General features: G+C 60.3%; 46 protein-coding genes (1 of these 46 cut by a window edge). 26 read left to right on the forward strand and 20 right to left on the reverse strand.

The genetic code is table 11. The features are described 5' to 3' along the window. Positions 1-26: 26 nt before the first annotated feature. Positions 27-827, forward strand: coding sequence for a carotenoid 1,2-hydratase (locus F0184_RS01250; protein ID WP_244298945.1), 801 nt, complete (start codon positions 27-29; stop codon positions 825-827). A 61-nt stretch (positions 828-888) separates the two neighbouring features. Here F0184_RS01250 and F0184_RS01255 read toward each other — a convergent pair whose 3' ends face one another. The 6 genes from F0184_RS01255 to bchI are packed head-to-tail and all read right to left on the reverse strand — an operon-like array spanning position 889 to position 7,445. Then, positions 889-1,074: a hypothetical protein gene (locus tag F0184_RS01255; protein WP_150493642.1), complete on the reverse strand. Its 186-nt coding sequence runs from the start codon at positions 1,072-1,074 to the stop codon at positions 889-891. Beyond that, the gene (locus F0184_RS01260; protein ID WP_150493644.1) at positions 1,067-2,119 is read right to left on the reverse strand and encodes a phytoene/squalene synthase family protein; all 1,053 of its coding nucleotides are present in this window, start codon (positions 2,117-2,119) and stop codon (positions 1,067-1,069) included. The genes F0184_RS01255 and F0184_RS01260 overlap by 8 nt, the downstream gene beginning before the upstream one ends. Continuing rightward, positions 2,100-3,632, reverse strand: a complete 1,533-nt coding sequence (locus F0184_RS01265) for a phytoene desaturase (protein ID WP_208998269.1) — start codon at positions 3,630-3,632, stop codon at positions 2,100-2,102. The genes F0184_RS01260 and F0184_RS01265 overlap by 20 nt, the downstream gene beginning before the upstream one ends. A gap of 48 nt (positions 3,633-3,680) precedes the next feature. Then, complete coding sequence (gene bchO / locus F0184_RS01270) at positions 3,681-4,574, reverse strand: alpha/beta fold hydrolase BchO (RefSeq protein WP_150493646.1); 894 nt, start codon at positions 4,572-4,574, stop codon at positions 3,681-3,683. Next, positions 4,571-6,421 (reverse strand): VWA domain-containing protein, encoded by a 1,851-nt coding sequence (locus tag F0184_RS01275; RefSeq protein WP_150493648.1) that lies wholly within the window; start codon positions 6,419-6,421, stop codon positions 4,571-4,573. The genes bchO and F0184_RS01275 overlap by 4 nt, the downstream gene beginning before the upstream one ends. After that, positions 6,414-7,445 carry a magnesium chelatase ATPase subunit I gene (gene bchI / locus F0184_RS01280; RefSeq protein ID WP_150493650.1) on the reverse strand — a complete coding sequence of 344 codons (1,032 nt, stop codon included), beginning with the start codon at positions 7,443-7,445 and terminating at the stop codon, positions 6,414-6,416. Before bchI ends, F0184_RS01275 begins: the two co-directional genes overlap by 8 nt. 400 nt (positions 7,446-7,845) lie before the next feature. On the opposite strand from bchI, the gene dxs reads away from it, so the two are divergent. The 3 genes from dxs (at position 7,846) to F0184_RS01295 (ending at position 11,720) form a co-directional block, all read left to right on the forward strand. After that, entirely contained in the window at positions 7,846-9,804 is a 1,959-nt protein-coding gene (dxs, locus tag F0184_RS01285) for a 1-deoxy-D-xylulose-5-phosphate synthase (RefSeq protein WP_150493652.1), read from the forward strand. Positions 9,805-9,941: 137 nt separating this feature from the next. Beyond that, positions 9,942-10,817 carry a cobalamin B12-binding domain-containing protein gene (locus F0184_RS01290; protein ID WP_150493654.1) on the forward strand — a complete coding sequence of 292 codons (876 nt, stop codon included), beginning with the start codon at positions 9,942-9,944 and terminating at the stop codon, positions 10,815-10,817. Between the two features lie 132 nt (positions 10,818-10,949). Beyond that, complete coding sequence (locus F0184_RS01295) at positions 10,950-11,720, forward strand: DUF1194 domain-containing protein (protein ID WP_150493656.1); 771 nt, start codon at positions 10,950-10,952, stop codon at positions 11,718-11,720. 21 nt (positions 11,721-11,741) lie between these two features. Here F0184_RS01295 and bchJ read toward each other — a convergent pair whose 3' ends face one another. Further along, on the reverse strand, positions 11,742-12,338 hold the full coding sequence (bchJ, locus tag F0184_RS01300) for a bacteriochlorophyll 4-vinyl reductase (RefSeq protein WP_150493658.1): 597 nt from the start codon (positions 12,336-12,338) through the stop codon (positions 11,742-11,744). Further along, positions 12,331-13,986 (reverse strand): magnesium-protoporphyrin IX monomethyl ester anaerobic oxidative cyclase, encoded by a 1,656-nt coding sequence (gene bchE, locus F0184_RS01305; protein WP_150493660.1) that lies wholly within the window; start codon positions 13,984-13,986, stop codon positions 12,331-12,333. The genes bchJ and bchE overlap by 8 nt, the downstream gene beginning before the upstream one ends. A 344-nt stretch (positions 13,987-14,330) precedes the next feature. Here bchE and F0184_RS01310 point away from each other — a divergent pair, with 344 nt between their 5' ends. Next, positions 14,331-15,611 (forward strand): amidase family protein, encoded by a 1,281-nt coding sequence (locus tag F0184_RS01310; protein ID WP_150493662.1) that lies wholly within the window; start codon positions 14,331-14,333, stop codon positions 15,609-15,611. Between the two features lie 54 nt (positions 15,612-15,665). Here F0184_RS01310 and F0184_RS01315 read toward each other — a convergent pair whose 3' ends face one another. The 7 genes from F0184_RS01315 to F0184_RS01345 form a co-directional block, all read right to left on the reverse strand. Beyond that, entirely contained in the window at positions 15,666-16,979 is a 1,314-nt protein-coding gene (locus F0184_RS01315) for a TRAP transporter large permease (RefSeq protein WP_150493664.1), read from the reverse strand. A 22-nt stretch (positions 16,980-17,001) separates the two neighbouring features. Next, positions 17,002-17,508, reverse strand: a complete 507-nt coding sequence (locus F0184_RS01320; protein WP_150493666.1) for a TRAP transporter small permease — start codon at positions 17,506-17,508, stop codon at positions 17,002-17,004. Positions 17,509-17,510: 2 nt separating this feature from the next. Next, positions 17,511-18,545 carry a TRAP transporter substrate-binding protein gene (locus F0184_RS01325; RefSeq protein WP_150493668.1) on the reverse strand — a complete coding sequence of 345 codons (1,035 nt, stop codon included), beginning with the start codon at positions 18,543-18,545 and terminating at the stop codon, positions 17,511-17,513. Between the two features lie 174 nt (positions 18,546-18,719). Further along, on the reverse strand, positions 18,720-20,246 hold the full coding sequence (locus F0184_RS01330) for a class I adenylate-forming enzyme family protein (RefSeq protein WP_150493670.1): 1,527 nt from the start codon (positions 20,244-20,246) through the stop codon (positions 18,720-18,722). Continuing rightward, the gene (locus F0184_RS01335; protein ID WP_150493672.1) at positions 20,246-21,520 is read right to left on the reverse strand and encodes an acyl-CoA dehydrogenase family protein; all 1,275 of its coding nucleotides are present in this window, start codon (positions 21,518-21,520) and stop codon (positions 20,246-20,248) included. The genes F0184_RS01330 and F0184_RS01335 overlap by 1 nt, the downstream gene beginning before the upstream one ends. A 13-nt stretch (positions 21,521-21,533) precedes the next feature. Beyond that, positions 21,534-22,313 (reverse strand): alpha/beta fold hydrolase, encoded by a 780-nt coding sequence (locus F0184_RS01340; protein ID WP_150493674.1) that lies wholly within the window; start codon positions 22,311-22,313, stop codon positions 21,534-21,536. Then, a complete protein-coding gene (locus F0184_RS01345) occupies positions 22,310-23,356 on the reverse strand; it encodes a 2,5-dihydroxypyridine 5,6-dioxygenase NicX family protein (RefSeq protein WP_150493676.1) in 1,047 nt (348 codons plus the stop codon). Before F0184_RS01345 ends, F0184_RS01340 begins: the two co-directional genes overlap by 4 nt. Before the next feature lie 166 nt (positions 23,357-23,522). Here F0184_RS01345 and F0184_RS01350 point away from each other — a divergent pair, with 166 nt between their 5' ends. Both F0184_RS01350 and F0184_RS01355 read left to right on the forward strand, forming a co-directional pair. Beyond that, the gene (locus F0184_RS01350) at positions 23,523-24,020 is read left to right on the forward strand and encodes a flavin reductase family protein (RefSeq protein WP_150493678.1); all 498 of its coding nucleotides are present in this window, start codon (positions 23,523-23,525) and stop codon (positions 24,018-24,020) included. Next, a complete protein-coding gene (locus tag F0184_RS01355) occupies positions 24,020-24,505 on the forward strand; it encodes a MarR family winged helix-turn-helix transcriptional regulator (RefSeq protein WP_206668286.1) in 486 nt (161 codons plus the stop codon). The genes F0184_RS01350 and F0184_RS01355 overlap by 1 nt, the downstream gene beginning before the upstream one ends. Positions 24,506-24,517: 12 nt before the next feature. Here F0184_RS01355 and F0184_RS01360 read toward each other — a convergent pair whose 3' ends face one another. Together F0184_RS01360 and F0184_RS01365 are read right to left on the reverse strand one after the other, a co-directional pair. Next, positions 24,518-24,808: a DUF1330 domain-containing protein gene (locus F0184_RS01360; RefSeq protein WP_150493680.1), complete on the reverse strand. Its 291-nt coding sequence runs from the start codon at positions 24,806-24,808 to the stop codon at positions 24,518-24,520. A gap of 108 nt (positions 24,809-24,916) precedes the next feature. Beyond that, a complete protein-coding gene (locus tag F0184_RS01365; protein ID WP_150493682.1) occupies positions 24,917-25,480 on the reverse strand; it encodes a LuxR family transcriptional regulator in 564 nt (187 codons plus the stop codon). 109 nt (positions 25,481-25,589) lie between these two features. Between F0184_RS01365 and F0184_RS01370 the strand changes: the two genes are divergently transcribed. From F0184_RS01370 to F0184_RS01400, 7 genes are read left to right on the forward strand one after another with little or no spacing between them, the layout of a single operon-like run. Beyond that, the gene (locus F0184_RS01370) at positions 25,590-26,876 is read left to right on the forward strand and encodes an acetylornithine deacetylase/succinyl-diaminopimelate desuccinylase family protein (RefSeq protein ID WP_150494590.1); all 1,287 of its coding nucleotides are present in this window, start codon (positions 25,590-25,592) and stop codon (positions 26,874-26,876) included. Position 26,877: 1 nt separating this feature from the next. After that, positions 26,878-28,347 carry an ABC transporter substrate-binding protein gene (locus tag F0184_RS01375; protein ID WP_150493684.1) on the forward strand — a complete coding sequence of 490 codons (1,470 nt, stop codon included), beginning with the start codon at positions 26,878-26,880 and terminating at the stop codon, positions 28,345-28,347. A 21-nt stretch (positions 28,348-28,368) separates the two neighbouring features. Further along, on the forward strand, positions 28,369-29,316 hold the full coding sequence (locus F0184_RS01380) for an ABC transporter permease (protein WP_150493686.1): 948 nt from the start codon (positions 28,369-28,371) through the stop codon (positions 29,314-29,316). Continuing rightward, positions 29,313-30,143 carry an ABC transporter permease gene (locus F0184_RS01385; RefSeq protein ID WP_150493688.1) on the forward strand — a complete coding sequence of 277 codons (831 nt, stop codon included), beginning with the start codon at positions 29,313-29,315 and terminating at the stop codon, positions 30,141-30,143. Before F0184_RS01380 ends, F0184_RS01385 begins: the two co-directional genes overlap by 4 nt. Further along, positions 30,140-31,753, forward strand: a complete 1,614-nt coding sequence (locus F0184_RS01390; RefSeq protein WP_150493690.1) for an ABC transporter ATP-binding protein — start codon at positions 30,140-30,142, stop codon at positions 31,751-31,753. Before F0184_RS01385 ends, F0184_RS01390 begins: the two co-directional genes overlap by 4 nt. Beyond that, a complete protein-coding gene (locus F0184_RS01395; protein ID WP_150493692.1) occupies positions 31,734-33,185 on the forward strand; it encodes an aldehyde dehydrogenase family protein in 1,452 nt (483 codons plus the stop codon). Before F0184_RS01390 ends, F0184_RS01395 begins: the two co-directional genes overlap by 20 nt. Before the next feature lie 25 nt (positions 33,186-33,210). Then, a complete protein-coding gene (locus F0184_RS01400) occupies positions 33,211-33,954 on the forward strand; it encodes an SDR family oxidoreductase (RefSeq protein WP_150493694.1) in 744 nt (247 codons plus the stop codon). Between the two features lie 65 nt (positions 33,955-34,019). Here F0184_RS01400 and katG read toward each other — a convergent pair whose 3' ends face one another. Continuing rightward, a complete protein-coding gene (gene katG, locus F0184_RS01405; RefSeq protein ID WP_206668287.1) occupies positions 34,020-36,227 on the reverse strand; it encodes a catalase/peroxidase HPI in 2,208 nt (735 codons plus the stop codon). A 419-nt stretch (positions 36,228-36,646) separates the two neighbouring features. Between katG and F0184_RS01410 the strand changes: the two genes are divergently transcribed. The 4 genes from F0184_RS01410 to F0184_RS01425 all read left to right on the forward strand — a co-directional run bounded on the left by F0184_RS01410 (position 36,647) and on the right by F0184_RS01425 (position 43,547). After that, positions 36,647-38,518: a sensor histidine kinase gene (locus F0184_RS01410; RefSeq protein WP_150493696.1), complete on the forward strand. Its 1,872-nt coding sequence runs from the start codon at positions 36,647-36,649 to the stop codon at positions 38,516-38,518. Then, on the forward strand, positions 38,515-39,867 hold the full coding sequence (locus F0184_RS01415) for a sigma-54-dependent transcriptional regulator (protein ID WP_150493698.1): 1,353 nt from the start codon (positions 38,515-38,517) through the stop codon (positions 39,865-39,867). The genes F0184_RS01410 and F0184_RS01415 overlap by 4 nt, the downstream gene beginning before the upstream one ends. Before the next feature lie 248 nt (positions 39,868-40,115). Then, entirely contained in the window at positions 40,116-41,099 is a 984-nt protein-coding gene (locus F0184_RS01420; protein ID WP_150493700.1) for a TAXI family TRAP transporter solute-binding subunit, read from the forward strand. Between the two features lie 207 nt (positions 41,100-41,306). Next, complete coding sequence (locus F0184_RS01425; protein ID WP_150493702.1) at positions 41,307-43,547, forward strand: TRAP transporter permease; 2,241 nt, start codon at positions 41,307-41,309, stop codon at positions 43,545-43,547. Positions 43,548-43,873: 326 nt separating this feature from the next. On the opposite strand, the gene F0184_RS01430 is transcribed toward F0184_RS01425, so the two are convergent. Continuing rightward, the gene (locus F0184_RS01430; RefSeq protein ID WP_172971940.1) at positions 43,874-44,797 is read right to left on the reverse strand and encodes a glucosamine kinase nucleotide-binding domain-containing protein; all 924 of its coding nucleotides are present in this window, start codon (positions 44,795-44,797) and stop codon (positions 43,874-43,876) included. 84 nt (positions 44,798-44,881) lie between these two features. After that, positions 44,882-45,526 (reverse strand): class I SAM-dependent methyltransferase, encoded by a 645-nt coding sequence (locus tag F0184_RS01435; RefSeq protein WP_150493706.1) that lies wholly within the window; start codon positions 45,524-45,526, stop codon positions 44,882-44,884. A 110-nt stretch (positions 45,527-45,636) separates the two neighbouring features. On the opposite strand from F0184_RS01435, the gene F0184_RS01440 reads away from it, so the two are divergent. From F0184_RS01440 to F0184_RS01475, 8 genes are all read left to right on the forward strand, one after another. Next, entirely contained in the window at positions 45,637-47,826 is a 2,190-nt protein-coding gene (locus F0184_RS01440; RefSeq protein ID WP_150493708.1) for a caspase family protein, read from the forward strand. A gap of 40 nt (positions 47,827-47,866) precedes the next feature. Beyond that, positions 47,867-49,798, forward strand: a complete 1,932-nt coding sequence (locus F0184_RS01445; RefSeq protein ID WP_150493710.1) for an adenylate/guanylate cyclase domain-containing protein — start codon at positions 47,867-47,869, stop codon at positions 49,796-49,798. Between the two features lie 28 nt (positions 49,799-49,826). After that, complete coding sequence (locus F0184_RS01450) at positions 49,827-50,558, forward strand: hypothetical protein (protein ID WP_150493712.1); 732 nt, start codon at positions 49,827-49,829, stop codon at positions 50,556-50,558. A 21-nt stretch (positions 50,559-50,579) separates the two neighbouring features. Next, positions 50,580-53,075, forward strand: a complete 2,496-nt coding sequence (locus tag F0184_RS01455; RefSeq protein WP_150493714.1) for a PAS-domain containing protein — start codon at positions 50,580-50,582, stop codon at positions 53,073-53,075. 4 nt (positions 53,076-53,079) lie between these two features. Continuing rightward, positions 53,080-54,267 (forward strand): EAL domain-containing response regulator, encoded by a 1,188-nt coding sequence (locus F0184_RS01460; protein WP_150493716.1) that lies wholly within the window; start codon positions 53,080-53,082, stop codon positions 54,265-54,267. A gap of 705 nt (positions 54,268-54,972) precedes the next feature. Next, on the forward strand, positions 54,973-55,233 hold the full coding sequence (locus F0184_RS01465) for a DUF4212 domain-containing protein (protein WP_150493718.1): 261 nt from the start codon (positions 54,973-54,975) through the stop codon (positions 55,231-55,233). 11 nt (positions 55,234-55,244) lie between these two features. Continuing rightward, positions 55,245-57,029, forward strand: a complete 1,785-nt coding sequence (locus tag F0184_RS01470; RefSeq protein ID WP_150493720.1) for a sodium:solute symporter family protein — start codon at positions 55,245-55,247, stop codon at positions 57,027-57,029. Positions 57,030-57,132: 103 nt separating this feature from the next. Next, positions 57,133-57,671 carry the 5' end (the start) of a DUF294 nucleotidyltransferase-like domain-containing protein gene (locus F0184_RS01475; protein ID WP_150493722.1) on the forward strand. It continues 1,291 nt past the right edge of the window, so 539 of the gene's 1,830 nt are visible here — the first part of the coding sequence; its start codon is at positions 57,133-57,135; its stop codon lies beyond the right edge, outside the window.

The raw sequence follows: 57,671 nt of genomic DNA on the forward strand, positions 1-57,671 counted from the left end.
GCCGGGATCCGGATGACCATGTGTGCATGAATGTCGCGCTCTACGGCCCGGTCAAGAACCGGTGGGCGATGACCGAGCGGGGCAAACAGGCCGCCAGGCGGTCCGCGACCCGGTTTCAGGTCGGCCCGAGTTCGCTCGAATGGACGCAGAATGAATTGCATCTTTCATTTGATGAGGTCGCGGTCCCGCGCCCGCCCTCCGAATGGGCGCCAACCCGCATCAAGGGCCGCGTCGTCCTGAAGCCGGCGGCCCTGACAAACCGGATCTTTTCGATCGACACCAAAGGCGATCACCGTTGGTGGCCGATCGCCCCGCTTGCCGATATCGGTGTTTCGTTCGAGTTCGGCGGAACGGATTGGAACGGTCACGGATATCTGGACTGCAATTGGGGTATGGAGCCGATCGAAACCGCCTTCCGCGATTGGGATTGGGCACGCGGGGTCTTGCCGGATGGCCGGGCCCTGCTGTTGTATGACACGCGCCGGAATGACGGAAGCGAGGACTGCCTGGCGCTGGTGTATGATGGCGAGGGCGCATTGAGCGAGTGGCCGGCTCCGTCCGCCAGCCCCTTGAAACGCGGCTTCTGGGGCATCACCCCGAAAGCTCATCACGATACCGGGCATGAACCGGTGCTGGTGCGGACCCTGGAAGACAGTCCATTCTACAAGCGATCTTTGGTCCGCACGGTCATCGACGGCGAGCCGGTCGAATTGATGCACGAAACGCTGTCGGGAACGCGGTTTGCCTCCGCGATTGTGAAAGCCATGCTCCCGTTTCGCATGCCCCGTCGGTCGGGACCGGCGATCGGCGAGGTCAACGGGCGATAGGCCGGTCACGTCGCTTGTCCAAAAAAGAGCGGCTATGATGAGTTGGCGAAGCTTGAAGAAATCATGGAACGGCATCGGCTCCTTTGGCCGCTGAACTGGGGGAGGGTGTCTCCTTGTCCTGCCGGTCCAGCGCCTCGCGGTTTTCGCGTCTGCGAATATCCCGTGTAACGGACCAGTATTGCCACCCGATCAGAAGCATGGCGCCACCGAAAACGATAACCAGTTCGATCAAGGCATAGTCAGCCATTGGGCCGGCTCATGGATTTGCTTTCCCGCCGGCGCAGTTCCGATGACAGCATCAGTTCCACCATGCGGCCGGCTTTCGCCGTCAGGCCCTTCACATCGTTCTGCGCAAAGACGGAGGCCGCATCGACCATGAATTGCGTCGTCGCATGGGCCGGCGCTGTTGCGACGGTTTGAAACAGCCAGGGGCTTCCGGCCGCTTGTGCAACCAAGGCAAGTTTGCGCTGCCGGCTGGTGACCGCGCGACGGGTCACACTGTCATAGCCGTTGGCGGCAATCACCGTCCCGATCTCCCGGTAGATCAAGGCTGCGCTGTAAATCGCGATCCGGCAGGAGGACGGCAAACCCGCAATGCCGGTCACCGCCCGGGAATACAGCTCGTCCGCGGCGCCGAGCAGGCGGTGGACCGCTTGCAGGATTTCCGGCTTTGGCGATGGGTTCCGCAAGAACTCCTGCGGATCGAGCCCGGCATCGAGCAGCCAGTTTTCCGGCAGATAGAGCCGGCCGCGGGCTGCATCTTCGCCCACATCGCGGGCAATGTTGGTAAGCTGCATGGCCAGTCCGAGGTCGGCCGCGCGCGCGAGGATATTCCGGTCTGTGACGCCCATGATCATCGACATCATCACGCCGACGCTGGATGCGACCCGCGCCGCATACGCGGCGAGATCCTCCAGGGTTTCGTACCGGCGGGCTTCGGCGTCCCAGGCAAAGCCTTCCCCAAGCGCGTCGGGCAGTGTCTTGGGAATGGCGAAGTGGGCGACCACCGCCGCGAAAGCGCGGTCTTCCGGAAAATCTTCCGGTGTGCCGCTGTAGATCCGGGCGGTTCTGGCTTTCAATTGGGCCAGCCCCGTTTCGATACATGGGCTTTCATCGATCAGGTCGTCTGCCGCCCTGCAATAGGCATAAAGCGCTCTGGAGGCTTCCCGTATCGGACGGGGAAGCAGACGGGACGCGACCATGAAGGATTTCGAGCCATGCTGGATCGATCGGTTGCATCCCGCCAGAAGGTCCTTGTCAAGAGTGAAGCGGTCACGCGAATTGGCTGGCATGCGGGACAACCTTGTCCAGTATCTTGGCCGAAGAAATCACGCCGGGCAGGCCGGCGCCAGGGTGCGTTCCCGCGCCGACCATGAAAAGGTTGTCAAGCTCTTCGGATTTGTTGTGCGGCCGGAACCAGGCCAGTTGAAACAAGGTCGGTTCTATGCCGAAGGCTGCGCCCTTGATGGACAGGAGGTCATCTTTGAACGCGGTCGGGGTCAAAAGCTTGGACGAAACAACATGGTTTGACAGGCCGGGCAAAAGGGTCTGCTCAAGATAGGCTTCGAGCTTCTTGCGGTAGGGTTCGGCAGCCGTCTCCCAATCGATGTCCGCTTCCAGATTGGGAACGGGGGACAACACGTAGAAACTGTCGCAACCGGGCGGCGCCATGCCCGGGTCGGTTTTTGTCGGCCGGTACAGGTACAGGCTGAAATCGTCGGCCAGAATCTTGCGGTCGAAAATATCGGTCAACAGGTGCTCGTACCGGGGGCCCATGAGGATTGTATGATGGTCGACTTCGCCATACGTCCGGTTCGTGCCGAAATACCAAACGAACAGGCTCATGGAGTGCCTTGACCTTGCAATCTTCTTAGCCGTCCAGCGTTTTGCCGGGCGTTTTCGGAGCAGGCGGGTATAGGTCCATCCCGGGTCCGCGTTGGACACCACAATGTCGGATGGAATCGTCATTCCATCCGCAAGCCTGACACCCGTCGCTGCGTTGCCTTCGAAGGTGATTTCGTCGACGTCGGCGCCGGTGAGAATGCTGTTTCCCTGGCTCTGGATCAGTTTTGCCAGTCCCTCGACAAGCGCATGTGTGCCGCCCATGGCGTAGTGAACGCCGTATTCCTTCTCGAGATAGGAGATCAGGGACATCATGCCGGTGGTGCGCAAGGGATTCCCGCCGATGAAAAGTGGGTGAAAGCTGAGCGCAAGGCGCAAACGCCGGTCCGCCACATACTTGCTTGCGAGCTTGAAGACAGACCGGTCGGCGCGGCGCCGGACAAGGCTGGGCATGACCGCCATCATGCGCGGCACCGTATCGACCGGCGTATCGATCAAGTTGATGAAACCAGCTTCGAAACAGCGCTCACTTTCCTGCAAATACCGCTCGTATCCTTCGACGTCCGATGGATTGAGACGGCCAATCTCCTGCCGCATCCGCTGCGTATCGGCGGACGGGCGGAAGACGTCGCCGTTGTCGTATCGGATCGTATAGAAGGGGTCGAGTGGCACGAGGGCGATATCATCTGCCATCACGCGGCCGCACAGCGTCCACAGTTCTTCCAGGATGAACGGGGCCGTGATGATGGTTGGTCCGGCATCAAAGGTGAAACCGTCCTGTCGGAACCGGCGGGCACGCCCTCCGGGTTGGTCCAGGCGTTCGAGAATTGTGACCCTGTAACCGCGCGCGCCGAGACGGACCGCTGCAGCAAGCCCCCCAAAGCCCGACCCAATGACAATCGCATGCGGTCTTGGATCGTTGACCGTTGCGGTTCCAAGGTCTGGGTTATGATGTGTCATCATCAATTGACAGTATGCCACGTCAATCAAGTGTGGCAAGCGGGTTTCTTCTTATCCCGCTTGAAAACGCGCCAGATCCTCCCGAACCAGGCCGGCAATCCGGCCGGGTGCGATCTCATGCAGAAGATGACCGCCCGTTTCAACGATGGAAGAGCGTCCGCCGGGCAGGAAGCGGGCCGCTGACCGGGACACCCGCGCGGGAACCATCGGATCGTCCGCTGCCGCGATCAGGTTCACTGGAACACGGATTTCCCCCAGGCGGTTGACAAGGGGGTCGAGATCCCAGCCCGCCATCATGCCGAGTGCGCCCTTCACATGGGCCGGATTGCTGACCAGCAACGCGTAGCAAGCCTTGCCTTCGTCATCGAGTTGGGAGCCGGTCGCCTTGAGAAGCCTTTGCACCAAGCCGCCGATGCGGGCTTGCATCGCAACGGTGTTCGCCGTCCAAGGGTTGAAAAACAGCACCTTGGCAAGAGGGGAGAGAAAGGCATTGCCCGGGATGGCTTCCAAAGCGCTGTTCAGTCCAAAAACAAGGCGGGGCGCAAGGTGGCCATCCAGGACGGCTTGAAGAAGAAGAGCGGCTCCCGCGGAATGGCCGATCACGATGTCAGGCTTCGTCTCAAGCGTGCGGAGAAGACCGCCGAGCGCCCGCGACATGCCCGGCAGGGCAAGGTCCCTGCGGCGCGCGCCGGTGGTAAAGCCGTGCCCCGGCAAATCGGGAACGAGGACCCGGTGATCCTGCGAAAAAAAAGGAATGAGACCGCGAAAGGAGTGGGAGGCCGCGCCAGTGCCATGGATCATCAGGCAGACGGGAGCTGCCGGTGGACCCTGATCCTGCACATGCCAAACGATATGTCCGCTTCTGACGAACCGGCTGGCGTCGCGATGCGGCCAGGTTTTGCCGTCCCGGGCGAAAGACAGGGTGCGCACCATGTCCAGGTTCACGCTCGCCCAGCCAGATAACGGCTGACAATCCGGGAAACGCCCGAGGCGGAGACATAGGGCAGCGTGCAATAGTCCGCCTGCATCGCCTTGGCCAGTTCTTGGGCGGCCGGCCGCGGACGCGGCGCAATATCGATAAAAACGGATTGAAATCCCCGGAAAGCACCATCTTGGGCCAGTTTCCGGGCATCGGTCGCGGCTTGCCGGCGGTTGGGTTCGCCTTTCAGCGAGATATTGGCGTTGCCATCGGTGAGATACACGATCAATGGGCTTTGGCCACGCTGGCGCACCTGCGCGGCGAGTTCCAGGGAGCGTTGAATGCCATTTGCCAGCGGGGTCGGTCCGCCGCCGGGCAGCCCGGTCAGGCTGCGTTTGGCCCGGACCAGGGAACGCGTTGGTTCCAGCAGGACCTCGGCCTCACGTCCCCGGAACGCCACCAGCGCCACCTGATCCCGGCGCACATAGCAGTCCCCCAGCAGAAGCTCGATCGCGCCTTTCGCCTCCGCCAGCCGCGACAGGGCGGTGGAGCCTGAAGCGTCGACCGTAAAGATGGCGGTGGATTCTGTCCTATGCCGATAGCGCACGTAGCGGAAATCGGAAGGCAGGATATGGATCTTCATGCCGGCTTTCCAGCCGTGGAGTGCCAGGTCCGGGTTGCGCAGTCTTTGCCAGGGGATGGCGGCCCGCAGGGTCGCGGCAATGTCCGGCCGGGCGCTGTCATAGGGCGGGCGCGGTGTCAGGCCGATCGGCCGGCCGCGCGCGCTTCCCGTTTTCCGGGCGCCTGACTTGCCGGTTTTCGCCTTGGCGTTCGCCCGTCCCGCCATCGGGTTGCGCAAGGCCTCCACAATTTCCCTTGAGGCGGTTTCCGAACTCACACTCATCTCCGCAAAAAGATCATCGAGGCTCAGTTCGGCTGGTTCTTGTGTGTCCGGTGTTTCCTGGGTTTCTCCAGTGGATTGTGGCGGTGGTCCTGTACCGGTCTCCGGGTCGGCCGGTGCCTGATCATCTTCCTGCGTGTAGTCTGTCGTTTGAATCTCCCCAATGCGTAGACACAGGCGCAGGGCTTCCTGCAAATGCGCCGCGGTGACTTCGGATGTGTCGTCTAGTCTGGCCAGCAGCCGCGCGGTCCGCGCTGCCGAGGAAAGTTTGCGGAGCGAGCTATCCGCGATTTGTCCGGTGATATGTGCCAGCAGCGCCAAGGCATCATCCGCGATCGGTGGCAATTGATCCGGCTGCGGGCTTGCCGCGTCGGCCTGCGAATCCGAACAGGCACTGCCGTCTGGCTTCATGTCGTGGATGCTTATCCCGTCGAGGCAGATGTCGAGAACAAGCCGGTCGGTCAGGCCGCCGGCCATTTCCTCCTCGCCGTCGCGGGTCTCGTCGAGGACGACCAGCAGGAAATGCGCCGGATGAGACCGTCCCTGCCGATCCGTCACCGTTCCGGTGTCCAAGGCGCGGGCGAGAATCGCGGCTTGCGCTACCGGCAGACGTTCGGCCATTGGAACCAGCAAAACACCATGGGTCGCCCGGCTCAGAACGCCCCGTTCCGACAAGGGGCGCCCAGCTTGCAGCGTTGCTGCCACGTCGAGGCCGCCAATCAAGGCGTCCACGGAAATCGAGGCGGGGATGCGCAGAAACGGTGTCCGATCCCCCAGAAAGTCTTTCAAGATGGCCAGATAGGCATCGCGCACGGGGCCAGCCCCGGACCGGATCCGGAGGCTCAGGGCAGGGCCTGATGGCCGGTCCGAGGCCATCGCGTGCCGATGGGCGAGTTTGACCAGATCAAGGGCCCTTAACGCGTCCTGCCAGAGGGCGGTTCCGGGAGAGGCGTGCTGGCCGGGTTCACGCATGACCCACCGTTTGGTCGACCACCTCGTCGATCACGCGCGTCACCCTTGCCACGGACCCAGCTTCGTCCAGCGGATCGCGGCGCAGCCTGTGGCACAAAGCCATGGGCGCAACCGACAAAATATCAGCGACGGTCACCTCCATTCGCCCGTCGAGGGCCGCATGGGCCCGCCCGGCCCGCATGAGGGTCAGTTCTCCGCGCAGCCCGTCAACCCCCAGTCGAATGCACAGATCGGCCGCCAGACGCAGGCTCTCATCTGGAACATTGACGGACGGAATGACTTTCTTGGCTATCAGGATCGCGTCCCGGATTTCCAGGTCCGCCGCCTGCCAGGTTTCATGAAAGGAAACCGGGTTCAGTTCATAGGCGTCGCGGCGGCGCACCACTTCCACACGCGTTTCAATGTCATCCGGCGAGCCGACATCCACGGACAGGCCGAACCGGTCGAGTAGCTGCGGCCTGAGTTCCCCTTCCTCCGGATTGCCGCTGCCGATCATGATGAATTTGGCCGGATGGCGCACGCTGAGCCCTTCCCGTTCCACGACGTTCACGCCAGACGCCGCCACATCCAGCAACAGATCGACGAGATGGTCTTCCAGCAAGTTGACTTCGTCGATGTACAAGAACCCGCGATGCGCCCGAGCAAGAAGACCCGGTTCGAAGGCGCGCTCCCCGGACAATAGGGCCTTTTCCAGATCAAGCGCGCCACATACGCGGTCTTCGGTCACGCCGAGGGGAAGGTCGACAATCGGTGTTGGTCTGAGTGAGCGCTGCGGATGGGCCTCGCCATTGCAAACCGAACAATGGGGCGACGGATTTTCCTCCGTGCAGTTGTACTGGCATCCGTCGGCGAGGCTGAGTTCGGGAAGCAGGCCGGCCAGGGCGCGAACGGCTGTGGACTTGCCCGTTCCCCTGTCTCCAAAAACAAGCACACCGCCCAGGCCCGGTTCTACCGCCGCGAGGAGAAGCGCATGCTTCATCTCGTCCTGACCGACGATTGCGGAAAAGGGAAATGGATGTGTCATGCGGATTGCCTCACAGCAGGTCGTCTGGCTCCGAACGCAAGAGCAAGCCGGGATCTGGCTTGTGGTTCCGGTTCGGACGAAGTGTCAACTAAATTATACACTATCGTGCCGTTTGCAAATGGCATGCGATATCAGGAGAACCACGCACATTAGTTTTCGGAATCCGGATGCCAAAAATACATTCAAAATACTTCAAGTATTCTATGCATAATCACTTATGAATAATAAGCGGTGCTACTTATTTTGGCGCAAATGAAAAAGAGGGTGTAAAAAAAAGTTTACAAAAACGCCGGCTGGTGGTGACAATATGGGCAGAGGACCTGCTTGGATCTGACCTTGGAAGCGAGAACCGGTTTAGGCATTCAAAAGGTCGGTCCTGCACGTGTTGGGAGGCACGGTCATGGAAAGTAACGACAAGCCCCGTCCCGCGACACCTTTGCTCGACAAGGTGACTTCACCAGCGGCTCTCAGGCAACTGCCCGACTGGAGACTGCGCCAACTTGCCGCCGAACTTCGTCAGGATACGATTTCCAGCGTTTCGCGAACCGGCGGGCATCTTGGGTCAACGCTCGGCGTGATTGAACTCACGGTCGCCATTCATGCGGTCTTCAATACCCCGCATGACAAGCTCATCTGGGATGTCGGACACCAGGCCTATGCTCACAAGATCCTGACGGACAGGCGGTCCCAGATGGCGTCCTTGCGGAAAGAGGGAGGGCTGTCCGGTTTCACCAAGCGTTCCGAAAGCGTGTACGATCCGTTCGGCGCCGCCCATTCCTCAACATCCATTTCCGCCGGGCTCGGGTTCGCGGCGGCGCGCGCGCACGGCGCGCAAGATGTCGGCGACGTTGTCTGTGTGATCGGCGACGGCGCGATGTCTGCCGGCATGGCCTATGAGGCGATCAACAACGCGGGGGCGCTCGGTCATCGGATTTTCGTGATCCTCAACGACAATGAAATGTCGATTTCGCCTTCGGTCGGGGCGATCACGAAACACCTGGCAACGCTGTGTCAGAACGTACCCTTGGTCGAGATCGACACGTTGCTGCGCCGTGGAACCAAGCTGCTCCCAGAGCCGCTGCGCACCGGCATGCAGCGCACCCAGCGGGCGGTGCGGGAACTGGCCGGGACCAACAGTTTGTTTGAACACCTTGGTTTCAGCTACTTCGGCCCCGTCGATGGACATGATCTGGAGCACCTTTTGCCTCTTTTGCGGGCCTTGCGCGATCATGCCACGGGTCCGGTGCTCATTCATGCCGTGACACGCAAGGGCGCAGGTTATCCGCCTGCGGAAGCTTCGGATGACAAGCATCACGGGGTCGGCGCCTTCAATCTCGTGACCGGAGCGCCTGCGGCGAAAACGGAGGCCGCGCCGGCGCCGACCTATACCAAGGTCTTCGGCACCGCGTTGATCGAAGAAGCGAAAAGGGATCCGAAGGTCATCGGGATCACAGCGGCAATGGCAAGCGGGACCGGCATCGCACAGTTCGCAAAAGCCTTTCCCGAGCGAAGCTACGATGTCGGCATCGCCGAGCAGCATGCGGTGACCTTTGCGGCTGGTCTGGCGGCGGCGGGGATGAAGCCGTTTTGCGCCATCTATTCCACCTTTCTGCAACGGGCCTATGACCAGATCGTTCATGATGTTGCCCTCCAGGACCTGCCGGTCCGTTTTGCCATAGACCGGGCCGGGCTGGTGGGGGCGGATGGACCCACCCATGCCGGCGCATTTGACATCGCTTATCTCTCTAATCTTCCAGGGTTCACCGTGATGGCCGCGGCCGACGAGGCCGAACTTGTTCATATGGTGGCCACCGCTGCCGTGCATGACAGCGGACCGATCGCCTTCCGCTATCCGCGCGGGGAAGGCACCGGCGTAGCGCTGCCGCAAGCCGGTGTTCCCTTGGAAATCGGAAAGGGTCGCATTGTCCGGGAAGGGCGGACGATTGCTCTTCTGACCCTCGGCTCGCGGCTGGGGGAAGCCCTGCAGGCGGCCGGTCAACTGGAAGCGCGCGGATTGTCGGTGACGGTGGCGGACGCACGCTTCGCCAAGCCTTTGGACAAAACGCTCATTGAACAACTCGCCCGAACCCATGACGTTTTGATCACCGCGGAAGAAGGCGCCGTTGGCGGTTTCGGTTCCCATGTTCTGCAGCATCTTTCGGATAAAGGCCTGCTCGGATCACGTCTACAGGTGCGGTGTATGAGCTTGCCGGATGTTTTCATCCAGCACGCTTCACCGCGCGCGATGTACGATGTTGCCTGCCTAAATGCTGTTCATATTGCCGAGACTGCGCTAGCATGTCTTGAGGGAGCGCAGGAGCAATATCAAACGCCCGTAAATCTTGTAGGTGCGCCATGAGTGCGCCGCGGTTGAGCAAGGAAAAAGCGGGCGACACAAGTGCACGGACTCTACCGTGCCTTCCAGATGACCTGTCCTATGGAATGGGTCATCACTTGGCCTTTCACAAAAAGCCTGACGCGCTCCGGGGGGGATTGATGGCCGATGAGTGCGACGGGACCAGCAAACCCGAAAAACAGCGCGAGCGAGTGTCGTGGTCAGGCTACTTCGCCCCGCCGCAGGCTTTTTCCTGGGATCAAGGGCAAGTCGACGGGGACGCCGATCTGAGATCCCAATTGTCCGATGCGATCGAGGAGCATGTTCTTGACGAACTTGTCAGCAATCATGGCCGGGTCGATCGTGAGCGAAGTCAGGCCCGGTCCCAAGCCTTGCAAGGCTTGCACACCATATTGTTGAGCGCTTTGCTGGAAAGCCGTCCGGATGTGTTTCGCAGCCTCGTCGACCGGTTGTCGGCGAGTGCGATCCCCATCCTTGAGATCTGCGAAAACCTGATCATGCCCATGGTGGCCGAGCTCGGGCGGCGCTGGTCGTCCGATACGGAGAGCTTTGTAACGATCGCTGTTGCGATGTCCAGGCTGCAGCGGCTGGTGACCGAGTTGACCATTGCGAGACAAAGCCGATTCTCGACCAATCCTCCCCGAACGGCCCTTTTCGCGCGGATGCCGGAAAACGAGCACACGATTGGCCTTGCCGTGATCTCGGCATGTTTCGCAGAAAACGGCTGGGGTGTCGCCGGTGGCGCGGATCTTCAAGCCGGGGATCGGGCGAACAGTCTTCTGCATGACATTCCCTGCCACCTTTTCGGCCTCTCAGTCGGATGCGGGTGCGACATGGACAGCGTGAAAGATGTCATGGACGAAGCCCGTCAAAGCACGCGCCGGGACCCTTTGTGCATTTGCATTGGCGGGCCGGGTCTTCGCGGGCGGGAAGGTGAATTCTTGGCACTGGGCGCCGATTTCGAGGCATCGGATCTCAGGCAGTCCCTGAAAATGGCCGATAGTCTGGTTCATTGATGGGCTGACGGGGGGCGATGCCGGGCCATTGTGAAGCCGCTGGGTGTTCAGAGGCGGCCTTGACGCGATGCGTCTGTGATCTTTCCTGGATTACCATGCGTAACTTCCCAGTGTGGGAAATGGAAGTTGCTCATGAACAAGCTTGTCCTTGCGCTTCTCTGCCTTGGTGTTCTTGCCGCCGGTATCCGGTCCGGCTTCGCCGAAGAACTCGATCTCGAACTGGTGTTGCTTGCGGATGCCACCGGATCCATCGACGAGGCTGAAATCCGGTTCCAGCGGCAAGGGTATGCCGAGGCCATCACGGACCCCGCGGTTTTGTCGGCCATCGCATCGAATGCCTACGGAAAAATCGCGATCACCTATGTCGAATGGGGAAGTGCCAATTCTCAGCAGGTGGTGGTCGACTGGACCGTGATCGATGGGCGCGCGAGCGCTGAAGCCTTCGCCGCGTCCTTGATGGAGCAGCCGCGCCTGGCTTTTGGGCGCAATGCCATCGGTGCGGCCCTGCTCAAGGGCAAGGAGCTCATCGATACCAATTCCTATGCTGGCCTGCGCAAAGTGATAGATCTGTCGGCCGACAGCGCAAACAACTGGAACGGCCCACCGATCGCGGAAGCCCGCGCTGCGGTCATAAATTCCGGCATCGTGATCAATGGCCTGGCAGTCTTGTGCCGGCATTGTTCTGGCCGGCCAGCGGGTTACGATCTGGAGAACCGCTTCGCGAATGAAATCATCGGCGGGCCGGGGGCTTTCGTGATAACGGCTGACAACGCCCAGACCTTTGCCGATGCTGTGCGGCGGAAACTCATTCTCGAGATCGCGGACCATCGGTCTGATCCTGAGGGCCTGGCCCGTTTCGCACGGGCGTCTTCCGGACCTGTGCCAGTCACCCTGAGCCCGTGAGGTCGACCAGCTTTCGCCGGATCACCAGTCGATATCGAACCTGCAGGCGTCCGCGCCGCACGCCCGGCAGGTCGTTTCCCTGACTTCGGCCGCCGGATTGACCAGTTCTTGAAACAGGCGTTCAAACACCGCGGCATTCCAATCGCACAGGGGCTTTTTCGCAGTTTCTCCGAGGATCAGCGGATTGTCGTAAAGCGCAAACCGGAGCGGCTGGAAGCTCAGGATTTCAAATCTGCCGGATCCGGCGAAGGTCCACGCGTTCTTCGCAATTGCTTTCGCAAGGAGCCGGGCCGATGCGGACGCAGGCAACATCTTCAGTAACCATTGCGCGGTCTTCGGAATCCGATGGGCCAGAATGTAATCCGCGGTCCGGCGTCCGGCTTGCCTGGACAAGTGTGCGGCCTCGTTGGGGCGTTCGGCTCGCAGGTGCCGATGAAACCGGGCGACGGGCTGCTCCGGGATCAAACCGGTCATATCGGGCAGTGTCGTGATCTGCGCCTTTTGCAAGAGATCGGTCCAAAGCGCCGTTTCCCCTGCGTTTTCTAAAACGGTTTGAAACTGGGTGAGCGCATTTGGTCCAATGCGCGCCCCCGGTTCCACCTGCTGGACTTCAGGCATTTTCCGCCATCTGTTCCGTGCCGCCACCACAGGCCATGGCTGCGGCGGCCGCGGCGCTTTTACGCTCTTCCGCGCGCTCTTTGCCCTGAACCTTCAAGGCCTCCCGGCGCTCGGCGGCGCGAGAAGCGCGGTCGGCCGCCGATTCCCAATCGGCAAGCTGGGCTTCCGCCAGGGTGCGTGTTTCGTCGAAATCGAAATGAACCTTGTCCTTGGATTGCGGTCCCCAGTAGCCAGCCTTGCCAAGATCGTAAAACGTGCGGGCAAATCCGGCTTTCAAGAAGGCCTTGAGACAGCCGAGCAGATAACGCCGGCGAAAACCGGTGCCGCGCCATGGATAGTGAAACAGCGCCTTTTGCATATAGAAACGCCGGTAGTTCTTCATGACACCATTCAACAGTTCGCCGCGCGTCATTTCCGCCGGCTTCATGATCGGGGTCACGAAGTTGTATTTGGAGAAATCGAAGATCTCCACCTGGTCGCGGATCTCCTGAAACAGCGGCGTGAAGGGCCATGGCGTGTACATCGCCCAATTGGCAAGATCGGGCTGCCAGTCCCAGGCCATCCGGTAGGTTTCTTCCAGGGTTTCTTCGGTTTCATTGTCGAGGCCGACAATGAACTGGGCCTCGACAAAAATATCGGCCTCCCTGAGAAGGCGGATTGCCTCCTTGTTGTCGTTGACTTTCGTTTCCTTGTTGAACTGGTCCAATTTCAATTGGGCCGCCGCTTCGGTGCCGAGACTGACATGCACGAGACCGGCCTTGCGGTAGAGCGGCAGAAGCTCCTTGTCGCGCATGATGTCGGTCACCCGTGTATTGATGCCCCATTTCACCTTATCGGGCAGGCCGCGCGCGATCAGTTCTTCGCAAAACTGAACGAATTTCTTGCGATTGATGGTGGGTTCCTCGTCCGCGAGAATGAAGAAGCCGACATTGTGATCGGTCACCAGCCGTTCGATCTCATCGACAACTTTCAGCGGATCGCGGACCCGGTAGTCGCGCCAAAACTTCCACTGCGAACAGAACGAGCAGGTGAACGGACAGCCGCGGGCCAGATTGGGGATGGCCACCCGGGTGTTGAGCGGCACATAGATATATTTGTCCCATTCGAGGATGCCCCAATCAGGGTCGATCCCATCCAGATCCTTGACCGTGGCGGCAGCCTGGGTGGCGACGATCTGGTTGTCCGCCCGAAAGGCGATGCCCTTGATTTTTTTCTGATCCTTCGGCCACCGGCCCTCGTCGATGGCGCGCATCAACTCAACGACAATCTCTTCGCCCTCACCCCGAACAATAACGTCGATCCAGGGGGCTTCGCTCAGGACCTGCTTGTACATGAAGGTGGCATGGACGCCGCCCAGTACACCGACGGCATCAGGAGCTTCCTCTTTGGCGATCTCCAGAATGCGTTCGGCTGCGTAGATCGAGGGCGTGATGGAGGTGACGCCGACAACATCCGGCTGGATGCGGGCAATCTCGCTGCGCAAGGCATCGTCATCCAGATGATTGGTCATTGCATCCACGAAGTGGATGTCGTCGAATCCCGCCCGTTTCAAGCTTCCGGACAAATAGGCGACCCAGGCAGGGGGCCAGCTGCCTGCGATCTCCGCACCGCCGGAATGATAGTTGGGGTGAACAAACAGGATCCGCATGGCTTTGTCCTTGACTGTGAGTGTCAATAAATATTGACACCAAAATCGTCGGTATGAATTGACGCAGGTCAAGGTGTGTTTCGTTGGCATCTTGTTTGGGACTGCACCCTTGCCGGATTTGATGCCAACGGGCTGTCCGCTTTCAATATCGTGCCATCGGCGTGCTGCCGACCTCTTGCCAACAAGGCAGGCCTTGACGGTTTGCCGGCAATCTGGAGGCGGTGCCGCGCGGGCCTGTTTTTCACTCCGCTGATTTGGCCGCACGCTTTGGTCCTGACCGCGCCTTGCGTTCAGAAGGTTCTTCGCCGTAAGTGAGTCCCCTGTTCACAAGAAAGACGACACCCATGGCAAGTCAGAATTTCCCATGGTCTGCCCAAACCGCTCGCCAGCGTGCGGTAGACGCGTTCGACCGCTTGCAATCCCGGCCGGCAGAGCATGCGGCCATCTATACCAAAGCGTTCGATCCCGCGGACCAGGATCTTCATGGTGATCCGGCGCATCCGCTATCCGGCGCTTTGATCAGCGTAAAGGCACTGTTTGACGTGAAAGGCGAAGTGACAACCGCCGGTGCGGATGTCTTGCGCGCGTGCGAACCGGCGCAAGAGGACGCGCCGGCGATCGCAAACCTGCGCGCGGCTGGTGCCGTGTTCACGGGCCTCACAAACATGTCCGAGTTCGCCTATTCGGGCCTCGGCCTCAATCCCCATTTTGGAACGCCCGAAAATGCGGTTTTCCCAGGTTGCGCGCCAGGCGGGTCCACAAGCGGAGGCGCTGTCAGTGTTGCGCGGGGGCTTGCGGACATCGCCATCGGCAGCGATACGGGCGGGTCACTTCGGATCCCGGCCGCCTTCAACGGCCTTGTCGGGTTCAAGCCGACCCAAGCCTCGGTATCGCTTCAAGGCGGCTGCCCGCTGTCCGATACTCTGGACAGCTTTGGTCCGATGTCCCGGTCGGTCGCAGCCTGCGAGCTGGCGTGGCAGGTCATGGCGGGACGGGACGTGCTGCCGGTAAAGCCACGCCTTTCGCGTTTTATCGTGCCCGAGAACTTCGGTTTCAATGAGATGGATCCGGCAATCCGGAAGGGATTTGAGCGGGTCGTGCGAAGCCTTCAGTCGGGCGGCGCCGACATCGAAAGACGCAAGCTCGCCTGTATTGAGCCTTATGATCAGATCCCGCCTTGGCATTTCACGTCGGTGGAGTCGCGGGCCCATTACGAGAATTTTTTCGTCAATCAGGCCTCCCATATGGATCCCCGCGTTCACGCCCGCATGGGGCGTGCGGATGAGATCAGTGCAGTGACCTATCGCCAAAGCCTCAATCGCCGAAAGGCTTTCGTGAAAGTCTTCGCCGAGGAGTTGGGTGATGCCTTGCTCTTGCTGCCGACGACACCGATCCTGCCGCCCGCGTTGGCGCGTCTCGAGGACGACGCGGTGTTCAACAGCTTGAATCTGTTGGCCCTGCGCAATCCGTCTCTGGCGAATATCGCCGATGGATGCAGCATTGCGCTCCCCTTTGTCGACGGCGGGCTTGTCTTGAGCGCTATGTTGATCGGGCCAAACGGCCATGACCATCAATTGCTCGCATGCGCAAAGCATATCGAACCGCTTCTGGCCGACATGACTTGAGAGTTTTTCAAGGACCGCCGGCGGGCGGTCCAATTTCTGGTCGGTGCTTGGTGGTTATCCCATCAAAGTTGGCAGAAGGGTCGCGAAAGCCGGAAAGGCAATCAAGAGACCCAGCCGGATGATGTCGGCGATCCAGAAAGGCGTGACGCCCTTGAAGATCGTGCCGGTTGAAACTTCCGGCATCACGCCGCGCAGGACAAAGACATTGAGCCCGACAGGAGGCGTGATCAGGCTGATTTCCGTCACCACCACGACAACAATTCCGAACCAGATCAGCACCATTTCCGGCGGAACACCGGGAAACACCAGCTCTGCGATCATTGGATAAAAGACCGGCACGGTCAGCAGGATCATCGACAGGCTTTCCAGAATACAGCCAAGGACGAGATAGACTGCGATCACGAACATCAAAACCATCAGCGGCGACAGATCCATGGACTGGACCCAATTGGTCAAAACCGTCGGCAGATCGGCGATGTTGATAAAGTTGGAGAACATCAGGGCGCCGATCAGCACGGAGAAAATCATGGCCGTGGTGCGCACGCTTTGAACCAAGATCTCGCTCAAGCTGGCCCAGGTCAGTTTTCTGCGCGCCAAGGTGAACAGAAATGCCCCACCGGCACCGATTCCGGCAGCCTCCGTGGGTGTGAAGATCCCGCCATAAATGCCGCCCATCACCAGAAGAAACAGAACGATGACGCCCCACACGCCGCGCAGGGCCCGTAGCCGTTCGGACCATGGCATGCGGTCGCCCGGAGGGCCAGCCTTTGGGTTCAGCCAGGTTGTTGCCCGCACGGCACCCAGATAAAGCAAGATGCCCAACAGGCCCGGCAGAACCCCTGCCATGAAGAGTTGGCCGATATTCTGTTCGGTCATGATGCCGTAGAGCACCAGAATGACACTCGGTGGAATGAGGATCCCGAGCGTGCCCCCGGCGGCGACCGACCCGGCTGCCAGGCTGTCCGAATAGCCGAACCTTTTCATGGAGGGCATGGAGACCCGCGCCATTGTCGCAGCCGTTGCAAGACTGGACCCGCAAACAGCGCTGAAGCCGCCGCAGGCCACCACTGTGGCCATCGCCAATCCGCCTTTGCGGTGCCCGAGAAACGCATTGGCCGCGTCGTAGAGTTCTTGTGACAACCCCGCACGGGTTACGAAATTCCCCATCAGGATGAAGAGCGGGACCACCGACAGGGTGTAAGCCAGTCCGGTCTCGTAGGTGACCGTTCCGATCATGGCCAGCGCGGCATGCCAATTTACCATGTAGGCAAATCCGACGGTTCCGACCAAGCCCATGGCGAATGCGATGGGAACCCTGAGAAGAATAAGTGCGAGCAGAGCGGCGAAGCCGACGAGGGATTCCAGCACGGTCGGTCCTTAAGTCTTGATGTCAGTCGGACGAAAAACTGTCGCGAAGGGTGGCAGCCGTCATGAAAAGCAAGGCGGCGCAGCTCAAGGCGGTTGAAAAGCTCATGAAAAAAGTCACCGGAGCGACCGGGATATTGAGCGCCGCCGTTTGATCTCCATAGGACACCTGTTCGACCGCCTTCAGCCAAAGGCGGTGGCTGAGGATGCCGAGCATTCCAGCGCAAAGCAGATTGATGAGGTTGTCCCGTACGATCTGGAGACCTTTGGGCATCCAGAAGTCCAACAGGTCGACGGACACGTGCTCACGCTGAACGGTGACCAGTGGCAAGCCCGCGAAAATCAGCGTCGCCATCATCAACTCGGTGATCTCGAACGCGCCGGCAAGCGGGGAGTTGAAGATGTAGCGGCCCCACACATCGATGAAGGTCAGAACCATCATGGCGAACAAGAGCGCGCCCGCGGCGGACTGAAGAATGCGAAGCGCCCAGCGGGCGCTCCGTATTTCTTCGATTTTGTTGCGGGACGCCACGATCAGTTCGAGCCGGACGCGGCCGCGATTTCTGCCCGAAGCTCCGCCATGATGGCGGCGCCGTCGAGGCCTTTGGCATTGGCTTCCTCGATCCAGGCCTGTTCGATTTCAGCCGTCTTGGCTTTGATCTCCGTGACCATGGCGTCCGAGGCCTGGATGAGGGTAACCCCGGCCTCCATCATCGCGGCATTTCCGGCCGCGTCGGCATCGTCCCAGCCCTTGCCGGCAATCTTGGCGAAATGTTCGCCGGAGACGCTCATGATCGCTTCCTGGTCTGCCGCGGACAGATTGTCGAAGGACCGGGGGTTCATGACGAGGAAAAAGCTGGTGTTGTAAAGGCCGCCTGGAACAATGGTGCCGTATTTGACGAGATCGGTGAGCCTGAATGACTTGATCGATTCTTGCGGGAAGAACACGCCATCGGCCACCCCTGCGGCCATGAGCTCATAGGATTCAGGAGCCGGTTTGAGAAGGGCGGTTGCGCCGATCGCCTTTGCCACGTCGTTCACAACGCCGCCGCCAACGCGGATTTTCAGACCGTCGAGATCGGACAACTGTTCGACGGGACGCGCGGAATTAAAGATATTGCCAGGACCGTGGGTGAACAGGCCAAGCACTTTCACTCCGCGATGCTCTCCGACCGCCTCAAAGTGTTTCTGGTAAATGCGCCAATAGGCAACCGAGGTTGCCGTTGCGCTGTCGCCGAGAAATGGAAGCTCAACGGCTTTCGTGAGGGCGAAGCGCCCAGGCTGATAGCCGTGCACACCGTAGGTGATATCGGCCAGGCCATCCTTGGCGATGTCGAAATGCGCGGGCGGCTTGCCCAGTGGTTTCGGCAGGATTCGGACGGTCACATTGCCGTTCGTAGCTTTCTCCACCTCTTCTGCCCACGGAACGATCATGTTTGCCACGATCGGGTGAGACGGTGGCAGCCAAGACGACAGATTCAATGTGGTCTGGGCGCTGACAGGTCCGGCAACGAGCGATGCCACGACGGCGGCCGCACCGAGTGTGATCGATTTAAAATTCTTGAGCACGGGGTTCCTCCTCCCACCAACACGCCGCAGCGATGATTGGATCTATCTGCTACTGTTCAGTCCGCTGTTGAATTCGGTCCGGACTGCACTCCTCCCAAGCCAGTCTAGACTGCGTTTTCGGGTCCTCCCAATTAAATTCTTTCCATAGACCGACTGGTCAGTCAATTCTAATGATCACGTGCCGGTCTTGAAGAAGTTGTCTGCCAATAGTAGCTCGCGCACCGCGAAACGCTGGATCTTGCCCATGGCATTCACGGGCAGGCTGTCGGCGACGTGAATGCGTTTGGGATGCTTGAAACGCGCAATGCGGCCTGAGAAACGCGCCATGATCTCGGTGACGTCGAGGTGACAGCCGGCCGTTGGCACGACCACGGCGACAGGTACCTCTCCCCATTTCTCGTCCGCTTCTCCGACAACGACGGCCTGCGCGATATCATCCATATCCATGAGAAGCCGCTCCACTTCTGCGGGGTAGATGTTTTCGCCTCCCGAAATGATGACATCTTTCTTGCGATCGTTGACGACCAGATAGCCGTCCGGATCAATGAAGCCGATGTCACCGGTGAAAAACCAGCCCTCTTTGAGGGCATCGGCAGTCGCTTGCGGGTTGTTCCAGTATTCCCGCATGATATTCGGTCCCTTGATCGCGATTTCCCCGGCCTCTCCCGGCCGCACCGTTCGTCCCGCGTTGTCAATGATTTTCATCTCGCAGTGCAGACCCGGTTTGCCTGTCGTGCCAAGATGGCGAAAGGCGTCCTCTGGTTTCAGATAAACCGCGATCGGGCAGGTTTCGGTCGAGCCATAGACCTGGAGGACAGGGATGCTTCGGTTATGGAACGCAAGAATAAGGCTTTTGGGAACGGTCGAAGATCCGGTGGTAAGGGACCGAAGACTGCTCAAGTCGGTCTCTTGAAAATCCGCATGGGCGAGAACCGCCGCCATCGTCGCCGGCACGAGAACCGTCAAGTCCGGACGGTCCCTGGCGATCGCGGCCAGTGTCTCCGCCGGATCGAACTTGGCATGAAGATAGACGGTCCCGCCAGCGTAGAGGGCCGGGAGTGTCTGAATGTTCAGTCCGCCCACGTGGAACATCGGCAAGACACTCAGGATCCGGTCTTGGCTGGTCATGTCATGCATGTGAAGGCTGTTGAAGGCGTTCCACTGAAGCGCATCCTGGGTCAGGACCGCCCCCTTCGGATATCCGGTTGTTCCCGATGTGTAGACCAGAAGGACGGCATCTTCCGGTTTGCCGTCGTCAACATGTCTTTCGGCTGCCACGGACTGTCCAAGGCAGGCCCAGTCCGGTCCAGAGGGCGCCGTGGACACGAAACGGCAGTCCGGAAGATCGTGCCGGAGGTTTTCTGCGCCCGGGTGAAAGGCGGGTTCCGCGATCAGCAGCTTTGCGCCTGCATCAGACAGAATGAAGCCGTGTTCTTCCGGCGCAAGCCGCCAGTTCAGCGGAAGGAAGATCGCTCCATGGCGCGCGCATGCGAACAGCAGAATCAGAAATTCCGGGCTGTTGTGACCAAGATAGGCGACCCGGTCTCCCTGGCTTAACCCAAAGCGCCCGGAAAGTTCCCCGGTTCTTTCCTCAATGCGGCGCGCTAGCGCGGCATAGGTGATGGTCTCGCCCTCGAACACCAGCGCCGCCTTGCCGGGCGTGAACGCGGCGTGTTTGTCGATCCAGGACGCGATGCTCATCAGTCGTCGCTTTCACCACGCTCATAGAGGGCTTCGCGTCCGAGCCGGTCGACGCAGAGTTCAGCCGTCCAGGGCAGCATGAGCGACCCGCACCGGCTGTCGCGGTACATCCGCTCCAGCGGCAATGTCTTGAGCATGGACTGCCCGCCACAGGTCCGGATCGCTAATTGGCAGATCTCATTGGCGTTTTCCATCACCGTGTATTGCGCGGCATAGGCCCGCAGCATCTGTTCCTTGGTCGGGTTGGGACCAGCTTCGCTGATGACCTGGAACCACAGCGCCTTGGTCTGCTCCAGTGTGATATGCATGCTCGCCACCGCATGCTGTTTGGTGGGATACATGCGCCGCTTGACGGGCGGGGTGCCCGGCATTTCGCCGCGCAAATATTTCACCGTGAAGTCATAAGCGGCCTGCGCGATTCCCATATAGGTTGGCGACAGCGTCAGGAACATGTGCGGCCAGGTCGTCGCCGCCTCGAAATATACGCCCTTGGGCATCAGCGCGGCGTCCTCGGGGACAAAGACATCCTTGAACACGAGGTTCCGGGACACTGTTCCGCGCATCCCCAGCGGGTCCCAGTCACCGAACACCTCGACGCCTTGGGCATCGGCCGGTATCGCCAGATAGAGCGTGTCCCGGCGGCTGAGATTCTCCTTCTCCTCGGTGCAAAGCACGCCGTAATAGTTCGCCGCACCCGACAATGAGGCGAAGATTTTCTTGCCATTGACGATCCATCCGCCTTCGACCCGCCTGGCCGTCGTGCCGAAAGGTTGAAAGCCGGCTGCCGCTGCTCCACCCTCGGAAAAGGGTTGGGCGTAGATCGCGCCATCGTTGACGATCCGCGCGTAATGAACAGACCGGCGGGTCTCGTGCTCGCGTCTGGCTTGCGGATCCATCTTGAGATCATCGGCCAGCACGCCCGGCCACAGCGTTGAGCACACATGCATGTTCCATGTGAGCGATGTCGTTCCGCAATGGCGGCCGATTTCGGCGGCGGTCAGCATGTAGGTCTTGTAGTCAGCCCCATATCCGCCTTCTTCCGTCGGGATGCAAACCGCCAGCAATCCGTTAGCGTGCATGTCCCGAAAATTGGCCATCGGGAAGATCGCGTCCCGGTCCCATTGGTCGGCGCGGGGCGCCAGACTGTTTTGACCGAAGCGGCGGGCCAGCGCCGTCAATTCGGCCTGCTGGTCCGTGAGGCGGAAGGCATCTGGATCAAAAATCGGGGCAAGCGTGTCATGCGCGTCCAGAATATGGGTCTCGGCAAGGGACATTGGGCTCTCCCATTCAGCTTTCGGTAAGGAATTTCAATAGTGCAGCATTGAAGGCTGCCGGGTGTTCGATGTTGGCCAGATGACCGGTGCCGGGCAGGCGGACATAGCGGGCGCCCGGTATTTTCGAGGCCATTTTTTCCATCATCGCCGCCGGGGCCTGCGTGTCGGTTTCTCCCGCGATCAGCAGCGTTGGCACGCCGATGGACGTGAGCGCAGCGCGGCGGTCGAAGGTAACCAGACACGCCATCATCGCCCGATAGGTCTCCGGTGGAACGCGGCTCATGCACTCCTTGGCGGTGGCCTTTGCCGCGTGGCTGGCGTGCGGTCCGACAAGTTCGGGGATCACGCTGTCCGCGATATCCGCCAAGGTTTGGCCCGCCTCGAGCGGTGCCAATCGGGCCGACACGAATTGTTTTTGAAAGTCGCCATCCAGCCGGCCGAAGGCAGGACTGGTCGCGGACAGGGTCAAGCTGGCCAGCCCATCTGGATGCATCGCCGCGAATTCCTGCGCGACCATTCCTCCGATGGAATGTCCGACAATATGCGGCTTCTTCAGATCAAGCCGGTCGATCAGGCTTTTAAGCGCGCGCGACAAGGCGGAAAAGGAAACCTCGTCCAAAGGCGACGAGGCGCCATAGCCCGGCATATCCCAGGCGATGACCCGGTAGCGATCGCTCAGGCCTTCCAACTGGGCGGACCAACTGGCGGAGCCGCCGCCGATCCCATGCAGCAAAACCAAGGGATCGCCGCGACCCGCTTCCTGCCAGGCGATCTGAAAGCTGCCGCTGGTCATGCAAGTTCCCCGAGCAGGTTTCCGTCCTCGATCACGGTCGTTCCGTCCAGCGTGATGGTGCAATGCCCCACGGGGAGGTCGAAATGTCCGAGCGTGTAGCGTTTGGCGAATTCGTTCGCTCCCGTCGAAAACAGGAAATTGCCGGCATAGGCGCGCAACTCTGTTCCGTTGGTTTCCCTCTGGTCGTACATGGACAGCGCTTCATAGCGGGCGGCCGGGTTCATGCCCCAGCCCACATGAGACACGGCATAGGCGGCCGGATCGTCCCAGGCCGCGAAATAACGGCGCACCAGTTCGGCATCGGTTCCTTGCCCGGCGATGTCGACCACGTAGTCATTTTCAATGGTCAGGATCACTTGATCCTGCAGGTAGCGCTTGAAGGTCAGGTTGATGTCGCCCGCGTCCAGAACGAGGCGGCCATTGACGGTGTTCGCCCCGGGGAAACTGACGACGACGCCGCCTGGCCAATGGGCCACCGTGCCCGGCCGGTCGCAATAGCCCCAAACCCCGGCGGTCGGGGCGCCGGTGAGGTCCACGGTCATATCCGTGCCGGCCGCCGAGTTCACGGTCATGAGGGTGGCGGCGCGCAGCATCTTCACCGCAGCTTTCACCTTGGGCATCAAAGCGGGATCCGGCAACAGACGTTCCAAAGCGTCGGGATGCTCGTTGCTAACCATCAAAAGGCGCGCGCCGCCCGAGAGGATCTCTGGCAGTTCCGGCGCATGCAGCATCCCTTCCACGGTCAGGTCCACCACCAGTCCGCTCGATTTCAAGGCGGCGATGGCGGGTTTCAAACCGCGGATGGCATCGCTGGCCCCGGTTGAACGGACCGGTACGGCGACCCTTTGCGGCGGTGTGGGCAACACGACATGAAAGGGGCTGGCGCCGAGCCGGAGGAGGGCCAGTTCCGCCAGATGCACGTTCAGCTGCCTCGACTGCGTTTCCGAGAGGATCGCGACCGGTTCGCCCTTCCCGACCTTGCACAGGGCGAACACTGTCTCGAATGTGTCGATCCATTTCCCTTCGATGCGATCCGCCAGCATGCACTTCTCTCCAGGCCGGTTTCCGGCTTCTACCGCGCCTCCGTGGAGGCAATCGGCTGCGAAATTTCATTGTGCTGGGCATGCAATCACAGAAATTAAATTATATCAATCGGAATATAATTGTGATTTGGTATGGATCGGCTATTTCAGCAACGGGAGAGGCTTGATGACGGCAAACCACCCCTTGAAAGATCTTCGCAAGGCGCTGGGACGGTTCACCACGGGTATATGCATCGCTGCGACGCGAAAGCCCGATGGAAGTCCGGTCGGCCTGACGATCAATTCGTTCAACTCGGTCTCGCTTGATCCGCCGCTTGTGCTCTGGTCAATTGCCGGACACGCGATGAGCGCCCCGGTCTTCAGTGAAGCGGAGGGATTTGCGATCAGTGTCTTGGGCGCCGATCAGCGGCAGGTCGCGGACAGGTTCGCTGGTCCGGGGGATCGCTTCGCCTTCGATGATTGGGCATTTGGCGACCACGGCGCGCCGTTTATCCGCCGGGCTATTGCGGTGTTCGAGTGCCGAACGGTCTTCCAGTATGAAGGGGGAGATCACACGATTCACGTCGGCGAAGTGCTGAAACACTGGACCCGGCCTGGCGCACCGCTGATTTATATGGATGGCCAATACGGCCGGGCCTATCCTGCCGGCAAGGTTGCCTGTTGATGGAACGCAGCACAATGGCTCAGGCCGCCGGGCTCGAAGCCGGGGAGCCGGCCGCCGCCTTCGTCGACAACTACCTGTCCTACCTTCTCGCGCATGCCAGTCATCTGGTCAGCACTCAGTTCCACGCGCATCTGCGCCGGTATGGCGTGCAGGTTCCGGCTTGGCGGCTTCTGGCCACGCTGTCCGAAGGCGACGGCAAGACAATCGGTCATCTCGCCCGTATCAGTCTCTACAATCAGCCGACGACAACCAAGATCGTCGACCGGCTGGAGGCCGAGGGGCTCGCCGAGCGGCGCAGGTGCGAGACCGACCGCCGGCGGATGCTGGTCTACATCACCCAAACGGGCCGAGACCTTGTGGATGAACTGTTGCGCGATGCGCAAGCACACGAGAAGCGTGTGCTTGACGGCTATACCAGCGAGGAAGTCACTCTGCTCAAGAACGTGTTGCGGACCTTGATCCTCCGGCTGGAAGATGACGGCTGAAAGGGCGGGGTCCTACATTCCGTCAAGCATCACGACCTCAACGACACCGCCACCGCCGCGCCGGTGGGCGGCAGCCGCCTGATAGGCGTCGGACTCGAAACAGGCGACCCCGTCCTCAAAGGTCGGAAACTCGATGATCACGAAACGCTTGAAGGCGTCAGGCCCTTCCATGATCTGGAACTTGCCGCCACGGGCAAGGACCTTGCCGCCAAACCGCTCCAGAATTGCGGGCACCTGATCGGCGTATTTCTTGTACTGTTCGGGATTGTCGACCCGGGCACGGGCCATCCAATAAGCGGGCATAAGCCGTTTTCCTCCTGGTTCCTCGCGTCACTCGCCTCTGAAGTGTCTTGATTCTTTGGCGATTGAAAAGTGTTTCGCCAGCCCTGTGCGACAAAGGCGCGATTCCGGTCAGTCCAGAAGACTGACTTTTGCCAGCAGTTCGGCGGTGTTCGATACGCTCAGGCGTTTCAGCAGCCGCGCGCGTACATCCTCGATCGTGCGATGGGACAGGGCGAGTTCGCGGGCGATCGCCTTGCTGGTCAGGCCGCGCCGCAATCCTGCCAGAACGTCCTTCTCGCGCGCAGTCAAAGAGACGTTTCCCGGTTGGTCGAAAACCTGGGCGAAGCTCATGACGAGGCGGGCAAGCAGGTGATCGCGGTCCAAAGAGCGCGCGCGAAACCGGCACCATATATGCGAGCCGTCCTTCCGCCGCAAAAGCCGCTGATCGGTGTATCTTCCGGTCTCGCGCAAGGCACTGAACCCGATCTCGCGTACGCGTTCGAATTCCGCGTGCGACGCGTAGAAAAGCGCGAAGGACCGTCCGATTAACTCGTGTTTTTGGAATCCGGTCATTTCCGCGAAACGATTGTTCAGCGTCCGGATCCGCCGGTTCTCCGTCAGGACCAGCCCGAGCGGCGCCTCGTCGAATGCGATGGCGGTCAACTCAGCGTCGTTCACAATGTCTGCTTCCATGTGCGGTCCCGTATTCCTACGGTATTGATACCGTAAACCGTTTTTACGAACAATCGGGATCAGGTTGGTCGCCAAGGTGAAGGAGACGGTTTTGGGCGAGGCCATTTCGCTGAAGGAAAACCTGTTTGCGGCCATTGACGCCCGCAGGGGCGATCTGATCCGGTTGACCCAGGATTTGATCCGTATTCCGACGGTCAATCCCCCTGGCCAGAATTACCTGACGATTTGCGAGTATCTGGCCGCGCGGCTGGAGCGGTCCGGGTTTCGGGCCGAACTTCATCGGGCGCATGGCGCGCCAGGCGACAGTGACGCCTATCCGCGCTGGAACATCCTGGCCCGCAGGACCGGCGCGTCTGCCGGGGAGTGCGTTCATTTCAATTCGCACACCGATGTCGTCGAGCCGGGCGAGGGATGGACAAAGGACCCGTTTGGCGGCGATCTGGAAGATGGCAAGATCTATGGCCGTGGGGCCTGCGACATGAAAGGCGGTCTGGCGGCATCGATCATCGCGGCCGAAGCATTTGTCTCGGTTGTGCCGGACTTCGCTGGCGCCATCGAGGTTTCAGGCACGGCCGATGAGGAATCCGGAGGGTATGGCGGGGTCGCGTTTCTGGCGGAGAAGGGCTTTTTCTCTCCTGACCGCGTGCAGCACGTGATCATTCCCGAGCCGCTGCACAAGGACCGTATTTGTCTTGGCCATCGCGGCGGGTGGTGGGCCGAGATCGAAACGAAAGGCGAGATTGCCCACGGATCCATGCCATTTCTGGGCGATTGCGCCGTGCGCCACATGGGCGCGCTGCTGAATGCTTTCGAAGAGGAGCTGTTTCCCGCCTTGTCCATGCGGCGGACTGAAATGCCGGTTGTGCCGGAAGGCGCGAGGGTGTCGACCTTGAACATCAACTCGGTGCATGGCGGGCAGGCGGAGATTTCCCGCGATTCCAATGCCCTGCCATCGCATTGTGTGCCGGACAGCTGCCGGATTGTGATTGACCGCCGGTATCTCATTGAAGAAACGCGGGAAAGCGTCAAAGCGGAAATCGTTTCCCTGCTGGAAGCTCTCAAACACAACAGGGTGAATTTCGACTATGCGATGCGGGAGTTGAACCATGTGGCGCCGTCCATGACGGACCGGGAGGCGCCGGTCGTGCGAACGGTCGCCAATGCGATTGACACGGTGCTCGGGAAGGCGCCCGACTATGTCGCGTCACCGGGAAGCTACGATCAAAAACACATTGATCGGATTGGCAAACTCAAGAACTGTATTGCCTATGGGCCCGGTCTTCTGGAACTTGCCCATAAACCCGATGAGTATGTCGGGGTGGGGGATATGATCGACAGCGCCAAGGTGATGGCCATCAGCCTGCTGACCTTGCTTGGTCCGGAAAGGGAGTGGTGAAATGACTCGGGGTTTTTTCGCATGCAGTGCAGTGACACTCTTTTTCAGCGTTCCGGCCCTGGCCAGCAAGCTGACGATCGCCGTTCAACTCGAACCGCCGCATCTGGATCCCACCAGCGCTGCGGCTGGCGCGATCGATGACGTGACGTATGCCAACATCTTCGAAAGCCTGACCCGGTTCGCCGAAGACGGAACAATCGTCCCCAGCCTTGCGGAAAGCTGGGACGTGTCCGAGGACGGCTTGACCTACAGGTTCAATCTTCGAGAGGGCGTGACCTTTCACGACGGAACCTCCATGGACGCGGAGGATGTGAAATTCTCCCTCGACCGCGCGCGCGGCGATGATTCCACAAATGCCCAGAAGGGTCTTTTCGCGGGAATTGCGGCGGTGAACGTCATCGATCCGCGAACGGTCGAAGTCACCCTTTCGGAGACCGACGGCAACTTCCTGTTCAACATGGCATGGGGCGATGCGGCCATTGTGGCGCCGGAAAGCATCGACACCATCAAAACCAATCCTGTCGGGACGGGCGCCTTCAAGTTCTCCGAATGGGTCCAGGGCGACCGGGTGGAACTCGTGCGAAACGAAGACTACTGGGGCGAGCCGGCAGCTTTGGAGGCCGCGACCTTCCGCTTCATCTCCGACCCGACAGCGGCCTTCTCGGCTATGATGGCCGGGGATCTTGATGCCTTCGCCGCCTTTCCTGCTCCGGAAAATCTCATCCAGTTCGAGGCGGATGAGCGCTACAAGGTCCTGATCGGCTCGACCGAGGGCGAGACGGTTCTTTCGACCAACAACAAGAAACCGCCGCTCGACGATATCCGCGTCCGGCAGGCGATCGCCCATGCCATCAACCGTCAGGAAATCATCGATGGGGCGCAGTTCGGGTACGGCACGCCGATCGGGACACATTTTGCCCCGCATAATCCGGCCTATCTGGACCTCACCGGCAACTCGCCCCACGATCCGGAGAAGGCCCGGGCGCTGCTCGCGGAAGCGGGCCATGGCGATGGCCTGACGCTGTCGTTGAAGCTGCCGCCGCCTTCCTATGCGCGGCGCGGCGGCGAAATCATCGCCGCGCAATTGCGCGAGGTCGGGATCGACACGGAAATCACCAATCTGGAATGGGCGCAGTGGCTTGAGGAGGTGTTTCGCAGCAAGGATTACGATCTGTCGATCGTGGCGCATACAGAGCCTATGGATATCGGGATCTACGCCAATCCGGACTATTATTTTCAGTACGACAACCCGAGGCTTCAGGAGGTCATGTCCACCTTGCGCGGAACAACCGATCCGGATCGACGGCGCGATCTCCTGCAGCAGGCTCAGACCATTGTATCGGAAGACTACGTCAACGGCTTCCTGTTCCAGCAGCCACGCTTGACCGTCGCCAAGAAAGGTGTCCAGGGGCTTTGGGCGAACGCGCCGACCCAGGCGGTGGATCTGACCGGTGTGTCCTGGTCCGATTAGGCAAGGTCGGCGGCTGGCACCATGCTGAGATTTCTGGCGCAACGGGTTGGTTCGCTGATCGGCAGCCTTCTTGTCGCCTCCCTTGTAATCTTTCTGGTGATCGAGGTTGTGCCGGGGGACCCGGCTGCGGTGATGCTCGGCGTCAATGCGCGGCCCGACACGATAGCGGCTTTGCGTGCCGAACTCGGGCTCGATGGCTCGGCTGTTTCCCGCTATCTGAGTTGGGTCGCCGGCATGCTGCAGGGCGACTTCGGCGTCTCCTACACCTACCGGACGCCGGTGGCGGAAATGATCGCCGATCGGCTTTGGGTCTCCGTTCCGCTGGCCCTTTATGCTCTTTGCCTGACGGTCGCGATCGCGATCCCAGCGGGGCTGCTGGCGGCCAGCCGGCGCGGCAGGATGGGTGACTACGGTGTCATCGGTGTCACGCAAATCGGGATTGCCGTGCCGAATTTCTGGTTCGCGATGATCCTGATCCTGATCTTCGCAATCAATCTGCGCTGGTTTTCGGCTGGTGGTTTCCCGGGCTGGGACGAGGGCATTGGCGCGGGGCTGAGAGCGTTGACGCTTCCAGCCATTGCGCTTGCCCTGCCCCAGGCGGCCATTTTGACCCGGGTGATGCGCTCCGCCCTTGTCGACGTGCTCGGGGAGGATTTCATGCGCACGGCACGAGCGAAAGGATTGTCCCAAAGCGCCGCAATATGGCGGCATGGTCTGCGAAATGGGCTGATCCCCGTCCTGACCATCATTGGCCTGCAATTTGCCTTCCTGCTGGCCGGCGGCATCATCATCGAGCAGGTCTTCGCGTTGCCGGGGCTCGGGCGCCTGATCTTTCAGGCGATCTCCCAGCGGGATCTGATTGTGGTCGAAAGCGTTGTCATGCTGCTGGTCTTCGCGGTGATCTTGACGAATTTTCTGGTGGATCTGGCCTATGCTGTGGTGGATCCCCGCCTGAGGAAACACCCATGAGCGGGGGCAGGAGGGCGAGCTGGTCGTTCCTGACCGGAGCAGTCTTGGTGAGCCTGTTTGCGATCGCAGCGCTGGTTTCGGTCATTTGGACGCCCCACGATGTGTCCGGCATGAACATTTCCGCGCGCATGAAGGCGCCAGGCGGGGATTATCTGCTGGGCACAGACCATTTCGGCCGGGATATGCTGTCCATGATCATGGCCGGGGCGCAGACCTCTCTGGCGGTCGCCATCATCGCGGTCGGGATCGGCATGGCGGCCGGTGTGCCGCTCGGGCTCGCGGCCGCGGCGAACCGGGGGTGGCTGGATGAATTGATCATGCGCGCCAACGATCTGGCCTTCGCCTTTCCGGCCCTCGTGATTGCGATCCTCATCACGGCCGTTTTCGGACCGAGCGCTGTCAACGCGATCATCGCCATCGGCATCTTCAACATCCCGGTCTTTGCCCGGTTGACCCGCGGTGCGGCGCTGTCGCTCTGGACGCGGGAGTTCATTCTGGCCGCACGTGTCGCGGGCAAGGGAGCGGTTCGGATTTCGGCCGAGCATATTCTTCCCAACATTGCGAACCTTTTGATCGTTCAGGGCACGATCCAGTTTTCGCTCGGGGTCCTCGCCGAGGCGGGATTGTCCTATGTCGGACTTGGCGCTCAACCGCCCACCCCGAGCTGGGGGCGGATGCTGGCCGATTCCCAAACGCTCGTCGGCCTCGCACCGCATCTGGCGCTTGTACCGGGAATGGCGATCATCCTGTCCGTTCTGGGATTGAACCTTCTGGGCGACGGTTTGCGCGACATGCTTGACCCGAAACTCCGCGTGGTCCGGACATGAGTGTTCTGGCCGTCCAAAGCCTCTGTGTTGAAGCGCACGGGAAACCGCTCCTGAAAGACGTGAGTTTCACGGTTGGAGCCGGTGAGATCGTGGCGATTACCGGCGAGTCGGGTTCTGGAAAATCGATGACCGCGCTCTCCGTCATGCGGCTCCTGCCCCACCGCGTTGAACAGACATCCGGAACAATCCTTTTGGATGGGCAGGACCTCGGCGCCCTGTCGGAGCGGGCGATGTGCCAGATCCGGGGCGGCCGGATCGGAATGGTGTTTCAAGAGCCGATGACGGCGCTCAATCCGGTACAGACCATCGGCGATCAGGTGGCGGAGACGGTGTGGCTCCACTCGGGAGCAACGCGGGACCAAGCCCGTGCCCGCGCCCGCGACATGCTCAATCGTGTCGGGTTGAACGAAGACAGTTTTCCGCTGTCGCGCTATCCGCATGAGCTCTCGGGCGGCCAACGCCAGCGCGTCGTGATCGCCATGGCGATCGCCGAACGGCCTGCGCTGTTGATTGCCGATGAGCCGACGACGGCGCTCGACGTTACGACACAGCTGCAGATCCTGGATTTGCTGAAAGATCTGGTTTCGGAGTTCCATATGGGGCTTCTGATCATCACGCACGATCTTGCAGTGGTTGCCAGTCTGGCGGACCGGCTGGTGGTGATGCGGAATGGAGAGGTCGTGGAAAGCGGGGCGACGGATGAGGTGCTGCGCATGCAGACCCATCCCTATACGCGCGCGCTTTTTGAAGCGTCCCGGCATCAGGCCTATCTGCCACCGATCCCCGAGGCGGAAAGCGGGAAGCGGCTTCTGGAGGTGCGGGACGTGGTTCGCAGATACCCGTTGCCGAAACAGGGGATGTTCCAACCGCGGCGGCATCATGTTGCGGTCGACCGGGTCAGCTTCACCGTCTCCAAGGGCGAACGGGTCGGACTGGTCGGGGAATCGGGCTGCGGGAAATCGACCCTGACCCGGGCCATTCTCGGGCTGGAGCCCGTGCAGGCCGGCGATATCCTGATCGATGGCGTCCAGCCGGACCGGGCCCGCGGAAGGGTCCAGGTGGTTTTCCAGGATCCTTATGGATCCTTCAACCCGCGCCATCGGGTCGAGCGTCTGATCGCGGAACCGTTCCACCTTCTGCCGTCTCCGCCCAATCGGATGCAACGTTCCCTCCAGGTTGCGGAAGCGCTGGAAGCCGTCGGATTGCCGGCGGCCGCCGCAGAGCGCTACATTCATGAGTTTTCAGGCGGTCAGCGGCAGCGCATCGCCATTGCAAGAGCGCTGATCTTGCGGCCTGAGTTGATTGTCCTGGATGAAGCCGTTTCTGCGCTGGATGTCTCCGTCCGGGCCAAGATCCTCGATCTTCTGGCGGATCTCTCCGCACGGTATCATTTGGCCTATCTGTTTATCTCCCACGATCTGTCGGTCGTACGGAGCATCACCGACCGGGTGATGGTGATGAAGGCGGGCAAGATCGTCGAGGACGGGCCAACGGTTCGGATTCTGGACAACCCGGACCATCCCTATACGCGGGAGCTCCTGGCGGCAGCCCCCAGATTGCCCAATTTTTCACAAGGGAGGCGTGACACGCATGCGGCTGAATCCATCTGACCTTTGGTTCGATCCATCAAAGTGCCTCATTGGCGGCACTGTTGTGGATGCGCAATACGGCCGCCTCGTTTTGGAGAATCCTTCAGACGGAACCGGACTGGCCGAAATCGCCCGCGGTGGGGAGACCGAGATCGATCAAGCGGTCGAAGCCGCGCATGCCGCACGCGAGGGAGAGTGGGGCCGTATGCCTGCCTTCGAGCGCGGACGGCTTTTGGCCCGTCTCGGACGGCTCGTTCTGGAACGCGTGGAGACGCTGGCCCGTCTTGAGGCGCTTGATGTCGGAAAGCCGTTGAAGCAGGCCCGTGCCGATGTCACCGCCTTGGCCCGCTATCTGGAATTCTATGCCGGCGCAGCCGACAAGGTGCATGGCGAGACCATTCCCTTTCAGGAAGGCTACACGGTGTACACCTTGCGTGAGCCGCATGGGGTGACCGGTCATATCGTGCCTTGGAACTATCCGATGCAGATTATCGGGCGGTCGGTTGGGGCAGCGCTGGCCATGGGCAATGCCTGCGTTCTGAAACCGGCTGAAGACGCCTGCCTGACAGCGCTCGCCTTCGGGGCGATGGCGGCAGAGGCCGGATTTCCGGATGGGGTTCTGAATGTCGTTCCGGGGCTTGGCGGCGAGGCCGGGGCGGCTCTTTCCGAACATCCGGGTGTCGATCATCTGTCCTTCACCGGGTCGGTTGCGACCGGCATTCAAATCCAGGCCGCGGCGGCACGAAACGTCATTCCCGTTACGCTTGAACTGGGCGGAAAGTCGCCGCAGCTTGTTTTCGCCGATGCCAATCTGGACCGTGCCTTGCCTTTCCTTGTGAATGCGGGGATCCAGAACGCGGGGCAGACCTGTTCGGCTTCCTCCCGGATCCTGGTTGAACGCAGCATCTTCGACCAGGTCGCAGGGCGCATGGCAGCGGCTTACAAAGCCCTAAAGATCGGACCGGCGCTCTCGGATCCCGATGTGGGTCCTCTGATTTCGGCGAGGCAACGGGATATCGTGTCCGGGTATCTGGGGCGGGGCGGCGAGATCCTCGCGGCGGCGGATCTGCCCGCCGATCTCCCGCCGCTTGGTCACTATGTTGCGCCGACGCTGCTCGCCGGTGTGTCGCCCGATCATCCCCTGGCCCAGGAAGAGATCTTCGGCCCCGTCCAGGTACTGATCCCGTTCGACACCGAAGACGAAGCGGTGGCGATTGCGAACGGTACGGACTACGGCCTGGTCGCGGCGATCTGGAGCCGGGACGGAGGCCGACAAATGCGGCTCGCCAAGTCGCTCCGGGCCGGCCAGGTGTTCGTCAACAATTACGGCGCTGGAGGCGGGGTGGAACTTCCGTTCGGCGGGCGCGGCAAATCAGGACACGGCCGCGAGAAAGGCTTTGAGGCGCTCTATGGGTTTTCAGCGTTGAAAACCGTGGCCGCCTATCACGGATAGATAATCAAATACTCCGGGAGGACAGATGAGACTGAAGGGAAAGACGGCCATTGTGACAGGCGGAGCCTCGGGTTTTGGCGCCGGGATCGTTCGCAAATTTGCGGCCGAAGGCGCGGTTGTGATGGTAGCGGATCTCAATGGGGAAGGCGCAGAAGACCTGGCGAGGCAAGTGAACGGGATCGCCTGCGCGGTCGATGTGTCCGACGGACGATCCGTGGACGCGATGGCGAGACTCTCGCATGAGAGTTTTGGAGGCGTCCCAGACATTCTGGTCAACAACGCGGGGGTGACACACTTGCCCGCTCCGCTCGAGGACATCAGCGAAGACGACTTCGATCGGGTTTTGAACGTGAATGCCAAGTCCGTCTACTTGACTGCCCGGGCTTTCGTTCCGGGCATGAAAAGCCGCGGACGCTGTGCGATCCTGAACGTGGCATCGACCGCCGGTGTCAGTCCGCGGCCACGGTTGTCCTGGTACAATGCGTCCAAGGGCTGGATGATCACGGCAACGCGGGCCATGGCCGTCGAGCTTGCGCCGTTCGGGGTCCGGGTCAATGCGGTGAACCCGGTGGCGGGTGAGACGCCGCTCTTGAAGAGCTTTATGGGCGAAGACACTCCGCAAATGCGTCAAAAATTTCTGTCGACCATTCCCATCGGCCGGTTCTCGACACCGGAGGATATCGCGAACGCGGCTTGCTATCTGTGTTCGGACGAGGCCTCCATGGTGACTGGCGTCGCGATGGAAGTCGATGGTGGACGCTGTATCTGATCGCGATCCGAATGAAAAACGGCCGGGCATTGCCCGGCCGCTTGTTCTTGGACAATCTGAGAGCGTTAAGCTTTCAGGTCGAACCGGTCGGCGTTCATGACCTTCGTCCAGGCGGCGATAAAGTCGCCGACGAACTTGCCGGCATTGTCGTCCTGGGCGTACACCTCGGACAGAGCCCGCAGCTCGGAATTGGAGCCGAAGATCAGATCGACACGGGTTCCGGTCCATTTGACTTCGCCGGTCGCCCGGTCGCGGCCTTCAAACTCTGTCTCTGACCCCGATACCGGTTTCCACTCGGTCGCCATATCGGTGACGTTGACGAAGAAGTCATTGGACAGAGTGTCTTGCTTATCGGTGAACACCCCATGCTTGGTTCCGACGTGGTTGGTGCCGAGCATACGCAGCCCGCCCACCAGAACCGTCATCTCCGGTGCCGTCAACGTCAGAAGATGCGCGCGATCGATCAGCATTTCCTCGGGCGAGAACGTGTATTCGCCCTTGGCATAGTTCCGGAAGCCATCGAACTCGGGTTCCATCACCGCGAAGCTGTCGACGTCGGTCATCTCCTGGCTGGCATCCGTCCGGCCTGGCACGAAGGGGGCCGTCACATCGAAACCGGCGTTTTTCGCAGCCTTCTCGACGGCGGCCGCGCCACCAAGAACGATCAGATCCGCGATGGAGATCTTTTCGCCATTGGGAGCGGAGGAATTGAACTCGGCCTGGATCCCTTCCAGGACACCGACGACCTTGTCGATCAGGACCGGGTTGTTCACGTCCCAATTCTTCATGGGCTCGAGCCGGATGCGGGCACCATTCGCCCCGCCGCGCTTGTCGGAACCGCGGTAGCTCGAGGCTGAAGCCCAGGCAACCGAGACCAGATTGGATATGGACAGGCCGGATGCCAGGATCTTTTCCTTCAAGCCGGCAACGGACGCTTCACTGACAAGCGGATGATCCACGGCTGGAACCGGGTCTTGCCAGATCAGGTCTTCCGCCGGAACTTCCGGACCATGATACAGAACCTTCGGGCCCATATCCCGGTGGGTCAGCTTGAACCACGCGCGGGCAAAGGCGTCGGCGAACTCCTCCGGGTTTTCATGGAAACGCTTGGAGATCGGTCCGTAAATCGGATCCATCTTCATGGCCATGTCGGCCGTAGTCATGATGATCGGAACCTTCTTGGACGGGTCTTCGGCATCCGGAGCCATGTCGGCTTCCTCGATGTCCTTCGGTGTCCACTGCCATGCCCCGGCGGGGCTCTTGGTCAGCTCCCAGTCATACTTGAACAGGACGTCGAAGTATCCGTTGTCCCACTTGATCGGGTTCGGCGTCCACGCGCCTTCAATGCCCGACGTGATGGTGTCCCGGCCCTTGCCAGAGCCATGGGACGAGGCCCAGCCGAAGCCCATTTGCTCGATCGGCGCCGCTTCCGGATCCGGCCCGACAAGCGAAGCATCGCCGGCGCCGTGGGTCTTGCCAAAGGTGTGTCCACCCGCGGTCAGCGCGACTGTTTCCTCATCGTTCATGGCCATGCGCGCGAAGGTTTCGCGAATGTCGCGGCCGGATGCCACTGGATCGGGATTGCCGTCCGGCCCTTCCGGGTTCACGTAGATAAGACCCATTTGCACGGCCGCAAGCGGGTTTTCCAGCATGCGATCGCCGGAATACCGGCTGTTGGGCTTGTCGCTTGTCGCCAGCCACTCGGTTTCCGAACCCCAGTAAACGTCTTCTTCCGGCTGCCATACGTCGGCCCGGCCGCCACCAAAGCCGAAGGTCTTGAAACCCATGGTTTCCATGGCGACGTTCCCGGCGAGGATCATGAGATCGGCCCAGGAGATCTTGTTGCCATATTTCTTCTTGATCGGCCACAGAAGACGGCGGGCCTTGTCGAGGTTGGTGTTGTCCGGCCAGGAGTTGAGCGGCGCAAACCGCTGTTGGCCTGTTCCGGCGCCACCACGGCCATCGGCCGTGCGGTAGGTGCCCGCGCTGTGCCAGGCCATGCGGATGAACAAACCGCCATAATGACCGTAATCGGCCGGCCACCAGTCCTGGCTGTCCGTCATGAGCGCCGCCAGATCCTTCTTCAGAGCGGCATAGTCCAGAGTCTTGAACTCTTCGACATAGTTGAAGCCGGGTCCCATCGGATCGACCAGCGCCGAGTTCTGGCGCAAAATGTTCAATCGCAATTGGTTCGGCCACCAGTCTTTGTTGCTGACTATCTTCCTGCCCGTGAAGGGGCAGCCCGAGCTGGCGTTTTCGGTCATTGCATCCATGGTCTCTCTCCCGTTGTGGGTTGAACGCTATTGAGCGGCAGGGTCGGTGCCACGGTAGGGTGGATATCCGACATTTTCATTGCAGCCAGCGGCAAGCTGTCGAGGGAGCGCCTTTCATCCCCAGCCGTCCCGGCCGCGTTGTTTAGAATTGTTCTATCGATTCATCGCAATCAGAGGAAGTCGATTTTACTGATTTGAATAATCAGAAAAAATTATTGATAAGCCGTCAAATGGACCCATCCCGCCAAAGACAGTTGGCAGGCTGGTTATTTGGGACCCAAAAACCGGCCTGTTCATTCCCGGTTCTCCCCATCTTCTCCCCATCGGACCGGGTCTGCGCTGCCGCCAAGGAGCCGGATGAAGCCGATTGCGGGCCGAGCCATATCGACGGATGGCTTGCTCCATTGCATAATTCTCGAATGACCCGCCGTTCCACAGCTGCCCATGCTTCTGCACCCACCCGCGTTTTTCTGGGTTTCGTGATCCTCGCGGTGATCGTGTCCCTTGCCGCGTTTCCGCAGTTTGAAAGTTTTTTCCAATCGCAAGCGGGCCAGCGCGGCAAGGATATCCTTCGTTTGACAGTCGAAGGCATCAACGGGGCTTTGAGGCGCTACGAGCCATTGCCTGGGCTGATCGCCGAACGCCCGGAACTGGTGGATCTGCTCAAGAACCCAGAGGATCCGGATCTGGTTGAACGGGTGAATGAAAACTTCCGCCAGACGGCGTTTCGTTTGCACGCATCGGATGTCTATCTCATGGAGATTTCCGGCCTCACCATTGCCGCCAGCAGCTACAAGAAGGAAAAGTCTTTCGTTGGACGATCATTCGGCTATCGACCCTATTTCACGCAGGCCCTTGAGGGGGGGCTCGGCCGGTATTTTGCGCTCGGAACCACCTCCAACGAACGCGGATATTTTTTTGCGGCGCCGGTTGAGGATCAGATGCGTGTCGTCGGCGTGGTGGCGGTCAAGTTCACGGTGGACCAGTTCGAGCAGGCCTGGCGCGAGGCGGACACAACCGTATTGGTCAGCGATCTGAATGACGTTATTTTCATGGCCAGCAATCCGGATTGGCATTTCAGAACCCTCCGGCCGCTCTCGCGTCACGATCTGGCCGAGATAGAAGTTCATCGCCAGTACCCGCTCGATCGGCTGAAACCGCTGGAGATCGAAAGGCAAGACCTCGATGATCGCGTTGGGCTTGTAACCCTCGGCGGCCCGGCTGGCCGCTCAACCTACATCGCGAGCGAGGATTACATCGCGGACGCGGGCTGGAACGTGACAGTGCTGGTCCCCACCGCCCGGGCCTTCAACCAGGCTGTCGCCGCGCTGGCGATCCTGATTCTGGTGATCGGGCTGGGTGCCTTTGCCTTTGCTTTTTATCTCCAGCGCCGCGCCCGGCTTTTGGAGCGCATCGAGGCCCAGCAAAGCGCGCAGGAACTGCTTGAAAACCGTGTGGCCCAGCGAACAGCGGATCTGAATGAAGCCAATACGCAACTGCGATTGGAGGTTCAGGAGCGCCGGACAGCGGAAGAGCAACTTCGCCGGACCCAGGCTGACCTCGTTCAGGCTGGAAAGCTTGCGGCGCTGGGCCAGATGTCGGCCGCGCTCAGCCACGAGTTCAACCAGCCGCTGGCAGCAGTCAAGTCCTATGCCGACAACTCCCTAAGGCTTCTTGACCTGGAACGGACCGCGGAAGCCCGCGAGAACATACTGCGGATCTCTCAGATGGCCGACCGGATGGCCTCTATCTCAAAGCATTTGCGGAACTTTGCCCGCCGGCCGCAGGAGCGGGCTCGCCCGGTCGCGCTCGGACCCATCGTAAGCGACGCGCTCGCCATTCTGGACTCCCGTCTGAAGGCGGCGAATGTGGATCTCGTCCTCAAAGGACCGGTTCCGCAGGTCTCGGTGATGGGTGGTCATATCCGGTTGCAACAGGTGATCGTCAATCTTTTGAACAATGCACTGGATTCAATGGAAGGCAGTCTACAGCCGCGCCTGGAGATTTCGATCTGTGACGACGGTTCGAATTGCCGGATCTGCGTGCGGGACAATGGTCCCGGCCTCGATGAAACGGCCCTGGAAAACATGTTTGATCCGTTTTTCACCACCAAGGAGCCCGGCAAGGGGCTGGGACTTGGATTGTCGATCTCATTCAACATCGTCAAAGATTTTGGAGGGCGTTTGTGGGCGGAAAACCATCCCGAAGGTGGCGCGGTTCTTCAGGTTGAAGTGCCGCAAATCACCAACATTGCAAACAACCCGGCGATGACAATAGAAGCAGCCCAATGACCGCCCAACCCGTCCTTTTCGTGGATGACGAGGAGCATCTGCGTTTTGCCGCGCGGCAAAGCCTGGAGATCGAAGGGCTGGATTGCCTGTGCTTTGCCGATGCCGAGCAGGCCTTATCCAGGATTACCCGGGACTTCCCCGGAATTCTGGTCAGCGACATCCGGTTGCCGGGCACCGATGGTTTGACGCTGATGCGCAAGGCTTTGAGCATCGACCCCCAATTCCCGGTCATTCTGGTGACGGGGCATGGCGACGTGGAGCTGGCCGTCAACTCTATGCGCGAGGGGGCCTATGACTTCCTGGAAAAGCCGTTTGCACCGAGCCGTCTGGTTGAGACCGTCCGGCGGGCGCTGGAAAAGCGCCGGCTCACCCTTGAAAACAGGTTTCTGCGTGAGCAGGTGGGCGCGCGCAAGGCCGTTGAAACCCGGCTTCATGGCCGCAGTCCGGAAATCGAGGCGGTCCGGCAGAAAATCCGGGCGGTCGCGGCCACGGACGTTGATGTCCTCATCACCGGTCCGACGGGCGTCGGAAAGGAAGTGGCCGCCCATGCCCTGCATGAAGCATCGGCCCGCGCAGCCATGCCCTTCCTGCATATCAATTGCGGGGCTTTGCCAGAGGCGCTGGTCGAAAGCGAACTGTTCGGACATGAAGCAGGTGCTTTTCCCGGTGCTATGCGGGCCCGCATCGGACGATTTGAGGCGGCACGGGGAGGGACGGTTTTTCTGGATGAAATCGACAGCCTGTCCTGGGGCTTGCAGGCCAAACTCCTGCATGCAGTTCAAAACCGTTTGATCACCCGGCTTGGGTCAAACGATCCAATCGAGCTGGATATCCGGTTTGTCGCGGCCAGCAAGCGGGATCTGGAGGCCGCGTCACGGGCGGGCGACTTCCGACCCGATCTCCTCTACCGGCTGAATGTCGCAACAATATGCATCCCGTCGCTTTCTGACCGGCGCGAGGATATCCCAGGGCTTTTTTCCCAGCTCGTTGGCGAGGCAGCGGCGCGCTACAAGCGGGAGGCGCCAGAGATCTCGGGCGCGGTTCTGGCCGCAGTTGCTATTTGCGATTGGCCTGGAAATGTTCGCGAATTGCGAAACGCGGCCGATCGGTTTGTGTTGGGGCTAGATCTCGGTCTGGCTCCACAAGGTCCATTCGCCAGCGGCCTGTCTACCGGAGCGCTGTCCGATCGTATGGCTGTCCATGAAAAGGCGTTGATCGCGGCGAGCCTGGCCGCCCATGGCGGGCAATTGAAGGCGACATACGAGGCCCTGCAGATTTCCCGCAAGGCGCTCTACGAAAAAATGCAAAAGTATGGCCTGGCACGCGAGAACTTCCTGGAGGAGCATTAAGGTCCGAAGCGGTGTGTCGGAATGCGCCCTTAATTCCGCATTGGTGTTTCCCAAGTGACCCATCTGTCCGGCCTGGCCGGGGCTTATTTTGGAGCCGGGTGTCTTAACCCCTTGTCAATCGTCGAACTTGCGCCTTGTGTTGCGGGCGGCACGCCGTGGGAGGTGTGCGGGAGAGGCTTGTCCTTCTCCCGAAGAAAAGCCGGGCCATTGATACATCATCACGGACCCGGATCAGTCAGGAGGAAATCATGAAGTTCACAGTCATGACAGGAACGCTCGTCGCCTTGGCGATGGGAGCAACGGTTGCAACCGCTGAGGACCGGACCGGTTGGCCGGAGAGCTTCACCGTGGGCACGGCGTCACAAGGCGGGACGTTTTTCGCCTATGGATCAGGCTGGGCAAACCTCGTTGCCGAAGAGCTGGGAATTTCCGGCGGCGGCGAAGTGACCGGCGGCCCGATGCAGAACATGGCGCTGGTTCACACCGGTGACGCGCAATTCGGCATGACCACGATGGGTCCGGCGGCCGAGTCGCTGGCCGGTACGAACCCGATCGCGCCGGGACTGCAGATGGACAAGGCTTGCGCCATGTTCCCGATGTATCAAACACCGTTCTCGATCACTGCCTTGTCTTCGTCCGGAATCACCTCCGTCGCGGATATCCCGGCCGGGGCGAAAATCGGCTTCGGTCCGGCGGGCTCAACATCGGACACCTATTTCCCGCGGATGATGGAAGCCCTCGGGATCGAATTCGAACGCCGCAATGGTGGCTGGTCGGACTTGGGTGGCCAGTTGCAGGATGGTCTTTTGGACGTGATTGCATTCGCAGCAGGTGTGCCGGTTCCGGCCGTCAGCCAGCTTGAAGTGCAGACCGATATCAACATTATCGAGTTCACGCCGGAAGAGCAGGCCAAAATCATCGAAGCCTTCCCGGTTTCCGCGTTTGAAATCGCCGCTTCGACCTACTCGACGCTGGAAAACCCGGCACGCTCGGTTTCCATGTGGAACTTCGCGATCGCCAACTGCGACCTGCCCGCTTCGTTCGTGAAGGCCGCTGTCGACGTCGTCATGTCCGACAATGAGCGGATGGTCGGCATTCACAAGGCCGCCCGCTCCACCCTGCCGGAGCATTGGGACAAGAACAATGTCCTGAAATGGCATCCGGGTGCCGCCGAGTGGTTCAAGGAGAACGCCGGCGCCAACATCCCCGATGACATGATCTACGGCAACTGATCCACTGCGCCTTGGCGCAGGTCGGTCAGCACCGGGCAACTTTGGTCCAGAAGCTGAATGATCCCAAAATATTGAAGCATCGGGTGTTTCTCGAACACCCGATGCTTGAGACCTATAACAATCCCGGAGAAGCCATGAGTGTGCGGTGCCGGGCCATAACATGCTACAGTCCTCCGGCAGACCGCCTGCCTGGAGAAGGGGGGGACCATGACATCAGCAACACCATCCGATACTGAAGACGAACACGTCATCGCCAAAGGCGTGGACGAAGAACCGGTCGAGGCGAATCGGCGTCTGTTCACCGGCAGTTCACTCGCGCTCATGAGCGTGGCCGGCGCCCTTTATGCGGCCTTTCATATGGCAGCATTGAACGGCATATCGATCTACGAAATTACGGGCATTCGCATCCCGTTGCTGCCCGCCTTCCCGATGGAGACCTGGAATTTCCGGATCGTCCACGTGGCGGGCGCGCTCATTCTCGGCTTTTTGATGTTCGGTCCGCGGTTGACATTTCCCGAGAAGGGGCAGGAAACCCCGGTCCTCGGCTATGCCGCATATGTGTTGATGGCGCCGGCGCTTTTTGCGCTTGGAATGGCCTTTTCATTCGCGGTTGAGATCAGCAACGGCGTGATGTGGAACGGCATCGACGCAAGGATCCGCTTCAACGAGACCTACTATTTCGGTTTGCCGCTGATCATTGCGACCGCAGGCGGTATCGCTCTGTCCTGGTTCCACCGGCGCGAGCGGTCCGGGTTTTCCGCTCCCGACGTCGTTCTGAGCGTCTGCGCCGTGGCGGTCGCCACCTACCTGATCACGATCTACGGCACACTGATGCGGAATTCGACCGGAACCCCGTTCGCTCCGATAGGGATTTCAATCGCTGCCGTGGCAGGTACTGCCCTGATCATGGAACTGACCCGCCGGGTAGCCGGGATGGCGCTTGTCGTGATTGCCAGCATCTTTCTCGTCTATGTTTTCATCGGCGACAAGCTGCCCGGCTTCCTCAACTCGCCGGCCATCACCTGGCAGCGGTTCTTCAGCCAAGTGTATACCGATGCCGGGATCCTGGGGCCGACGACCGCCGTGTCTTCGACCTACATCATTCTGTTCATTATCTTCGCGGCGTTTCTCCAAGCGTCCAAGGTTGGTGACTACTTCGTCAATTTCGCGTTTGCCGCAGCCGGGCGCGCCCGGGGCGGTCCGGCGAAGGTCGCCATTTTCGCATCGGGCCTTATGGGCATGATCAATGGCACGTCGGCGGGCAATGTTGTGTCCACCGGTTCGCTCACGATCCCTTTGATGAAAAAGGTCGGCTATCACCGCAAGACGGCCGGAGCCGTGGAAGCGGCGGCCTCGACCGGCGGGCAGATCATGCCGCCGATCATGGGCGCCGGGGCTTTCATCATGGCGGAAATCACCGGAATTCCCTATACCGACATCACCATCGCGGCGATTATCCCCGCGATTCTCTACTTCGTATCGGTCTACTTCATGGTCGATTTCGAGGCGGCGAAGCTTGGGATGCGGGGCATGCGTTCCGATGAACTGCCGAAACTGGCGGTCATGGTGCGTCAGGTCTATCTGTTCTTCCCGATCCTGATCCTGATCTACGCACTGTTCATGGGGTATTCGGTGATCCGGGCCGGCGCACTGGCCACCATCTCAGCGGCCGTCGTGTCGTGGCTCACCCCGTATCGGATGGGGCCGCGTTCGATCTTCAAGGCCTTTGAAATCGCGGGCCACATGTCGATCCAGATCATCGCTGTGTGTGCCTGTGCCGGGATCATCGTGGGCGTGATCTCGCTGACCGGTGTTGGCGCCCGGTTCTCGGCCCTGTTGCTGGGCCTTGCCGACACCAGTCAGCTTCTGGCCTTGTTCTTCGCCATGTGTATCTCCATCCTGCTCGGCATGGGAATGCCGACAACGGCCGCTTATGCCGTTGCCGCGTCTGTGGTTGCCCCCGGGCTCGTTCAGTTGGGGATTCCTCAACTCACGGCGCACTTCTTCGTGTTCTACTTCGCGGTCCTTTCGGCGATCACGCCGCCTGTGGCTCTGGCGAGTTACGCGGCGGCCGGGATATCGGGAGCAAACCCGATGGAGACCTCAGTGACGTCCTTCAAGATCGGAATCGCGGCGTTTATCGTGCCGTTCATGTTCTTCTACAACTCAGCCATCTTGATGGACGGGACAGTGGTGGAAATCGTGCGGGCGGCCGTGACGGCGGTTGTCGGCGTGTTCCTCTTGAGTTCCGGCGTTCAAGGCTGGTTCCTCGGCAAGTCCGCCGTCTGGTTCTTGCGGGTGGGGCTCGTGGCTTCGGCCTTGTTCATGATCGAAGGCGGGCTGGTGTCCGATGCCATCGGATTGGGGATCGCGGCCGTTGTCCTCGCCGTGCAGCGTGTAATCCATCCCAAACCCGGAGCCACGGTTCCGGTGCGGGGCGCGGATTAGAGAAAACGAGAAAGCCCCGGACATCCGGGGTTCTCTTACGATGATGACAAGGCCTGTTGATCCCCTCATCCTGAGGAGGTCAGCAGGATCGTCTCGAAGGATCTGCAGCGCCCTTTTGTTTTGGCTGCCGATCTTTCGAGGCTTCGCTCTGCTTTGCACCTCAAGATGAGCTACAGGATCAGCCGCACCTTTGTCAGAAGTCTGAGAAAGCTCCGGACATCCGGGGTTTTCTCACGACTGGCCGCAAACGGATTTTTCCCTGTTCGCGAGAGCATTCCAAGTGGCCTCACACTGGGTGGATCAAGGTCCTGTGGTCCTGAAGCCCGTCATTCCGGACGGGGCAAGAGTGTGTCTACCCGGACCTCGCCCGCAGCCGTTGACGCGGTGCCAAGGCGCTTGGCCAAGTGCAGCGCCCCGTCAAGCGCGGTCCCTTCCGGCCGGCGAATGCAGGCGGAAATTTCAGGGGCAAGATAAGGCCTATAGGCCGGACCCAACCCTCCGAGCAAGCACAGGCGATCGCCCGGGCTCCAAGCGAGGGCTTGAAGACCGCGGCCAATATAGTCGGCCCCCGATGCCATGAGATCCTGCCCATTCCGGTCGCCTTTCTCCGCGGCTTCCACAACCAAGGGGGCCAGCGCCGCCAGTTCGGCGGGCCGGGCGGCTCCGACAAACGACAGCATGGCGGCAAGGCTGCCGTCGAACCGCCGCCAGATCGTGTCGGTCAGAGGTGTGTCTGCCACGATCCCGTCCCGGGCATGCAGGGTCCGTGCAAGGACTGCTTTGGCGAGCCAAACGCCCGACCCTTCATCCCCAAGATCCGCACCATATCCGCCCAGGAAACGGGTGCCATCGGGACCTTGGCTGGCCAGAAACGATCCGGTCCCCATGCTGGCGACAGCTCCGGCGGTCGACCCCAGCGCGCCAACTACGGCGCAGGGCCGGTCATCTTCCACCATGACCCGCGCGCCGGGCAGTTCCTTCGCGATCTGACGTGCCTGGGCCTCGTCCACCACCCCGGCCAATCCGGCATAGATGAAGGCCGACGAAAGGCGGTTGGGATCAAGGCCGGCCTGCGCCAGGATGCTGACCAGCCCGTCCTTGATGGTTCCCAGGGCTCTTGAGCGATCGGTATGAACGTTGGCACTGCCAAGCTGTGTTTCATACCTGCCGGTATGCGTTTCCAGCGCGAACCGGCAAGTGGATCCGCCGCCGTCGATGCCAATGAAAAGCGGGGATGTCCAATCTGTCATCTGGGTGTTCCTAAGCGGCGGCCGCCACCCGGTTGGCCGGGCGGGCTGATAATGCGGACTTTGGACGCACGCGACCATCGATCATCATGCGCTGCCTTTTTGGGAAATGATGAAGGGGCGGCCTTTCTTTCCGTTAGTGGCGTGGGTTTCACTCGCCAGGATGGCGAACCCGGCGGTTGCGATCGCAGCTTCCAGTTCGTTGGTGCGCAGACTGAGCAGATGCGGCGCCTTGCCGATGGCCTGAAGAGCGGGAAGAAGCGCGTAGCGGATCAACGGATTCATGTCACCGAGGCATGGGGTTTTGGAAATGAACAGCCCGCCCGGTGCCAGAAGCGCGTGGATGTGTTCGAGCGCCCCGGCAAGATCAGGAACAAGGTGGATGTAGTTGAAGCCGAGAACGGCCTGAAACGATCCCTGATCCTGGTCGACGGTGACGGCTGTTGCGACCTTGAACGACAGTCCCTCCACCGGTTCGGCGTCGGCCTTTTCCCGGGCTATGCGGATCATCTCAGGCGAAAAGTCGGTTGCCAGATAGGTCTTGACCGCACTGGCAAGGCGCAAGGCGGTGGAGCCAGTGCCGCAACCAAGCTCCAGAACGGTATCGTCCGGCTTGAGAAGCGCGCGCGTGCGGTCCAGCGTGCGTTCATAGCCAGCCGGATCGGAGATTTTGAATTTCGCGTACTTTGTTGAAATGCGATCCCAGAACCGGGGGTCTTCCGATTTCGTCATACTGCTCTCTCATCGTTGATACAGGATGGGGCACGTCAAACCCCGCAATTGACGGCTGGTGCGAAGTCCTATCAAATCGGCGGGCAAAAGTCCGGTCACGGAGACGCGTCATGTGCAATCGGCTTGGCAAGTTTTACTTGAGCCCCCTGTTCTTGCTTTTCTTTTGGACCATTGTCGGCACATTTTGGCTGTCCGGACCAGGCTTGGCCGGTGAACGCCATGCCCTGGTGATCGGCAATGCGGATTATACAAGCGACACCCTGACCGCTCTCAAGAACCCCGCCAACGACGCGGCGCTGATCGCGGACAGTTTGCGCATTGCCGGTTTTGAAGTGGAATTGGTGCTCAATGCCGACCTTCGCACCATGAAGCGGACCGTTCGGGATTTCACGGAGACCTTGAAGCAGGCTCCTGAGGGCAGCATTTCGGCGTTCTATTATTCGGGTCATGGGTTTGAGGCCGGCGGGAAGAATTATTTGGCCCCGCTCAACGCCGATCTTCGGGACGAGATCGACGCCGAGTTCGAAGCCCTCTCGGTCGACTGGGTGCTCAATGCTGTCGAGGCCTCCCACGAAGGAGCCAATATCGTCATTCTGGATGCCTGCCGGAACACGGCGCTGACGCGGTCCGCGGGAGGAACGGCCGGGGGCTTCTCGCTCCTCACCAGCACGCCACGCGGGACCTTCATATCGTTTGCGACCGCGCCTGGCAGCACGGCGACGGACGGCGCCGGGCTCAACAGCCCGTACACCGCAGCCATTGCCCGGGAAATGCTCGTACCGGGCGCGTCCATCGAGGCTGTCTTCAAGCGCGTTCGCCTTCATGTTGTCGATGCGACCCGTGGGGAGCAAGTGCCCTGGGATCACTCCTCGCTGACCACGGATATTGTCCTTCTGCCGGATGCGGCGACAGCCCCGGCGGGCGGACAACCGGCAGGGCCGCAAAGCGAAAGCGTTGTTCAACTGGAGCTCCAATTCTGGAATGACGTCAAGGAGTCCAACGACCGGACGGAACTGGAGGCGTATCTGGAACGCTTTCCGAACGGCGCCTTCGCGGATCTGGCCAGAACCCGGCTGGCCCAAGCGGGGTCAGGTGCCTCGGGGCAGATCGAGCAGTTGTTCGCAAAGATCCAGAGCCGCTCGCTTCTGGTGGAGAATCCGCAGCGGCCGCATGAGTTCTATGCGAATGCACGGCTGAGGGAAATCAAGGGCGATTATCCGATGGCCCGGCAGGACTATCTGAAATATTTCGCTTTTGGTGAGCCTCAAGTCGACCCGCATGTGCGCTTTCAGGCTGTCTTGAAGATCCAGGAAGGGCGCACCGGTGCGCGCGAGGTCTACAATGCCTTTTCTCAAGGGCGGCGGGACCCAACGACCTTGTTTGCGGGCATTCTTCTGGAGGAGCGCGACGAGCGGATCCGCCGAATGGAGGCGTTCCTGACCGCTTATCCCGATTTCACGCCGGCCTACTATGAGCTCAGCCGGGAGTTTTCCGCTGCCCGCGTCGGCCAACAGTCTCTGGCGGATAAGACCAGTGAACAGGAGTTGTTGACGAAGTTCATGGAAGGCGTCGACGATGGGCGCTTCCTGCGGTACTTCATCGACCAGCAGATGGCGGCGGACTGGCTTGAGGACGCAAGGACGCGCCTTGCGGCCTTGTCGGTTCTCAACACCGCCGCTCTGACCAACCCGATCAAGCTCAATCCCATGCGCTCAAACCAGGGGTGGATGGTCAGTCTGGCCATTGCCGACAGGGTCCAGGAAATCTTCGTCCAACTTCCGGACCAGGACTTCAAGTCGACCGGTTTTCTGGACAACTCCTTCGATCCGACCACAGGCCGGCCAATTGCTTATCCGATGTTCGAGCTGCCCGGAAACGCTGAGGCCATGGACATTGCGGTCAAATACACAGACATCCGCGGCCAGGAGCAGGGGCCATTCCCCATCCGGTTCAATCCGAATATGGCTCTCGTGGCCAGCCAGAAGAGCATTCTGGAACGCATGCCGAACGGATGGATCAGCTACCAGGACTTTGATGGCCGGCGGCTCGCTTATTTCACCCATCTGATCAGCTATCGCTGCGCCATTTCTGAAGTCCGTTATGGGCTCGACACTGAAACGCCCGATCAGTCCTTCGAGATTGGCGAGTGTGACCCGGACAATCCGCATGCTATTCCCAGCAGCGGACCCGGCTCGACGGTGTTTACCGATATTCCGAAGCCAACCGAATTCATGTCGGTGCAACTGACCTATGCGGATGGCTCCCAATCTCAAGTCCAGCGTTTCGATGCCCCGAAATAGACCGCATGCCGCGTTTGCTTGCGCTTCGCAGGCGTGTTGAATGAGCGATCCGGTGGCACCTGGGCGTCCGGCACGCGGGCCATGGTCACGTTTTGCCAGCGGCATAGTTGCTGTTTTGCTTGCCATTCTGGTCGCCCTGCCGGTCGCCGGCCGTCTGGATCCGATCCTTGGGGATTTCGCCGTTCTCAATCTCGCACCCGATGACAGCGGGGCGCGGGACCGGATCGTCGTGGTTACCATCACAGAGGACACGCTGGCCGGCTTTCCCTATCGCTCCCCGATCGACCGCGAGTTTCTGGCCGAACTCCTCTTGACCCTCGATCGTATGGATCCGGCAAGTGTCGGCCTCGACATTCTGCTCGATGGTCCGAGCGAGCCTGCCAAGGACGCGGCCCTGCTCGGCGCGCTCGACACGATCCAGACCCCGGCTATTCTCGCCAGCGTATCGGACAGCTTTCTGACTGTTCGGCAGTCGGCATACCTGAAGGAGGTTCTGGAAGACCGGGTAGCCGGGTCTGTCGAACTCCAACGCGACGATGCCGACGGCATTCTGCGGCATTTGCCCAAGCGCCAGGATGACACCCCGCTTTTCACCGAAGCCGTTGCCGGCAAGGCATTTCCCGTGAGTCATTTCGACAACCGGATCCGCTATCAGGCGCATTCTGGCGCATTCGCGAAATATCCCGCACACACCGTTGCGTTTCTGCCGGAGGATTGGTTTGCCGAAAAACATGTTCTGATCGGTACGGATCTGCCGGGAGTGGATCGACATCCCACGCCCTTGGCGTCATTGGAAGGCGCAGCTTCGGGGAGCCTGGCCGGCATCGAGGTCCATGCGCATGTGCTCGCGCAATTGTTGTCCGGACGAACCTTGCCGGTGCCCACATTTGCGCAAACCATCGGGCTGCTGAGCATCATCACGGTTGTTGCCGCGCTTGGGTTTTCGCTTGTCAATCGCCCGAAGACATTCTTTGTCTGGTTCGCGGCCGCCCTGGTTTCCTATCTGGGACTTGCGTTTGCCGGGATGCATGAGGGTGTCTTTGTGCTGCCCGTTCTTGGTCCGGCGGTGGCGGCACTGACCTGCGTTTTTCTGCTGGCGCTGGTCAAATGGCGTCATGACCGGATGGAGCGGGCCTTTGTCGTTTCCGCTTTTGAAAAATATGTCAGCCCGGCGGTGGTCCGGCGTCTTGCCTCCGGGGAGGTTCCGCTTGCCCTGGGCGGCGAAAAACGCCTGGTCACATATATTTTCACCGACCTTGAGGGGTTTACATCCCTGTCCGAAAAGCTGCCTCCGGATCAGGTTGCCGATATCCTGAATGGCTATCTGGATGCGGTCTGCGATGTCGTTTTCAAACATGGGGCGACGCTCGACAAGCTTATCGGCGACGCTGTGGTCTGTTTTCTGGGCGCGCCGGAGGACAATCCGAAGCAAGCCGAAACGGCAGTGGCTTTGGCGCTTGAGTTGGATGCGACAGCCGAGCAATACAGGGCATCGCTCCAAAAGCGGGGTGTCCGTTTGGGTGTGACCCGTATCGGTGTGCATAGCGGGGAGGCGGTCATCGGCAATTTTGGAGGTGGACGCTTCTTCGACTACACCGGGGTGGGGGACACGGTGAACACGGCTGCCCGTCTTGAGGGGGCCAACAAATACCTCGGATCCCGGATCTGTGTCAGCGAGGCTGTGGCGAGCGCGTGTCCAAACCGGGCCTTTCGCCCGCTCGGCGATCTTGTTTTAAAAGGCCGCAGTCAAGGGCTGCGATGCCATGAACCCTTGTCCGAAACCGAGGCTGAGGAAGACTGGGTCGCGGACTACCGCGAGGCCTTCAAGCTTCTGGGGAGCGGGAGCGCCCAGGCGCAAACCCTTTTTGAACGGGTGTTGAGCTACCGTCCGCAAGATGGTCCGAGCCGCCTGCATCTCAAACGCTTGCGAAACGGGGAAACCGGCGCGACAGTTGTCCTGTCGGAAAAATAGAGCGCACTGAAAGGCCGGAGAAACGCAAATGCCGAAGATTTGTGTGTCGTGGCTGGTATTCATGGCCTTGTTTCTTGGAGTTGCGCACGCCGAGACCATTGTCGTCGCGGCGTCCGGCAACGCCGGTTTGGAACCTGGAACGAGGCTTGATGAAAGCGTGGCGATTTCCCTGCCCGCGGGAGCCCGGATCACCGTTCTGTCAAGAAGTGGCGCGATGCAGGTTCTGGACGGTCCCTATTCCGGTTTTCCGGCCGGGCAAGCCGAATCTGATCCGGGGCGGACCGCCGAGCCGCGCTGGTCCGCCGTTCTGGCGCTGGTTGGAGATCCGGACGCCCGCTCCAATGTCATGGGCGCGTCCCGGAAGACCGATGGCGATTTTATCGTTCCTCCGGGTATTTGGCATGTCAGTGTCGACAGCTCCGGACCCCGCTGCACGGAACCGGAAAACGTGGTGCTCTGGCGCAGGGACGCTGCGCGGGCGGAAGCCGTTTCCGTTCGCAGCGCCGCCGGACGGCTGACGGATATCGACTGGCCGGCGGGGGATCAAACGCTGACGCTGCCGTCGCCGTTCGCCCTGGATGGCCGGATGATGGTATCGGTCGGCGGCGACCTCCGCGATCTTGAGCTTGCCGTTGCGCCTGTGGATGTTGCCGGGGGGGCTCCAGGCGCCATCCTTGGATGGCTTGTCGATCGCAAGTGCAAGAGGCAGGCCCTGACGTTGATCGAACGGGTGCATGCGGGAATCGGTGCAGGGAACTGAAAACCGGAAGGAGAGACCTGCGTGGACCAAGGGAAGATGCTTGAAGGCGTTCTTGCCAGTATCCAGCAAGGTATCGCCGCCTATGACGACGGCTTGCGGCTTGTCGCCTGGAATGCGCGGTTCCGCGAACTGCGGGACTATCCCGACGACATGGTCTTTCGGGGTCAGAGCCTTGAGGCCTTTGTCCGCTTTGACGTGGAGCGCGGTGAGTTCGGGGATGGCAACCCGGATGCTATTGTCCAGGACATCATGGAAAGGGCGCGCAGGTTCGAGCCGCATTCCTTCGAACGTCCGCGCCGGAACGGCCGCTATATCGAGGTCAAGGGCGGGCCTTTGCCCGGCGGGGGATTTGTCAGCACCTACTCGGATGTCACCGAACGCGTCGAAGCCCGCCTTCAGCTTGTCTCGCAGATGCAAGAGCTGACGCTCGCCCGTCAGGAAACCATTCAAATGATGGACAAGGCGGAGGCGAACCGGCAGCGCGCCGAAGCGCTGCGCGAAAAGGCGGAAAGCGCAACGAAGGCCAAGGATCTGTTTCTGGCCACGATGAGCCATGAAATCCGCACGCCCATGAACGGCATTGTCGGAATGATCGACCTTCTCGCCCATACGGATCTCGACGAAGACCAACGGCACATGGCGTCGACCATCCGTGAGTCGGCCTTCTCACTGCTGACCATCATCAACGATATTCTGGATTTTTCGAAAATCGAAGCCGGCCGGATGGACCTGGAGGCTGTCGGCGTCGGCCTTGCCGATATCGTGGAGGGTGTTGGGGAGACGATGGGGCCGAATGCGAGCGCCAAGGGGCTCTTGCTTTTCACCTTTTGCGATCCGGAAATTCCCGCGCAGGTTCAAGGCGATCCGGTCCGGCTGCGCCAAATCCTGTTCAACCTGCTGGGCAATGCCGTGAAGTTTACCGGAACGGGCTGCGTCAGCCTGCGGGCAGATCTTGCGCGTCTCGAAGCTGGTCAGGCAACGGTGCGCTACCAGGTCAGCGATCAGGGTATCGGCATGTCGGCTGAACAGGTGGGGAAACTGTTCCAGCCCTTCCAGCAGGCCGATCCGAGCACCACCCGTCTGTTCGGGGGAACCGGCCTTGGTCTCACGATCGTGCGGCGTCTGGTCGAATTGATGGGCGGCGCGATCGAGGTGGAGAGCGCGCCGGGGACCGGCGCCGTCTTCACCGTGACCCTCACCCATCCTGTGCCGGGCAGTTCGGAACCTGACGGTCGCGGCGATCTTGCCGGCTTGCGTCTTTTATACCTGGTGCCTGATGAGCCGCTGCGCAATCTGATCGCGAAAACCTACCCGGAAAGCCTCGGGGCAAGGGTCGATCTGGTGCACACGGCTGAGGAGATGGCGGCGGCCGTCCGGGAGGCTTCCGCAGCGGGTCTTCCATACGACGCTGTCCTTTTGGGGCTCGGGTTTGGGGAGACGGATGCAAAGGATCTGGTGGAAGACCTGCCCGGCCATCCGGACCTTGGAGAAACCTGTGTCATCGTCGAGATCCGGTCCTGCGATATTGGCAAACCGCCGCCCGTTGCCGCCGTCCTGACACTCCCCGCGACACCTCTGACACGACGTAATCTGGAAACTGTTCTTAACAGGGCCATGGGCCGGACTCCTTCCACAGCGTCAACCGGGAAGACGGGCTCCGTCGTGCAGCAGATCCCGTCAGCGGATGCGGCTCCCGTTTGCAACGACTTGATCCTGGTCGTGGAAGACAACAAAACCAACCAGGACGTCATCCGGCGCCAATTGAGGCTTCTGGGCTATCGATGCGAGATCGCCGGAGACGGCGAGGCCGGGTTGGCCGCGATCCGTTCGGGACGGTTTGCGATTGCTCTGTCTGACGTTCACATGCCGAGGCTCGATGGTTTCGCAATGACCCAAGCCGTACGGGCCGGGGAGGCCGGAACAGGAAAGCGGTTTCCCATCATCGCCATCACGGCGAATGCCATGGCTGGCGAGGCTGCTCGCTGTCTTGAGGCCGGCATGGACGACTATCTGGCGAAACCTCTCGAGATGGCGAAACTCAAACACCTGCTGGACCGTTGGTTGCCGCCTCGCGAAAACGATGACGAAGGTGCACAGGCAGGGCCAAGGCTTGCCGCCGTTATGCAGCCGGATCTTGACAACGCGCAATGCCAATCGACCGGTGAGGAGGCGCGCGACCCGCTCGACTTGTCGGCCCTGACCGATATCTTCGGTGAGGATCTTGAGACGGTTTGTGAAGTCTTGGCCGATTTCATCGACCCCTCCCGGGAGATGGTGGTGGAGATTGAAACCGCGCTTCAGTCCGGTTCGGCGGCGCAGATCGGCGCGGCGGCCCACAAACTCAAGTCTTCGGCCCGGTCCATCGGGGCGCATGCCCTTGCCGATCTGTGTCAGGTGCTGGACCAAGCGGGCAAGGCCGCAGATTGGTCCACCATTAACGCAGAGTTTCCAAAGCTTGGTCCATCTATGGAAGCGGTTGCGACTGCAATAGACGGATTCCGGCATCAAAAAAGGTGATGTGATGCAGATCATCAAGGCCCTGATCGTCGATGACGATGCATTTATCACCAATCTGACCACCCGTATGCTTGCCAAGCTCGGGATCGAGACGGTTGCAACTGCGCGCGATGGCCGTGAAGGGCTGGAGGCCGTGCAAATCGAGCGCCCGGACATCATCCTGTGCGATCTCAACATGCCTGGAATGGATGGGCTCGAGTTTCTTCGCCATCTGGCGGATCGCGGCGCGGATTGCGCGATCATATTGATCAGCGGGGAAGACAAGCGGATTCTTCAGACAGCGCGGCAACTGGCCGAAGCCCATCGGCTGAATGTGTTGGGGGTTGTGCAGAAGCCGCTCAAGCTCGAACCGCTCAAAGCGATGATAGACGCACATGGTGCTCAGACCTCCCGGTCACCGCGTCCGCCTTTGGACATTCTTACTCTGGAAACAGTGAGGGCGGGTCTCGCCTCGGATTGCATCGACGTCTTCTTTCAGCCGAAGGTCTCGGTGGCTGATCGCCGTCTCACGGGCGTGGAGGCACTCGTGCGTTGGCGGGACGGGGATGGCCGCCTGGTGCCGCCCATCGCGTTTCTATCTGTTGTCGAGGAAAACGGCCTGATCGACGAGCTGACGGATCAGGTGTTCCGGAAGTCCATGGCGACCGCGGCGCACTGGCTCCGGGAGGGGTTGCGCATCCAAGTCGCCGTCAATTTTTCCGTCGAGTCCCTGACCCGCTTTCAGGTCCATGATCTCGTTGTCTCGGCCGTTGCCGAGAACGGCATTGATCCCGAAAACGTGATCCTGGAGGTCACGGAAAGCCGGATCATGGAAAACGTGACAGCGCCCCTGGAGATTCTGACAAGGCTCCGACTGAAGGGCATCGGATTGGCCATCGATGACTTTGGAACCGGGGCATCCTCAATGCAGCAACTCAAGCGGATTCCCTTTACTGAACTGAAGATTGACCGGGCTTTTGTCGACGGGGCGCCGGCCGACGAAGAAGCGCGCGCCATGTTGGAATCCAGCGTGGACCTGGCCAAGCGGCTCGGTCTGAAGACGGTGGCCGAAGGTGTCGAAACGCAAGCCGAATGGGATCTTGTGTCCGCGCTCGGTGTCGATACCGTTCAGGGCTATTTCGTGGCCAAGCCGATGCCGGCCGACGCTTTGCTCACCTGGGCCCGGGAAAATGGCGCCATAGCAAGCGGTTGATCCTGAAGACACACGGGTGTCTCACTTATACTTTGGGCTGTATGCATCCGAAACGGAGCGATGAACGAGCCGTTTTCGGTCGTTCTTTAGTCGAAATCATTACATAGTCTAAACTCGTGGTTTTATCGGTTCTGTGGTGCCGAAGGGCATCGGGATCTCTCCGGTCGGTTTTTGAAACTCTCCGCTGACGCTATTTCAGCTGCGCGTTTGTGTGATTCTTAAGTATCTGAAATATATTATAAAAAATTTCGACACGCTGATTCGAGTGGCAGGCCGGCGCGCAGCTGGAAGATGCCATGCCGGCCGGAAAGGGCGCAGGTATTCGCCGTGCCGCGCGAAAGGGCACCGCTTGTAGCGGTCTGCCCGCAATACTGCAACGTCTACTTTCGTTCGGGTTCTCTCCAATCGATCCCGTAAGTAGTCGTCATTATGTTTCGATCGCACGCGTCACTCTAGACTTGCCGCAAATTTCGAAAGGTCATGACGGCTGCGACGGACAAACGGTTCGCAACTGCCCTGCCGGTTGGTTTTGCCGAAGCCGTGTTCTGACACTGGGAATACAGGCCTGAACCTCATAGGGGCAGTTGTATCCTGTGTGAAAAGGAAAAGCATCGGCGGCCCGACTGGGGCCTTTGAAAGTATTTTGCCGTGTTGTCCAAGCACAACACGGTAAAAATGGCGTCCGGACGACTTGGAGGAGACCTTATGTCCGATAATTCTTCAAATAATGAATACTGGTCCGCGAATATGCGGATCATCAAAATCTGCCTCGTTATATGGGCGCTGGTGTCTTTCGGCTTTGGCATCTTGCTGCGGCCGTTGCTGAGCGGCATTTCGGTTGGAGGATCGGACCTTGGCTTCTGGTTCGCGCAACAAGGGTCCATTCTGGTCTTTCTTGCGCTTATTTTCTTCTATGCCTGGTGGATGAACCGACTTGATCAAAAGTACGGTGTAGACGAAGAGTGAAGGCAGTCATCATGGATCAGTTTACAATAAACTTGCTTTTTGTTGGTGCGTCCTTTGCACTCTACATCGGCATCGCTATTTGGGCCCGAGCCGGGTCCACTTCCGAATTCTACGCTGCAGGGCGTGGCGTCCATCCTGTCACCAATGGTATGGCAACCGCTGCTGACTGGATGTCGGCCGCATCCTTCATCTCCATGGCAGGTCTGATCGCCTTCACCGGCTATGACAACTCGACCTACCTCATGGGTTGGACCGGTGGCTATGTCTTGCTCGCGTTGCTTCTCGCGCCCTATCTGCGCAAGTTTGGCAAGTACACGGTCTCGGAATTCATCGGCGACCGGTTCTACAGCCAGACGGCACGGATCGTTGCGGTTGTTTGCCTGATCGTGGCGTCCGTGACCTACGTGATTGGTCAGATGACCGGTGTTGGCGTTGCCTTCGGCCGCTTCCTTGAGGTGAGCAACACAGCCGGCCTTCTGATCGGTGCCGCGGTTGTTTTCGCCTACGCAGTGTTTGGCGGCATGAAGGGTGTTACCTATACACAGGTGGCCCAGTATGTTGTTCTTATCACCGCCTACACCATTCCTGCGGTCTTCATTTCCCTGCAACTCACCGGCAATCCGATCCCCGGTCTCGGCCTGTTCGGCAATGACCTGGCCAGTGGCGAGCCGCTGCTTGCCAAGATCGACCAGATCGTGACCGAACTCGGCTTTGCCTCGTACACCGGCCACCATGCCAACACTTTGAACATGGTGCTCTTTACCTTGTCGCTGATGATCGGTACGGCCGGCCTTCCGCACGTCATCATGCGCTTCTTCACCGTCCCGAAGGTCTCGGATGCCCGCTGGTCCGCAGGCTGGACCCTTGTCTTCATTGCCTTGCTCTACGTCACCGCTCCTGCAGTCGGTGCCATGGCGCGGCTCAACATCACCGACATGATGTGGCCAAATGGCGGGATCACCGGCGGAGCCGTGACGCTTCAGCAGATCGAGGACGATCCGAAGTATGACTGGATGGACACGTGGCAGAAAACCGGTCTTCTGGGTTGGGAAGATAAGAACGGCGATGGCCGGATCCAGTACTACAACGATGCCAATTCCGACATGCAGGCCGTCGCCGAGCAAAACGGATGGGTCGGGAATGAACTGACCAATTTCAACCAGGACATCCTGGTTCTGGCCAATCCGGAAATTGCCAACCTGCCCAGTTGGGTGATCGGGTTGATTGCGGCGGGCGGGCTTGCCGCGGCTCTCTCGACAGCAGCGGGGCTATTGCTGGCGATCTCGTCGGCGGTCAGCCACGACCTGATCAAAGGCGCGATCGCTCCGGGAATTTCAGAAAAAGGGGAACTGCTCTCCGCCCGAATTGCGATGGCGGCGGCGATTGTCGTGGCGACCTATCTGGGGCTCAATCCCCCCGGGTTCGCGGCCCAGACAGTGGCGCTGGCCTTTGGATTGGCGGCCGCCTCGATCTTCCCGGCTTTGATGATGGGGATCTTCACCAAGGTGAACAGCCGTGGTGCGGTGGCCGGAATGATCGCGGGTATGTCCGTGACGCTGATCTACATCTTCCTGCACAAGGGCTGGTTCTTCATTCCCGATACCAACACCTTCAGCGATAACGATCCGCTTCTCGGCCCGATCAAGTCGACCTCATTCGGCGTGATCGGAGCACTGGTGAATTTCGCAGTGGCGTATTTCGTATCGAAGGCGTCCGGACCGATCCCTGCCGATATCGAGCGGCTGGTCGAAAGCGTGCGGATTCCCCGCGGCGCCGGTGTGGCCCAAGACCACTAGGCAGGCGGTGCGGGGCTTTGTCCGCAAGGCTCCGCACCTGCACGTTTCCATCCTGCCCGGCCTGGCCGGGCGGGACTTTTTCTTCGATGAAAAGGTTTGAGGAATGTCGTTGAGCCCCGAACAGATCCTTCGGTTTTTCAAATCCGTTCATCCCTACGACGCGCTTTCCCCGGATGTTCAGGCATCCCTGGTTCGAGACACAGAGGTTTGGACCTTACAAGAAGGCGGCAGCATCTATGAGTTCGGCTCTGAACTGCCCGGGCTTTTCATCATCTACGAAGGCGCCGTGGAGATCCGGGATGAAAACGGATCCGTCATCAGCCGTCTCAGCATGCGAAATTCATTTGGCGAACGCGGCTTGTTGCTCAACGGCCGGGCCGTGACCCAGGCGAGGGCGGAAGAAGCTTCGACACTGCTCGTCGTCCCGCCTCGTATGTTCCAGGACTTGATCCAGAATCACAGCGCGGTTGCCCGGTTCTTCGACCGTGGCCGGAAGGTCAACCTTCCGCAAAATGATCTCGCTTCAAGCCGGGTCGAGACTTTCATGACACGAACCCCATTGACCTGCTGTTTGGGAACAACGGTTCAAGCCGCGGCCCGGCAGATGCGGGATAGTTCCGTGTCTTCCCTATGCGTGACCGA

This window comes from Roseibium aquae, assembly GCF_008711285.1.
GTDB classification, from domain to species: Bacteria; Pseudomonadota; Alphaproteobacteria; order Rhizobiales; family Stappiaceae; genus Roseibium; species Roseibium aquae.

What these genes read in the sequence shown, in the direction of transcription:
- F0184_RS01250 (WP_244298945.1), top strand. Translation starts at nt 27, where the DNA reads ATGAATGTCGCGCTCTACGGCCCGGTCAAGAACCGGTGGGCGATGACC.
- F0184_RS01255 (WP_150493642.1), bottom strand. Translation starts at nt 1,074, where the DNA reads ATGGCTGACTATGCCTTGATCGAACTGGTTATCGTTTTCGGTGGCGCC.
- F0184_RS01260 (WP_150493644.1), bottom strand. Translation starts at nt 2,119, where the DNA reads ATGCCAGCCAATTCGCGTGACCGCTTCACTCTTGACAAGGACCTTCTG.
- F0184_RS01265 (WP_208998269.1), bottom strand. Translation starts at nt 3,632, where the DNA reads ATGATGACACATCATAACCCAGACCTTGGAACCGCAACGGTCAACGAT.
- F0184_RS01275 (WP_150493648.1), bottom strand. Translation starts at nt 6,421, where the DNA reads ATGCGTGAACCCGGCCAGCACGCCTCTCCCGGAACCGCCCTCTGGCAG.
- bchI (WP_150493650.1), bottom strand. Translation starts at nt 7,445, where the DNA reads ATGACACATCCATTTCCCTTTTCCGCAATCGTCGGTCAGGACGAGATG.
- dxs (WP_150493652.1), top strand. Translation starts at nt 7,846, where the DNA reads ATGGAAAGTAACGACAAGCCCCGTCCCGCGACACCTTTGCTCGACAAG.
- F0184_RS01290 (WP_150493654.1), top strand. Translation starts at nt 9,942, where the DNA reads ATGGCCGATGAGTGCGACGGGACCAGCAAACCCGAAAAACAGCGCGAG.
- F0184_RS01295 (WP_150493656.1), top strand. Translation starts at nt 10,950, where the DNA reads ATGAACAAGCTTGTCCTTGCGCTTCTCTGCCTTGGTGTTCTTGCCGCC.
- bchJ (WP_150493658.1), bottom strand. Translation starts at nt 12,338, where the DNA reads ATGCCTGAAGTCCAGCAGGTGGAACCGGGGGCGCGCATTGGACCAAAT.
- bchE (WP_150493660.1), bottom strand. Translation starts at nt 13,986, where the DNA reads ATGCGGATCCTGTTTGTTCACCCCAACTATCATTCCGGCGGTGCGGAG.
- F0184_RS01310 (WP_150493662.1), top strand. Translation starts at nt 14,331, where the DNA reads ATGGCAAGTCAGAATTTCCCATGGTCTGCCCAAACCGCTCGCCAGCGT.
- F0184_RS01330 (WP_150493670.1), bottom strand. Translation starts at nt 20,246, where the DNA reads ATGAGCATCGCGTCCTGGATCGACAAACACGCCGCGTTCACGCCCGGC.
- F0184_RS01335 (WP_150493672.1), bottom strand. Translation starts at nt 21,520, where the DNA reads ATGTCCCTTGCCGAGACCCATATTCTGGACGCGCATGACACGCTTGCC.
- F0184_RS01340 (WP_150493674.1), bottom strand. Translation starts at nt 22,313, where the DNA reads ATGACCAGCGGCAGCTTTCAGATCGCCTGGCAGGAAGCGGGTCGCGGC.
- F0184_RS01345 (WP_150493676.1), bottom strand. Translation starts at nt 23,356, where the DNA reads ATGCTGGCGGATCGCATCGAAGGGAAATGGATCGACACATTCGAGACA.
- F0184_RS01350 (WP_150493678.1), top strand. Translation starts at nt 23,523, where the DNA reads ATGACGGCAAACCACCCCTTGAAAGATCTTCGCAAGGCGCTGGGACGG.
- F0184_RS01355 (WP_206668286.1), top strand. Translation starts at nt 24,020, where the DNA reads ATGGAACGCAGCACAATGGCTCAGGCCGCCGGGCTCGAAGCCGGGGAG.
- F0184_RS01360 (WP_150493680.1), bottom strand. Translation starts at nt 24,808, where the DNA reads ATGCCCGCTTATTGGATGGCCCGTGCCCGGGTCGACAATCCCGAACAG.
- F0184_RS01365 (WP_150493682.1), bottom strand. Translation starts at nt 25,480, where the DNA reads ATGGAAGCAGACATTGTGAACGACGCTGAGTTGACCGCCATCGCATTC.
- F0184_RS01375 (WP_150493684.1), top strand. Translation starts at nt 26,878, where the DNA reads ATGACTCGGGGTTTTTTCGCATGCAGTGCAGTGACACTCTTTTTCAGC.
- F0184_RS01380 (WP_150493686.1), top strand. Translation starts at nt 28,369, where the DNA reads ATGCTGAGATTTCTGGCGCAACGGGTTGGTTCGCTGATCGGCAGCCTT.
- F0184_RS01385 (WP_150493688.1), top strand. Translation starts at nt 29,313, where the DNA reads ATGAGCGGGGGCAGGAGGGCGAGCTGGTCGTTCCTGACCGGAGCAGTC.
- F0184_RS01390 (WP_150493690.1), top strand. Translation starts at nt 30,140, where the DNA reads ATGAGTGTTCTGGCCGTCCAAAGCCTCTGTGTTGAAGCGCACGGGAAA.
- F0184_RS01395 (WP_150493692.1), top strand. Translation starts at nt 31,734, where the DNA reads ATGCGGCTGAATCCATCTGACCTTTGGTTCGATCCATCAAAGTGCCTC.
- F0184_RS01400 (WP_150493694.1), top strand. Translation starts at nt 33,211, where the DNA reads ATGAGACTGAAGGGAAAGACGGCCATTGTGACAGGCGGAGCCTCGGGT.
- katG (WP_206668287.1), bottom strand. Translation starts at nt 36,227, where the DNA reads ATGGATGCAATGACCGAAAACGCCAGCTCGGGCTGCCCCTTCACGGGC.
- F0184_RS01410 (WP_150493696.1), top strand. Translation starts at nt 36,647, where the DNA reads ATGACCCGCCGTTCCACAGCTGCCCATGCTTCTGCACCCACCCGCGTT.
- F0184_RS01415 (WP_150493698.1), top strand. Translation starts at nt 38,515, where the DNA reads ATGACCGCCCAACCCGTCCTTTTCGTGGATGACGAGGAGCATCTGCGT.
- F0184_RS01420 (WP_150493700.1), top strand. Translation starts at nt 40,116, where the DNA reads ATGAAGTTCACAGTCATGACAGGAACGCTCGTCGCCTTGGCGATGGGA.
- F0184_RS01425 (WP_150493702.1), top strand. Translation starts at nt 41,307, where the DNA reads ATGACATCAGCAACACCATCCGATACTGAAGACGAACACGTCATCGCC.
- F0184_RS01430 (WP_172971940.1), bottom strand. Translation starts at nt 44,797, where the DNA reads ATGACAGATTGGACATCCCCGCTTTTCATTGGCATCGACGGCGGCGGA.
- F0184_RS01435 (WP_150493706.1), bottom strand. Translation starts at nt 45,526, where the DNA reads ATGACGAAATCGGAAGACCCCCGGTTCTGGGATCGCATTTCAACAAAG.
- F0184_RS01440 (WP_150493708.1), top strand. Translation starts at nt 45,637, where the DNA reads ATGTGCAATCGGCTTGGCAAGTTTTACTTGAGCCCCCTGTTCTTGCTT.
- F0184_RS01445 (WP_150493710.1), top strand. Translation starts at nt 47,867, where the DNA reads ATGAGCGATCCGGTGGCACCTGGGCGTCCGGCACGCGGGCCATGGTCA.
- F0184_RS01450 (WP_150493712.1), top strand. Translation starts at nt 49,827, where the DNA reads ATGCCGAAGATTTGTGTGTCGTGGCTGGTATTCATGGCCTTGTTTCTT.
- F0184_RS01460 (WP_150493716.1), top strand. Translation starts at nt 53,080, where the DNA reads ATGCAGATCATCAAGGCCCTGATCGTCGATGACGATGCATTTATCACC.
- F0184_RS01465 (WP_150493718.1), top strand. Translation starts at nt 54,973, where the DNA reads ATGTCCGATAATTCTTCAAATAATGAATACTGGTCCGCGAATATGCGG.
- F0184_RS01470 (WP_150493720.1), top strand. Translation starts at nt 55,245, where the DNA reads ATGGATCAGTTTACAATAAACTTGCTTTTTGTTGGTGCGTCCTTTGCA.